Here is a 43433-nt window from a genome sequence, read left to right as displayed (position 1 = left end):
AATGCAGTAGTGGGAGAAGCAAGAATCCCCCTGCTTTAGCTGTGGGGAGTGTCAATGAAGAGATCAAGGCGTTTGATGGATGGAAGAACTGAGAGGGAATCCGTTGGATTTACAGAAAAATGGTTTCATGGTATCATAGTTTCAGAAAGAAAAGGATACTGTGAAGCCATTTTTTTAAGAGGGAGAGAAACCGAATGGGAAGTTATCTGAATCCGGGCGGTGGAATGTTTAAAGCCTGTCTGCGGTCAAAAATTTATGTGGATAAAAGCGGGTTGATCGCAAAAACAAATGAAGTACTGGGAACAGAGCAGCGTTTTGTCTGCGTGAGCAGACCGCGACGTTTTGGAAAATCCATGGCTGCAAATATGCTGGCTGCATACTATGGCAGAGGTGAAGATAGTACAGAACTGTTTTCTGATCTCAAGATCCATACAGATAAAAGCTTCCGTGAAAATCTGAACCAGTATGATGTGATCCGGATCAATATGCAGGAATTTTTAAGCGCTGCACCGGATATGTATCAGATGCTGAAGCTTCTTCAGAAACGTATTCTCAAAGAGCTGAAGATGCAGTATCCGGATTATATTGACAGTGATTATCTGGTCTTTGCCATGCAGGATGTTTTTGCATATACCAGACATCCTTTCGTGATCCTGATCGATGAATGGGATTGTATATTCCGTGAATTTAAACAGAATATGGAAGCACAGAAAAAATATCTGGATTTTCTGCGTGTATGGCTGAAGGATCAGGAATATGTGGCATTAGCCTATATGACCGGAATCCTCCCGGTGAAAAAATATGGTTCACATTCTGCATTAAATATGTTTACGGAATATTCCATGATCAATCCAAGAGAAATGGCTGAGTTTTTCGGATTTACGGAAGATGAGGTAAAAGACCTCTGCAGTCAGTATAAACGGAATTTTCAGGAGGCACAGGCATGGTATGATGGCTATGAGCTGGTAGCCATAGAGGATGGAAGAAAGAAGACGTATTCCATGTACAGCCCGAAATCTGTGGTGGATGCCATGTTAAGTGGAATTTTTGACAATTACTGGAATCAGACAGAAACCTATGAAGCCCTGAAAGTTTATATCCGTATGAATTATGATGGCCTGAAAGATGCAGTGATAAGAATGTTGGCAGGCGATAAGGTTCAGATCAATACAGGAACTTTTTCCAACGATATGACAACGTTTCAGGGAAAGGATGATGTATTGACACTTCTGGTACATCTGGGCTACTTAAGCTATCATTGGCCGGACAAAACTGTGACGATTCCAAATAAAGAAGTGTCGCAGGAGTATATAAATGCCATCAGCACCATGGACTGGAAAGAAGTCATACAGTCGGTAGAGTCTTCCAGAAAACTCCTGGAAGCATTGTGGAATCTGGATGGGGAAGCAGTTGCAAAAGGAATTGATCAGGCACACAGAGAAATTTCGGTTCTTCAGTACAACGATGAAAATTCTTTGAGCTGCACCATTAATCTGGCATTTTATTTTGCCAGAGAGTACTATACAGTTATCCGGGAACTGCCAACCGGAAAAGGCTTTGCAGATATCTGCTTTATCCCAAGAAAGTTATACGCAGACAAACCGGCAGCAGTCATTGAACTGAAATGGGACAAAGATGCCCATGGAGCCATATCACAGATTAAAGAAAAGCAATATGTAGATGCACTGAAAGACTATCATGGAAATCTCCTGCTTGCAGGAATCAATTATGATAAAAAAATAAAGCAACATACCTGTGTGATCGAGAGGTATCATAAACAATAAAATAGATGCAAGTGCAGAAAAAGAGTCCCCTGAATACGGAATCCTATCCGTGTTCCGGGGATTTTTTACAGTGCAAAATTATATTATAAACATAAAGATTTATATAATGAACATGTATGGATAAAATATACGATGCTATTGTATAGACAGTAACTGAGATTACAGAAACAGAGCAAAATACAGAGAAAGAAGAATGCCTATGGAGAGCATAGAGGTTAAATAAAATGATTATAGCACTGGTAATATTGTCAGTTGGAATAAAAAGCTGTAAAATAGACTGTACGGTCATAAAAATTCTGTATTTTGTATTGAAAGGGAAAAAGCAGCACATGGGAAAATTAATCATTCTCAGAGGAAACTCAGGAAGTGGAAAAATAACCGTAGCGAAGGCATTACAGAAAAAGCTAGGACGTAATACAATGCTGATATCACAGGATGAGGTCAGAAGAAATATGCTGTGGGTTGATGATGGCATAGATACAAAGGCTTTGCCGCTTATGGCAGAACTTTTACGATACGGAAGGGAACACAGTGAATTTTCTATCCTGGAAGGGATCATGTATGATGAATGGTATCGTTCGTTGTTTGAACTGGCAAATGAATTATATGGTTCAAATGTATACGCATATTATTTTGATCTGTCGTTTGAAGAAACCGTGAGACGACATAATACAAGAAACAGAGAATTTGGTGAAAAAGATATGCGCAGATGGTGGAGAGAAAAAGATTTTTCTTCATCTCTCAGGGAACAGGCTATTACCTGCGAAATGGATACAGACAGTATTGTTGAAAAAATATACTCGGATTTGAACGCAGATCGCAAAGCGATTGCGTTCATGAGCATATAAAGTAAATGTAATACAAATATATTCAGACTGGCAGCATGATTGCGATCACGCTGCCTTTTTTGCTGCTTTCCAGTACTTTTACCTGTCCGTTATGCTGTCGGACAATTTCACTGACAAGTGCAAGCCCCAGGCCGGCACCTCCCATAGCGCGGCTTCTTGATTTGTCCACACGGAAAAACGGGGTGAAGATTTTTTCCTGATATTCGGGAGGAATGCCGATTCCGGTATCGGAGACTTCAAGAAAGGCGTAATTGTCAGACGTGGATGTATCTGTTATTTCTTCGGAAAGATGGATATTTACGGTTACTTTTCCACCGGAGTGATTGTATTTGATCGCATTTTCCACAAGATTGTACACAGCACGATACAGTAGCAGATAGCTTCCGGTAATGATGCAGTCTCCCTCCTGCTGGATCAGTTCAACTTCTTTCTGTTCCGCTACGGAAGCTAGGTCGCAGAAAACCTCATCCGTCAGTGCTGCCAGAGAGATCCTTTCGGAACGTTCAACAGTCTGTACACCGGTCATATCCAGGAGGATTTCAGCCAGATGGGAAAGTCGCCCGGTCTGTTCCTGTAGCATGGCAAAAATCTCCTGATAATCTTGTAAAGCAGGTGCTTCCCTGCGGGCAAAGACCTCCAGATTTGTCTGGATAACGGCAAGAGGAGTCCTAAGCTCATGGGCTGCATTGGCAGAAAACTGCTTCTGTGCAGTAAAGGCCTCATCCAGGCGTGCGAGCATTTTGTTAAATGAAATTGTCAGGCGGGAAATTTCGTCATTGGTAGCAGGAACTTCAAGAGCCTCTGAAAGGTTCTGGACCTCTATTTGGTTTACCTCCTGGCTGAGTCTGCGAAGCGGAAGTAATGCCTGACGGCTGATAAAATAAGTGCAGATACTGCTGAGAAGGATGATGATCCCTGTTACCATGAGTCCTTTGGTGAGAAAAAGTTTTTTGGTCAGCTGCAGCTGATCGGAAAGCTCCGGAAATAAGACGGAGGGATCCATATTAAAGGTGATGGGAGCAGAGTCTGTGTTATCGATCCGTATCATGTAATCTCCCAGATTCTCCATTCCGGCAACTGCAGACTGACTGATAAAAAAATACATCAGAATGCAGGTGACTGTCATAAGCAGTGCGGTGATCAGTGTCAGACGCCATTGAAGAGATAGCTTTCCGGTTATTTTTTTCATTGTATATCCTCCGTTAAAATGTAACCCTGGCCGATCTTATTCTGTATTGGATCAAAGCCGAGAGCCGTGCGCAGCTTTTTTCGAAGAGAAGAAATGTGGACACGAATGGAATTGCTGAAACTGTTGACGCTTCCGTCCCAGATATGCTCGATCATTTCTTCCGGGCTTATGATACGGTTCTGATGAAGAAGGAAATATTCCAGAAGAGAACTTTCCTTTCGGGTCAGAGAAAGAGGAAGTTCATCGATACTGGCCTTTCTTGTACGGGTATCAAAGCTGATACGTCCGCATTGCAGACACACATCCTGCTGGATAAATTTCCTTCGTGTCAGACTTCGGATTCGTGCCTCTAGCTCTTCAAAATGAAAAGGCTTTGTGAGATAGTCATTGGCACCGAGATCAAGCCCTTCAACCTTGTCCTGGATCTGTCCTCTGGCAGAGAGGATCAAAACGGGAGTGGAAGTATCGGATTCCCGAAACTGGCGCAGGATTTCCAGACCATCAACGCCTGGAAGGTTCAGATCAAGAAGGATGAGATCATAATTTTCCACCAGACATAATTCCAGTCCTTCCTCCCCGTCAAAACATGTGTCCGCTTCATAGCCATCCATGCGAAGTCCCTCCGCAATAGACTGGCAGAGCTGCTTTTCATCTTCGATTATCAATATATGCATAGTAAATTCTCCTAAAAAACAGTTGATTTTGCTTTGTTATCTATCATATCATGTATAGCATAAAATTCCTGTAAATTTTTTTATTTCTTAACAGAGATTTTATACAGGGGATGATATAGTAAGGCTACAGAGAGCAAGATTTACATATAAAATATATGCTGGTTCCGGATATGGGCCGGTGATATCAGAAGGGAGAACATAAACAATGAAATTAAGAACACAGAAAATAACAGCACTTATGGCAGCAGCGGTATTAGGAATATCTGCATTTGGAAGCGTACCGGTAACAGCGGCGGAAAGCACGGAAACAGCAGATCCCGGAGCGGCAATGATGGTGGATGGAGAGGCAGTTTCATCAGATCTAGTAGCAGGTACATTTAAGCCTTCCGACGTAACCTGCAAGGCACAGGATTCTTATGAATATCCGTTTCTGGGACTGAAGCTTTCACTTTCGAAGGAGCTGTTAAAGCAGATCAAGGACCAGAGCATTGCAATGCTTACCACGGAAGATTTTGAGAATCAGACCAATGCAGTGACATATGCCTACGTAAGCTGGAGCAAAATGACAGAGGAACAGAAAAATGCCGAAATACAGAAGATGGGAACAGGATATGACGACTGGGTGGCAGGTCTGGACAGAATCGGTACAATTGGCGTTTATGACGAAGCTTCACAGAAAAAGCTGGATGAGATCACCGGCTGTACAGAGCATAAAGAGCTTGGAAGCAGCAGTGACGGGAAATACAAATATTATCTGAGCACCAACAAAGATGCAGATGAAAAGCTGACAAAGGAGCTGGAAAAGATCAAAACCGATATTACGGAAATGACACCGTATCAGAATATTTCCGTGTTTGACCAGCCACAGGATACCAGCAGCAACCCGGAGGATGTAAAATCTGTAGGAAAATTTGAAACAACAGGAATAGATGGAAAAACATATACAGAAAAAGTGTTCAGTGACTATGACCTGACGTTGGTAAATGTTTTTACAACCTGGTGCTCACCATGTGTAAAAGAGATTCCGGAACTTCAGGAGCTCTATAAAGAAATGAAAGAGAAAGGCGTCGGAGTAGCAGGTGTAGTGCTTGATACTACAGATGAAAAGGGAAATCAGGACGAGGAGGCAGTAAAAAAAGCAGGCATTCTTCAGGAAAAAACAAAAGCAGAATATCCGTTCCTGATGCCGGATACTACTATGATGAACGGTCGTCTGCAGGGGATTTCCGCATTTCCTGAAACATTTTTTGTTGACAAAGATGGAAACATTGTAGGCGATACCTATACAGGAAGCCATACACTGGACGAATGGAAGGAAATCGTGGAAAAAGAGCTTAAAAACGTTTCAAAGTAAAAGATGATTATTATGGAGAGTGGAAAAATGATTCGGAAAATAACAGAATCCAGGTGGATCGGACCTGCTCTGGCAGTTTTTGGAATTTTACTGATGATACTGGGAATCTGCAGAGGTGAGGTATCTGTAGTTTTTACAAAAGCGATCAACATCTGTATGGAGTGTATTGGCATTGGATAATAAGAAGATGAAAATAAATGAATGGCCGCGGCATGGGATCCAGGCATTGTGGGCGGCCCTTACAAACAGTCACATATCAGGGTTTATAACTGGCAAGATATACACCGGAAAACTGAAAAATGTCTGTGTTCCGGGGCTGAACTGTTATTCCTGCCCCGGAGCAAGAGGGGCCTGTCCCATTGGTTCCCTTCAGGCTGTGATCGGAAGCTGGAACTTCAAGATGGCATATTATGTAGCTGGATTTCTGATCTTTGTAGGAGCGCTGCTTGGAAGACTGGTGTGCGGATTTCTCTGCCCATTTGGACTGATCCAGGATCTGTTGAACAAGATTCCTTTTCCAAAGAAGATCCGGACATTTCGGGGAGACAAGCTTTTGAGAAAACTGAAATATGTGATCTTTCTTGTATTTGTGATCCTACTTCCCATGTTTGTAGTAGATATCATGGGCCAGGGAGCACCATATTTCTGCAAGCTGATCTGCCCGGCAGGAACGCTGGAGGGAGGTATCCCGCTGGTGCTGCTGAACAAATCCATGCGAAGTGCAGTAGGCTGGCTGTACATGTGGAAAAATACGATCCTGGTGATCACCATTATCTTATCAATTATGATATACCGGCCATTCTGTAAGTATATCTGCCCGCTGGGAGCTTTTTATTCGGTATTTAATAAAGTTTCCGTTTTTCGTTACAGAGTAGAGAAAGAAAAATGTGTTCACTGCGGAAAATGCAGAAATATCTGCCAGATGGAGGTTGATCCGACAGAGGATCCTAACAGTGCAGAGTGCATCCGATGTGGAAGGTGTAAAAAGATATGTCCGACACAGGCAATCCGGTGTGGTTTTGCAGGCAAAGATCAGACATGAATTACGTTAATTGACGAAAAATAGAATTTTCCTTATAACATTCAGTATCTGATGAATAGTACGGAAAACTGGAATGATTCAGAAAATTAGACTCAGCTCACTTTAAAAGTGAAAAAATAATTTGATAATTTCTTGACAAGTACTAATAAATATGTTAGTATTCAATCATCAAATTAATAAAGTCTTCGGTGACTGACGGAGTTGTGGGATAACCACGAGGGAGCCGGAGATTCGATGAGTCGACCGTCTGGGCAGTATTTGAAAAACTTCAGATACTGCTCTTTTTTATGGGATAAAAAGATCCGGACGGTTGCAGCGGAGAAAGGAGAACATTATGGGATTTAAAAGTGACATCGAGATTGCACAGGAGTGCACAATGGAGCCAATTACCAAGATTGCAGAGAAAGCAGGTATTGATGACAAATATCTGGAGCAGTATGGTAAATACAAAGCAAAGATCGACTATAATCTCCTGAAAGAAACAGACAAAAAAGACGGCAAACTGATTCTTGTGACAGCTATCAACCCGACACCGGCCGGGGAAGGAAAAACAACTACAACGGTAGGTCTTGCAGATGGAATGCAGAGACTTGAAAAAAATGTTATGGTAGCTCTTCGTGAGCCATCCCTTGGACCGGTATTCGGTGTCAAAGGTGGTGCGGCAGGCGGCGGCTATGCACAGGTAGTTCCGATGGAAGATATCAACCTTCATTTTACCGGTGATTTCCATGCAATCGGTGCGGCAAACAACCTTCTTGCAGCAATGATCGACAACCATATTTTCCAGGGTAATGAACTGAACATCGACCCGAGAAAGATCACCTGGAGACGATGCGTTGACATGAACGACCGTCAGCTTCGTAATGTAGTAGACGGACTTGGCGGAAGAACAAACGGTATGCCGCGTGAGGACGGTTACGACATCACCGTAGCATCGGAGATCATGGCAGTTCTCTGTCTGGCAAGTGATATCAAAGATCTGAAAGAGAGACTTTCCAGAATCATCATCGGATACACCTATGGCAAAGTTTCCGAGCAGAAACCGGTAACAGCAGGAGATCTTCATGCAGAGGGTGCTATGACAGCACTTCTGAAAGATGCCCTGAAACCAAACCTTGTTCAGACACTGGAGCATGTTCCAGCCATTGTTCATGGCGGACCATTCGCAAACATCGCTCACGGATGTAACTCCGTAACCGCTACAAAGATGGCTATGAAACTTGCAGATTATGCCATCACAGAGGCTGGTTTCGGTGCTGACCTTGGTGCTGAGAAGTTCCTGGATATCAAGTGCCGTATGGCAGGACTTACACCAAGTGCTGTTGTTATCGTAGCAACTGTACGTGCCCTGAAATACAACGGTGGCGTTGCAAAAGCAGATCTTAACAATGAGAACCTTGAGGCTCTTGAAAAAGGTATCCCGAACCTTCTGAAACATGTAAGCAATATCAAAAATGTATACAAACTCCCATGTGTGGTAGCTATCAACGCATTCCCGACCGACACCAAGGCAGAGCTTGATTTTGTAGAAGCAAAATGTAAAGAGCTTGGCGTAAACGTAGCACTTTCCGAGGTATGGGCAAAAGGCGGCGAAGGCGGAATCAAGCTTGCTGAGGAAGTGATCCGTCTTGTTGAAGAGCCGAATGATTTCACATATGCTTATGAACTGGAAGGCTCCATCGAGGACAAGCTGAACCAGATCGTACAGAAGGTTTACGGTGGAAAGAAAGTGGTTCTTACAGCAAATGCCCAGAAGCAGGCGAAACAGCTGGAGGCACTTGGATTTGGCAACTGCCCGATCTGTGTAGCTAAGACCCAGTACAGCTTAACAGACGACCAGACAAAGCTTGGTGCTCCGACAGATTTCGAGGTAACAGTAAGAAATCTTAAGATTTCCGCAGGTGCAGGATTTATTGTTGCACTGACAGGTGAGATCATGACCATGCCAGGTCTTCCAAAAGTGCCGGCTGCAACCAAGATTGACGTAGATGAGAGCGGTAAGATCACAGGACTTTTCTAAGCAGAACCGGAAACATATAATTATAAAGTATTTTTGAGGGGAATTCAGATAGAGACCTCCTCCGGCAATAAAAACCGGAGGAGGTTTTTTATGTAAAAATAAGAAAAAGACCTATAATCGAACAAATTTTCTGGTATAATAAGAAAAGAAAACACTCCGGAGGTGTATCCATGGATAAAAAAGAAGATCATATCTATATAGCCATCGATCTGAAATCATTCTACGCTTCCGTGGAATGTCAGGAGCGGAACTTAAATCCACTTACCACCAATCTTGTTGTGGCAGACAGGGAACGAACCGAAAAAACCATCTGCCTGGCAGTTTCCCCTTCTTTGAAGGCCTATGGAATACCAGGAAGAGCGAGACTTTTTGAAGTGGTCCAGCGTGTAAAAGAAGTCAATCAGGCACGTGTCACAAAAGCACCAAGAAGATGTTTTACCGGAGAATCCTGGTCTTCGGATGAACTGAAAGCGCATCCGGAACTGGCCGTTTCCTATGTGACAGCACCACCGAGAATGGCGTTGTACATGGACTACAGCACCCGGATCTATAACGTTTACCTCCGTTATCTGGCACCGGAGGACATGCATGTCTATTCTATAGATGAGGTGTTTATGGACGTCACCCATTATCTTGGAATGTATCAGATGACAGCCAGAGAGCTTGCTGCAAAAATGATCTCCGATGTAATGAAAGAGACCGGGATCACGGCAACTGCCGGAATCGGAACCAATCTTTATCTGTGTAAGATTGCCATGGACATCGGGGCCAAACATGTAACACCAGACGAAAATGGTGTGCGTATCGCAGAACTGACGGAGCAGTCCTACCGGGAACTTTTATGGGATCACAGGCCGCTGACAGATTTCTGGCGGGTAGGCACAGGAATCAGGAAGAAGCTGGAAGAAGTAGGACTTTACACGATGGGAGACATTGCCAGATGCTCTTTGGGCGGTGTGCGTGATTACTATAATGAAGATCTTCTTTATAAAATATTCGGCATCAACGCGGAACTTCTGATTGATCATGCATGGGGATACGAACCGGTGACCATGGATCTGATCAAAGCCTACAAACCGGAAACAAACAGCATCGGTTCCGGTCAGGTACTGCACTGTCCCAGTGATTTTGAACAGGCGAAACTGATCGTACGTGAAATGACAGACATGCTGGTTCTTCAGCTTGTGGAAAAAAGGCTGGTAACCAGTCAGATAGTCCTTACCATAGGCTACGATATTGACAATCTGAAATCTTCCTCCGGCAGGAAAAAATATCAGGGCGAAATAAAAACAGACCGTTATGGAAGAAAAATTCCCAAACATGGTCACGGAACTGTAAATTTGGACAATCCAACCTCATCCACATCAACGATCATGAAGGCAGTCCTTGACCTGTATGAGCGTATCACGGATAAAACACTTCTGATCCGGCGTGTCTATATCACAGCCAATCAGCTCACAGATGAAAAACTGGCAGCGGCAGAGCCCGTATATCAGCAGATGAATCTGTTCACGGATTACCTTAAATCAGAAGTGTCAGAGGCAGAACAGAAAGCAGAAAAAGAAAAACAGGAAAAAGAGCGAAAGCTCCAAGAAGCTATGCTTTCCGTAAAAAAGAAATTCGGAAAAAATGCCATACTGAAAGGCAGCAGCTTACAGGAAGGTTCCACAACCATAGAGCGGAACAACCAGATCGGAGGTCACAGAGCATAAATGGAAAAGAAACCAAAAGGCAAATACCAGGACATCATAAACCTGCCTCACCATGTTTCAAAAACACACCCACAGATGCCCCTCTATGACCGAGCTGCACAGTTTTCCCCCTTTGCAGCCCTTACCGGCTATGAAGACGCAATCCGGGAAACAGCCAGACTCACCGATAACTGGGTACAGCTTTCCGAAGACAAAAAGCAGGAACTGGATGAAAAACTCCGGCAGCTGATAGCCGACAGGGAGAGAACAGAGTCCGTCACCATCATCTATTTCCAGCCGGATGACCGGAAAGAGGGAGGCTCCTATGTAACCGTCACCGGGCAGATAAAAAAGATTGACGACTGCAGCCAGAAAATCTTTCTGACAGATGGAACGAAGATTGACCTGGGAAGAATTGTGGATATAAAATAAAAAATGCTTCGGAGGAACAACAATGGGAAAAATACTGGATGAGGATCTGATCTACGAAATACTATCCGTGGTGGAAGAAATACCGGCAGGAAAAGTGGCTTCCTACGGGCAGATTGCACGTCTCATCGGCTGGGATAAAAATTCGAGGCTTGTAGGAAAAGTTTTAAGCATGGCAGAATTTTATGGGAAATATCCCTGCCACAGAGTTGTGAATCATGCAGGCCGTACTGCACCAGGATGGAGAGAACAGAGGGAACTTCTGGAAGACGAAGGTGTGGAATTTAAAGCAAATGGATGCGTGGATATGAAAAGGCACCAGTGGGAGGAATAGAACTTTATGAATTGTAAAGATATGATGCAGATTCCGGAGCTTACAGAGGTTCTGAAGCTGAAAGCCGGAAAAAACGGTTTGGAGCAATCTGTTCGATGGATTTATTTTGCAGACTGTCTGCAATGTGTAAAAAGTGAATATAAGATCGAAAACTATATCCACGGAGACGAATTTGTAGTTCTGACCAATCCCAGTGTTACGGATGACAGTCGGAAGCTGATGGAGATGATCCGGCAGATGTATGGGCATGGAATTACGGCTCTTGGAATCAATGAAGGCCAGATATCAGAGGAACTGATGCAATACTGTGAAGAGAAAGCGTTGCCTCTTTTTGAGCTTCCGGAGAAATATCCTCTGATCGATCTGTCTCAGATCATCTGCCGCAGGCTTGTTCTGGAAGAAAATGACCGAAATGCCGCAGAGCAGCTGTTTTCCTCTATTCTGGATGCAGAACATTTAAGCCGGGAGCGTGTGATGGCACAGGCCAGATATCTGAATATTGATCTGGAGGGGAGTTTTTTTGTAGCGGAATTTGCGTTTGCGTCCGGAAATATAGAAAGCGGATGGGAGAACGAGGATTCCCTGACAACCGGACGGAATGTGAAGCGTGTGATCTGTACTGAGTTTTCCAGTTACATAAAACAGGATATCCTTATCCTTCCACAGGCAGGCTCCATCCTTGCACTGCTTCCGGACAGAGAAGCGGAGGATAGCAATATAAAAGAAATTTTCGCCAGGATCGTGGACCGAACACAGCGGGAATATGGAATAGAGCTTCGGATCGGAGCCGGAAACAGTAGGGCGTATCTGGATGAGGTAAAAGACAGCCGGAACGAAGCTTCCTCAGCACTTCGGGCAGCAGAAGTTTCCGGATTGAAGGGGCAGATATTTTTTTACAGGGATCAGGGAATCTATACATTACTTTCCCATGTGGACGATTCCAGAATCCTGGATACTTATATGGAAGAAAAAATCGGAAAGCTGCTGCAGGCAGATGAACTGAACGATGGAAACTTAAGTGAAACTCTGGAAAATTATCTGAACTGCAGCTGCAATGCCAAAAAGACGGCAGAAGAGATGTTTCTTCACAGGAATACCTTAAATTACAGGTTGAAAAAGATCCGGGAGATCCTGGGATGCGATCTTGAAAACCTGGATACCTGCCTGGAGCTGAAGATGGCGTTTCTGATCAGGCGATATCGGTATCGCAGATAATAGAAATTGTGCACTGTGCACAAAAAACATACAACACCAGGCCTATTGATTTCGTACCGGAAAATGCTATAATCTACCTAAATCAAAAAACAAAATAACACAGCAGATAAACGACAAAGGCGTCGGATGATAACACATCCGGCGCCTGTTTTTTTGCTTCCGGAGAGAACTCCGAGAGGAGTCCGGCAGGCAGAAAAACCGTGACCAGATAAAGGAGGAGAATATTATGACAACAGCAGAATTAGCAACCGCATTACCGGAGATTGTAACAGAGCAGGTTCCAGGACCGAAATCAAAAGAACTTCTTGACAGAAGAGACGCAGCGATCCCGAAAGCACTTTGCGGAAAAACATATCCGATCTGTATCAAACAGGGATCAGGAGCCATGTTTGAAGATATGGACGGAAATAAATTCCTTGACTGGGTTGGCGGTGTCGGCGTCCTGAATATCGGATATTCCCATCCGGAAGTTATTGAGGCAGTAAAGAAACAGACTGAAAAATATTTCCACACAATTTTCAATGTATATGTGCATGACGGCTATGTAACACTGGCTGAGAGATTAAATGAGATCATGCCATGCAAAGGAGATGTGAAAAAAACATACTTTGCAAACTCCGGTGCAGAGTGTGATGAAAATGCCATCAAGATTGCAAAAGCCTTCACAAAAAGAAGCGGCGTGATCTGTTTCACAGGTGCTTTCCATGGAAGAACAAACCTGACCATGGCACTGACAGCCAAGAAAGTATATGCAGTGGGTATGGGACCGTTCCCGGCAGGAATCTTCCGTGCACCATATCCATATGTATACCGTGCACCAAAAGGATACACAGAGGCTGAAGCAATTCAGTATTATATTGATGAGCTTCAGAGAATCTTTGACGAAGGAGCACCTGCAAGTGAGATCGCCTGCATGATCGTTGAGCCGTTCCAGGGCGAGGGTGGATTCATCCCGGCACCGATCGAGTGGGTAAAAGCAGTCCGCAAGATCTGCGATGACAACGGAATTCTGATGATTGCAGATGAGGTTCAGTGTGGCAACTGCAGAACAGGAAGATATTATGCATCTGAGTACTGGGCAGAAGCAGGCGCAGCACCGGATATCATCACAACCGCAAAATCTCTTGGTGCAGGTCTTCCGATTTCCGCTATCACAGCAAGAGCAGAAGTTATGGATGCAGCACCGGCAGGAACCATCGGTGGAACCTTCTGTGGAAACCCGGTTTCCTGTGCAGCAGCACTGGCTGTTATGGATATCATGAAACGTGACGATTACGCAGGAAAAGCAAGACACATTGGCGAGGTTGTCATGAAACGCTACAAAGAGCTGCAGGAGAAATATCCGGTGATCGGTGATGTACGTGGACTTGGCGCTATGATCGGTATTGAGCTTGTAAAAGATAAAGAAACAAAAGAACCGGCAACAGAGCTTACAGCCAAGCTGATCCAGAATGCGATCCAGAAGGGACTCCTTCTTGAGAACTGTGGAACAGCAGGCAATGTAGTTCGTTTCCTTGCACCGCTCACTATGACCGATGAGCAGATGGAGAAAGGCCTGGAGATCTTTGAGGCATCTCTGAAAGAGGCAATGGAAGCTTAAAGAAAAAGAATACAAAAATTACAGATCCGCTGTTCTGCCTGCAAGGATGCAGGAAAAAGGACAGCGGATTTTTGCTTGTTAGAGTGGGAAAAGAGGAGGTTTTATATGGAACAGAAATCGAAGTTTGATAAAGTAATGGGAGCCTGGGACATCCTGGTCATTGCTTTTGGAGCCATGATCGGATGGGGCTGGGTCATCAACTCCGGAGACTGGATCACAACCGCCGGTTTTGCCGGATCTATGATTGCCATGCTGATCGGTGGTCTGATGGTATTTTTTGTAGGACTTACCTATGCGGAACTGACTTCTGCAATGCCGCAGTGCGGTGGTGAGCATGTATTCAGTTACCGTGCCATGGGTCCTACCGGATCTTTTGTATGTACCTGGATGATCATTCTCGGATATGTGGCAACCTCTGCGTTTGAGGCCACTGCACTTCCGACTGTTATTACCTATCTGTTTCCGGATTTCAATCAGGTGTACCTGTATTCCATTGCAGGAAAAGATATTTATCTGACAACGATCATCCTTGGCGTTGGTGTTGCAATCCTGATCACGATCATCAATATCAAGGGTGCAAAAACAGCGGCCATTCTTCAGACCGTTCTGACAGCGATCATTGCCATCGCCGGAATCCTTCTGGTAGTTGGTTCCGCAGTAAACGGTGATGCATCCAATATTACAGGACAGATGTGGGAAAGTGGCGCCGGAAATACACTGGGAAGTGTATTCAAAGTTGCCTGCATGACACCATTCCTTTTTATTGGTTTTGATGTTATCCCTCAGGCAGCTGAGGAAATCAGTGTTCCTTATAAAAAGATCGGAAAGATCATGCTGTTGTCTATTTTCCTTGCAGTAGCCTGGTATCTGCTGATCATCTTTGCAGTCTGCTACATCATGCCGCAGAGTGCCATTGCACAGGAAATGAATTCCCAGAACGGACTGGTCTCTGCAAAAGCCATTGAGATCGCGTTCCGGTCACCGCTGATGGGTAAGGTTCTGATCATCGGAGGTTTATGTGGAATCATCACATCCTGGAACTCTTTCCTGATGGGTGGAAGCCGTGCCCTGTATTCCATGGGTGAATCCCTGATGATCCCGAAGATGTTCGGAAAGCTTGGAAAAAACAAAACGCCGGAAGCAGCCATTATCCTCTGCGGAATTGCCTGTGTGGCAGCGCCGTTTTTTGGAAGAGGCGTTCTGGTATGGCTGGTTGATGCTGCATCTTTTGGCTGTGTTATTGCCTATATGTTCGTATCTATTTCCTTCTGTATTCTCCGAAAAAAGAAACCGGAGATGGAAAGGCCTTATAAGGTAAAAGCTGGCGGCTTTGTTGGAGCCATGGCAGTGATCATGGCCGGATTTATGACACTTCTGTATATTATTCCCGCATCTTTTTCCGCGGCACTTGTATGGCAGGAGTGGGTCGTAGTAGGAATCTGGCTTGCACTTGGAGTATTCTTTTACTTCTATTCCAAGAGAAAATACGGCGAGGAATTTGGCCGTGATATCTTTATTGTAGACGAAACAAAAGCAGTACCGGAAGAAACGGTTGCACTTCCGGATGCAAAATATCCGGACAGACACTTTGTTATTACCGTTGGCTGTGAATACGGAAGCGGCGGACCGGAGATCGCACGTATGGTTGCGGAATATTTCGGAATTGAGTACTATGACCGTGACCTGGTGGACAAAGTCGTACAGGAAATCGGTGTTGACAAAGGACTGGTAGAGGAAGCCGATACTAGGATCGGCGTCCGCTATGCTTTTGATACTTCTTATGGTGTCCGCTATGCAAACCTTTCCAATCGTGTTATTGACGCCCAGTTCCAGGCAATCCACGAATTTGCAAAAAATTCCTGCGTCATCGTAGGCCGAAGCAGTGATTATATCTTAAAAGACAGTTCCGATGTAATGAACGTGTTTATCTATGCACCAAAAGAAGATGAGATTGCTTCCGTTATGAAGAGATCAGGATTAAACCAGCACAAAGCAGAGGAAGAATGGGAAAATGTGGAAAAATCTCAGCATGCAAGACACGAGTACATCACCGGCAAAAAACGTGGCGACCGTCATACCCGTGACATTCTCTTAAACAGCAGCCTCCTGGGCTGGGAAGCAACGGCACAGTTTATTGAAGAACTGGTGGAACGGAAATTTAATCTGACAGAAAATCTGGAAAAAGAAGCTTAAAATGTGAAAAATTATATCGAAAAAATACTCCATATATGAAAATATGGGGTATTTTTTTTGATAAAGATTCTATATTTGTTTTATGAAACAATAAAAATAAGAGTATGCAGCGAGTATATAATCCGGAAGGATTTGGAACACTGAAGGGACTCAAAATACAGAGGAGAATTTATGCTTGAAAAAAATATGAAACAGGTCAATCAGCTTATGACCAGGATCTACCGGTTATGTACAGTAGCGATTCTGGCACTGGTTGTGTGTTCCTGGACAGGGATTTTTGAATTTGGACAGGAATATACGATGATTATACTGATCGCTGAATTGATCATTGCTGTCACACCGGGAATTCTGATACGTTTTTTGCCGGATCGGCTGCTGAGAGACTATATGCTTTTTATGGCGGCGGTGCTTATCGGAATACTGGGAACGAATAATCATATAGGTGTATACATTACCTATGTGCTTGTTCCGATACTTGGGTGCCTGTATTTTGAACCGGAATTGGTGATAAAAACCGGAATTTTTTCGTATCTTGTGATGGTGGCTGCCGTATATATCAATTCTGCGGGAACTTATGACGTCCTGTATCTTGGAAGATCCCGCAATCAGATGTTTGTAGCTTATACTCTGGGTTTTACCATAGAATATGTGATCGTTATGGCTGTGCTGTATGATCTTGTAAAAAGGGCAAAGAAGATGATGGAGGAGCGGTACAGCGCAGAGGAAGAGAACCGGATGAAAACGGATATGTGGAAGATGATTACCGGATCGAGTATCTGAGAGAACATATCAAAGCTATGAAAGCAGCGGTGGAAGAAGATGGTGTAGACCTGCTGGGATACACTTCCTAGGGCTGCATTGACCTGGTAAGCGCATCTACTGGTGAAATGAAAAAACGCTATGGATTTATTTATGTAGATAAAGATGATGAGGGAAACGGTACCTTAAAACGGACACCGAAGAAATCCTTCTACTGGTATAAGAAAGTAATTGAATCAAAAGGGGAAATTCTGTAAAGATTCCATAAAAAGTACCGGACAGAGATATTTTGATCTGCCCGGTACTTTTTATAGTTAGGTAATTGCGAAACATTACGCGTGAAAGTTTAAGAGAAGGGTACGACGGGTATCATACAGCAGCTTTGCTGGAGCTAAAGTCAAAAGGCTTGACAAAATCAGAAATTCTTATATAATTATCAACGGTAATTAACGAGGATAATTATATGAGGAGTTTTTTTATGACAAATGAAAAGATCAAGCGGATGTTTGATGCGTTTTATCAGGCAAAGCGGATCCGGGATATGCTTCCGCCACTGCCCCAGGGGGTGATGCCATCCTACATACAGTATCTGGATGTGATCCATTCTCTGCAGAGAGAAAAAAAGGATATCCGGCTCTCTGATATCAGTGATGCCATGAACCTTCCGCGTCCGGGTGTTACCAGAACAGTGAAAGAAATGGAGGCAAAGGGATATCTTCAGAAGCTCATGTCTCCGGATGACGGGCGCGTTACTTACATTTCCATAACAGAAAAAGGAGAGAGGCTTTCCAGGAAGTATGATCAGGATTATTTCAGCAGTCTGGCGCCCTATCTTTCAGAGATTTCCGAAGAAGAAGCAGACAATATGATCCGGACCATCGGGAAATTTTATCAGATCATGTGTGACAGGAGGGAACATTATGACAAATGATAAGGCAGATTTTACCCAGGGAAATATCCTGAAGAAGCTGGTTGCATTTATGATGCCGGTACTCGGTGCGCTGATCCTGCAGGCTGCCTATGGTGCGGTCGATCTTCTTGTAGTTGGAAGATTCGGTTCCACATCCGGACTGTCAGCGGTTTCCACCGGAAGTCAGGTACTGAATCTGGTTACCTTTGTAGTGATCCAGTTTGCTATGGGTATCACAGTTCTGATCGCACGTTATCTTGGAGAAAAAAGACCGGAGCAGATCGGCTCCGTTATCGGTGGGGCTGCGATCGTCTTTACCATGATCTCTATCGTGCTGTTTATTGTTATGGTAGGCTTTGCACATCCGATCTCCATGCTGATGCAGGCACCGGAAGAAGCGGTAGCGCTGACTGCATCTTATGTACGGATCTGTGGCAGCGGAATTTTCTTTATTGTCGCGTATAACCTACTGTCTGCTATTTTCCGTGGCCTTGGTGACAGTAAATCTCCGCTGCTGTTTGTGCTGGTGGCATGTATTGTAAATGTGATCGGAGACCTGGTACTGGTAGCCGGCTTACATATGGATGCAGCAGGAGCAGCTATTGCTACGGTTTCTGCTCAGGCCTTAAGTGTTGTATTTGCAGTAGTTCTGCTGATAAAGAAGAAGCTTCCGTTTACCATTACAAAAAAAGATTTCCGGCTGAATCCTCAGTGCAGACGTTTTCTTAAGATCGGACTGCCGCTGGCACTTCAGGAATTCCTGACACAGATTTCATTTCTGGCCTTGTGCGCATTTGTCAATCGCCTGGGTCTGGAAGCATCCTCCGGTTACGGAGTTGCATGTAAGATCGTAAACTTTGCCATGCTGGTTCCAAGCTCCCTGATGCAGTCCATGGCCTCCTTTGTTTCACAGAACGTAGGAGCAGGAAAGCCGAAACGTGCGAGAAAATCCATGCTTACGGGAATTGGAGTTGGCCTGTCTGTGGGATGCCTGGTATTTATCCTGATCCTGCTGAAGGGTGATGTATTGGCAGGATTCTTTTCAACAGATGCCGGCGTTATCCAAAAGGGTTTTGATTATCTGAAGGGCTTTGCACCGGAGACACTGGTAACGGCTGTTCTGTTCAGTATGATAGGCTATTTCAACGGAAACAACCAGACCATATGGGTTATGGTCCAGGGCCTGATCCAGACGCTTCTGGTACGACTTCCAATGGCGTACTTTATGAGTATCCAGCCGGATGCCAGCCTGACCAAGATCGGTCTTGCAGCACCGGTATCTACCACAGTGGGAATTATTCTGAACATCGGATTCTTTTTGTACTTCACCCGTGTGAAAAAAGAAATTGTTTCGGAAGAATGACCGGATAAAGGGATGTAAATGAGAGGGGTGATATGATATAATCAGAATCACCCCGGCAGAGGTGATGGTACTGACCCCTGAAATAGCTGCCGGAATCTTGACAGCTGTAAAGGAGGAGTACAGGATGATTTGCGGGATGACGTATTTTCAGATATGTCTGTATTTTTTGTTTTATTCTTTTGGAGGATGGGTCGTTGAAGTTATCTTCCATGCAGTAACCTTAGGAAAGGTTATAAACCGGGGATTTCTCAACGGTCCGGTATGCCCGGTGTACGGATTTGGGGTACTTTCCGTGTTTGCGTTGCTTAATACGCTTCAGAGCGGTGGACATCAGATGAGTGAGGGAATGATCTTTTTGTTTGGGATCGTTCTTGCAACTGTGGTAGAGCTGGTTGCCGGCTGGCTTCTGGATGTATGCTTCCATGCAAGATGGTGGGATTATTCTAATAAGCCGCTGAATTTTCACGGCTATATCTGTCTTGAGTTTTCCCTGATATGGGGACTTGCCATTGTGATGGTTGTAAAGGTTTTTCAGAAGTATGTGGAGCGTCAGGCTTCTCATACACCTTCCACACTGGAATGGGTTGTTATGGCAATTCTGTATGCGGTGTATCTGGCTGATCTTATTGTAACAGTGGCGGTGATCCGCGGACTGAATAAGAAGCTTACCCGACTGGATAAGGTACGTGCGGATTTGCGGATCGTGAGTGATAAGCTCAGTGATACTCTGGCAACAACTACCATTGATACAGCACAGAAGGTGGGAGAGGGAAAGGTTCAGGTTGCTCTTGCTAAGGCAGAGCTCAGAGATGCGACTGTGGCTCAGAGAGAAAAATCTGCCGAAATGCTTCGGATGAAGAAAGCGGAGCTTCAGGCACAGTTTGATGAGCTGTCAAGCTCTATCACAAACCATACGGTATTCGGCCAGGGAAGAATCATTAAGGCTTTCCCGGAGATGAAGCACAGAGATTATTTTGAACTGATCCAGGAACTGAAGAAAAAACTCAGATAAGAAAAATGAAACGCGATAAAGAGGCAGCAGGAAATGTTGGAAATTTCCTGCTGCCTCTTTTGGCGTATCAGAGCTTCAGCTTATCGGATCCGTTTCTTTATCATTGGTCCGATGATCATGGCGATGATCATTTTTATGAGATCTGCCGGGATAAACGGAATTACACAGATTCCAAGAGCTGCTTTGAAAGTGGAATCTGCAACGATGCAGAACCATACAGTTCCGAAAAGATAGCATACAATTGTTCCTGCGATCATACCAACGAGCTGGATCAGAGGCTTATGGCAGTTGTCAATTACCAGTCCGGCAATAACAGCCATAACGATAAAGCCGATGATGTATCCGCCTGTAGGACCGGCCAGCTTTGCAGGGCCGCCGGTAAATCCGGAAAATACCGGAAGACCTACAAGTCCAAGCAGAAGATAGATCAGATAGCTGATGGTTCCTTTTTTCCATCCGAGAAGATACAGGGACAGATAAATGGCAAGATTGGTAAATGAGATCGGAACCGGACCGATCGGAATGGACAGCGGCGCAAGAATACAAGTGACAGCTGCCATAAGAGCGGTCATGGTGATCTCGTAGGTTTTTGTACGTGGTGCAGAGACAGTATTTGTCTGGTTCATATTGAAAGAGCCTCCTTTGAAAAAGGTAATATATTTACTGGTTCGGGTAAGTAATGAAATGCTGTAAGTGTGTATGATAGGTCATATGTCCATAAGGATGCTTACGCAGATTCAATCTCATAGGTGAATCCTGCATCCGTAATGGTTTTGAGAGTGTCTTCGATTCCCTGGCCACCTTCTGTAAGATAACCGGAAGCAAAAATAGAGTCTACAACACTGAGCAGTTTTTTTTCTTCGCCTTTAAAATAAACTTCTCTTCCGGCAGCACATCGGATATCTGCTTTAGGCACAAGAAGTCTTGCCAGGCAGAGGACCTTCATACAGTATTCTGTTGTCAGCTGGGAAATATCTGCATTTCCGAGAGGAGTTCCCTTGATCGGAAGAAGAAAGTTGATCGGCAGTGCTTCCGGCTGGATCTCACGTAATTCCAGAAGCATGTCAACAACGTCTTCCTTACTTTCACCCATGCCAATGATACCGCCGCTGCAGATCTCGAAACCAAGTCCCTGAAGCATATGGATATTCCGGACACGCTGGTCAAAGGTATGTGTACTGCAGATATTATGATAAAAGGAACGGCTGCTGTTCAGGTTATGGTTGATCCGGTCAAGACCAGCCTCTTTGAGCATTTTTGCCTGGTGCTCTGTGAGAAAGCCTATGGAGCAGCAGAGATGAGTTCCGTGTTCTTTCATTTTGCGGATCCTGCGGGCCAGCTCCTCGATCTCTTTATCTGTAAATTTCATACCACTCAGTCCGATACAATGTCTGGATAAATGATAATCATTTACGAAATCATTGTCCTGATATAATTTGTCTTCATCTACCCATTTGTATTTATCAATATCGGCAGTGGAACGACATGACTGGGCACAGTAGGCACAATCCTGGGAACAGTTACCACTGCGGGCATTGGTAAGGATGTGGATGCTTACCCGGTTTCCCTTATATTTGTAACGTAAACTGCTGGCACGGTCAATCAGTGCCTCAAGTTCTTCGTCCGGAGTATCTAAAATTGCAATGGCTTCATCTCTGGAAAGCGATGGAGCTTCTTTTTCGCATGATGCAGTGTTCATGTCAATACCTTCCTTTTGAGTTTTTTTGTACGGGTATCACTTTATCACAGAGAAATATCGAATGTCAACTATAAATATAAAATGAGTTTACAATTAAAAAACTGTAGTATTAAGGTAATGCTTAGGATCATCAAAGCAGGTAATTTCCTTGATTCGGTTAAAATAATTCTCAATTCAATTCAATATCATATCTTTATAAAATCTTAATACGGAAGCAGAGACTTTTATACTATCTTTGAAAGTAGTTATATATAATAAAATGCATTACGAGGATAGCACTGTTAAAAGTATTGATAAGGAGTTCTGATCATTTATGCCGGAAAAATCATATAAGAAAAAACATATGACATCTTTTCAGCTGATTATCATGGGGTTTGCAGGAGTGATCCTTTTGGGAACCGTTCTGCTGATGCTTCCATTTTCTTCTGCGGAGAAAGTGATCACACCATTTCATGAGGCACTTTTTACAGCCACTTCGGCGGTATGTGTTACAGGTCTTGTGGTAAAGGACACTGGAAGCTACTGGTCCCTGGCAGGCCAGACGATCATTCTTGCACTCATACAAACAGGTGGGCTTGGAGTAGTGACTGTGGCTGCGTCTGTTTCCATTCTTTCCGGAAAGAAAATATCCCTCATGCAAAGAAGCACCATGCAGGATGCAATTTCAGCTCCAAAAGTCGGAGGAATCGTCAGACTAACAAGGTTTATTTTGAGGGGAACATTTTTGATCGAAGCTGCAGGGACGGTGTTGCTGCTGCCGGTTTTTATGGGAGATTATGGAAAAAAGGGAATCTGGATGTCAGTTTTTCATTCAATCTCTGCTTTTTGTAATGCCGGCTTTGATATTCTGGGGACAGATTCCAGTATGTTTCCATCGCTGACTGGGTATTCAGGAAATATACTTATAAATCTGGTAATTATGCTGTTGATCATTACAGGAGGAATCGGTTTTCTCACATGGGATGATATTTATACAAATAAACTGAACTTTAAACGCTACCGCATGCAAAGCAAGATCATTCTCATGACTACCGCATGTCTGATCTTATTTCCGGCAGTCTTTTTCTATATCTGTGATCTGACAAAATTACCCATGGGAAAACGCCTGTTAGCAGCAACGTTTCAATCGGTAACGACAAGAACTGCCGGATTTAATACTATAAACATTTCAGAGATGAGTGAGGCATCAAAAGCAGTTATGATATTGTTAATGCTGATTGGTGGTTCACCGGGATCTACAGCAGGTGGAATGAAAACAACAACTTTTTCAGTACTTATTTTAAATGCAATTGCGACATTTCGAAGTCAGGAAAATGCAGGAGCTTTTGGGCGAAGACTTGAATATCATGTGATAAAAAATGCAGCGACAATAGCCATGTTATATTTTGCCTTGTTCTTTGGCGGCGGAATAGCGATCAGTGTGTACGAAGGCCTTCCGCTTTTAGATTGTCTGTACGAAGCTGCTTCAGCTGTTGGTACGGTAGGTCTGACTCTGGGAATCACACCGGAACTTCATGTTTTTTCACAAGTCGTGCTGATAATACTGATGTATCTGGGACGTGTAGGTGGTCTGACCCTGATCTATGCGGTATTTTCCGGAAGAAATAAGGGAAATGCAAAGCTCCCTCTGGAAAAAATCACAGTTGGATAAGAAGGAGAAAAATAATATTATGAAAAATGTATTGCTTATTGGACTTGGAAGGTTTGGAAGACATATTGCCATGCAGCTCAATCAGCTGGGACATGAAGTTATGGCAGTTGACTGGAAGGAAGAAAGAGTGGACAAAGTACTGTCATTTGTGACGAATGCTCAGATTGGTGACAGCACCAATGCTGAATTTTTACAGTCCCTTGGAATTGGAAACTATGACATTTGTTTTGTGACCATTGGAGAGAGCTTTCAAAATTCTCTTGAAACAACATCCCTTCTAAAAGAACTGGGTGCAAAATTGGTGATATCCAGAGCTGAACGTGATGTTCAGGAAAAATTTCTTTTACGCAATGGTGCCGATAAGGTAGTTTATCCGGAAAAGCAGGTGGCAAAATGGGCCTCCTTCCGTTATACAGATGATCATATACTGGATTATATGGAGGTGGACGCTTCCCATGCAATTTTTGAAGTGGAAGTGCCGGAAGAATGGGTTGGAAAAACAGTGGGTGGACTTGACATCAGAAAACGCTACAATATTAATATTCTGGCAGTAAAAAATGAAGAGGAATTCAGTATTGCAATTTCACCGGAAACATATTTTGCAGAAAATGATAAATTACTGGTATTAGGAGAATACAGAGCTCTTCAGAAGTGCTTCCGCATATAGCTCATTGCCATGAAGAAAAAATTTTGACCACAGAACAGCTGCGTGATATAATTCCAGAAAACAGCAGTAGAAGGAGAATGACAGAATGAGCTTGAAAATGAAGGATACAGTAAAAAACAGAACCTATCCGAAACGGCCATTTGCATGGTATGTGGAAAAACCGTCTGCAAAAGATTACTTGCTGACGGTTTTTATATTTGCAGTATGCACTTTGATCGGCCTGCTGTTTCAGAAACTGGATCTTACAGATACAAATATTGTAACGATATACATTTTGGGCGTATTGATCACTTCGATCGTGACAGATGGTTATCTTTGCAGTGTAGCCGGCTCCTTTTTAAGTGTATTCTTATTTTGCTTTTTCCTGATGGAGCCAAGGATGTCTTTTGAGACATACGCGGTGGGATATCCGGTGACATTTTTCATAATGCTTATTTCGTCTGTACTTACAGGAACCCTTGCGGCAAAGCTGAAAATGCATGCAAAGCTGTCTTCACAGATTGCCTTTCGCACACAGGTTCTGTTTGATACGGATCGTCTGCTGCAAAAGGCAAAAAGTGAGACAGAAATCCTCGGAGTTACCTGTACACAGCTGATACGCCTGTTAAACCGCAGCATCACGGCATATGTTGTGGAAAATGGAACTTTATCAGAAGGAAAGCTTTTTTCCGGGGAAAAAGAGAGCACAGAGGATTTTCTGACACAGGAAGAACAACAGGCGGCCAGATGGACTTATGAAAACAGACAGCGTGCCGGCGCATCCACACAGTATTTCTCACAGGCAAAATGCTTATATCTGGCAATTCGAAGCGGGAATAATGTTTATGGCGTAATCGGGATCCCTCTGCAGAAAGAAACACTGGACTCTTATGAATACAGCATCCTGCTGTCTGTAATAAATGAATGTGCACTTGCAATGGAGAATGTACAAAATGCCATAGAAAAAGAAAAAAATGCGGTTTTAGCAAAAAATGAGCAGCTGCGTGGCGATCTTCTTCGGGCGATCTCCCATGACCTGCGTACTCCGCTTTGTTCTATTTCCGGAAATGCAGATATGCTTCTCAGTAACAGTGACCGTCTGGATGAAGCTACAAGGTATCAGATCTACACGGACATTCATGAGGATTCAGAGTGGCTGATCGGAGTTGTGGAAAATCTGCTTTCCATTACCAGGCTCAATGATGGAAGATTGAAGTTTAAATTTACGGATCAGCTTTTGGATGAGGTAATAGCAGAGTCACTCCGACATATCGGCCGGAAGCATGATGCGTATAAGATCGTGGCGGACTGTGAAGAACTTGTTCTTACACGTATGGACGTGCATCTTATTATACAGGTTCTGGTAAATTTGATCGATAATGCGATAAAATATACGCCGTCAGGCTCTGTCATCAGCATTCGGGGGTTCAAAAAAGCCGGGAAAGCACAGGTAAGCGTGGAAGATAACGGCCCCGGGATCCCGGATGAAATGAAGCCACATATTTTTGAGATGTTTTATACAGGGAAAACAACCGTTGCAGACAGCCAACGGAGTCTGGGGCTTGGCCTGGCACTTTGCCGCTCTATCATAGAAGCTCACGATGGAACACTGGTTCTTTCAGATCATGCTCCGCATGGATGTAATTTTACTTTTACTTTACCATTAAGCGAGGTGACATTAAATGAATAAGACATTAATTCTGGTGGTTGAGGATGACAGACCCATACGGAACCTGATCGTTACCACATTAAAAACACATGACTATAAATATCTGGCTGCAGAAAATGGAGCTTCAGCCATTTTGGAGGCTTCATCACACAATCCGGATATCGTTCTTCTGGATCTGGGCCTTCCTGATATGGAAGGAGTAGAGGTAATAAAGAAAATCCGTACCTGGTCGAATATGCCTATCATCGTGATCAGTGCCAGAAGTGAAGATATGGACAAAATAGAGGCACTGGATGCGGGTGCAGATGATTATATCACAAAACCATTTTCAGTAGAAGAATTACTTGCGCGTATCCGTGTCAGCCAAAGACGGCTTGCCATAACGCAGTCAGGAAAACAGCCGGAAACATCTGTTTTTGAAAATGGTGGATTAAAGATAGATTACACGGCTGGCTGCACATTCCTGAAGGACAGAGAACTGCATCTGACGCCCATTGAGTATAAGTTGCTCTGCCTTTTATCCCGTAATGTTGGAAAAGTATTGACACATACATATATTACTCAGCAGATCTGGGGACGCTGCGCGGAAAACGATGTTGCTTCTCTCAGGGTTTTTATGGCAACACTGCGGAAAAAACTGGAGCCTGAAAAAAACGGTGTACAATATATCCAGACGCACATAGGAATTGGATATCGCATGCTCAGAATCGAGAAACCTGAGCAGGAAACCAAAAAAGATAGCATTAATCCTCAAACGATAATATAATCATCTCATATGATGACAGTTTCTATAGTAAAAAGCATAGAAAAGGACGGAAACAGACGATGAAGATCATGGGGATTGATATCGGCACAACAACAGTCAGTGTCGTAATGACAGACACAGAAACGGGAAAGCTGCTTGCAAAGGAAACAGTGGAGCATAATTCTTTTCTGCGGAGCAGTAAGCCGGAACAGAAGCTGCAGGATCCGGAACGGATCTATGAGATCGTCCGGGAGTTTCTTATAAAGCAGCAGAAGGAGAATGGTTTGCCAGATGGAATAGGGTTTACAGGGCAGATGCATGGAATGCTGTATGTGGATGCTTCCGGCAAGGCAGTGAGTCCTCTCTATACCTGGCAGGATGGAAGCGGAGAGATTCCGCTGGAAAACGGAAAAACCTGTGCAGAGCTTTTGCAGGGAGTAGGTGCGGCGGCGTCCGGATATGGTTTAGTGACACATTTTTATCTTCAGAAGAAAGATCAGATCCCGAAGGATGCTGTAAGGATGACGACGATCAGTGATTATATTGCCATGCGGCTGTGTGAAAATACTGTCCCTGTTATCGGACTTGACATGGCGGCAAGCTGGGGCTGCTTTGACCTGCGAAAACAGGAGTTTCTGTATGAAGCCCTGGAGCAGGCCGGCGTAGATACTTCTTATCTGCCGGAAGTAAGAAAGGGACATTTTTTAGTCGGAGAAACAAGAGCCGGTGTGCCGGTAATGGGATCGATCGGTGACAATCAGGCGAGTCTGTTTGGTTCCGTCCGGAATCTTAAAGATACCGTGCTCCTGAATGTAGGAACCGGCAGCCAGGTTTCCTTAGTGACAGAGAAGTTTATAGAATGCAGCGGCAGTGTGGAGCTTCGCCCCTGTACCGAAAACAGCTATATCCTCGTGGGAGCTTCCCTGTGTGGTGGTCGTGCGTATGCGATGCTGGAACAGTTTTACAGAGAAGCTGCAGAAACTGAAGAAAGACTGTATTCCCGGATGCAGGAGCAGGCAGAAAAATTTATTGAAAAATACGGAAAAGAAGCTGCATGGAAAGTAGATACAGCTTTTTCAGGGACAAGAAGTAATCCGTCTCACAGGGGCATGATCGCAGGGATCGGTGTAGAGAATTTTCATCCTGGTGCACTGACGGTCGGTGTGATCTGTGGGATCCTTAACGAACTGCATGAGCAGTATGAGCAGATGTGTCAGCTCACCGGAAAAAAGGCCACACGCCTGACTGGCTCCGGAAACGGAATTCGCCGAAACCCGCTGATGAGAAGACTGGCAGAAGAAATGTTCAAAATGCCGATGGAGATTCCTGAATATGAAGAAGAGGCTGCATATGGAGCTGCACTTACTGCGGGAAAGTTGGTTGCGGCAATGTAAGAAAAATTTTGTTTGACTTTTTGAAAAAGAGGCAATATAATTACAAGAAACGAGTAGCAAGTAAGCGTAAATCCAGTTTACCGGCTACTCGTTTTCATTTTGTAAAAATGAATATCGCCATGAAAAAGTGTGTAGCGTGTCAGCGTAAGTCCAGCTTATATGACAAGGTGCGCACTTTTTTTGTGCTAAAAAGAAAGGAGTTAAAACAAAATGGCGGAAAGCAACAAGATGAAGGAGATGCCGGTAAATAAGCTGATGGTCCAAATGGGAATCCCGATGATCCTATCTATGGCATTGCAGGCAGTCTATAACATTGTAGACAGTGCATTTGTGGGAAATATGAAAGCAGGCAGTGAGACAGCACTAAATGCTTTGACACTGGTATTTCCGGTGCAGATGCTTATGGTGGCAGTGGGGATCGGAACCGGTGTAGGAACCAATGCACTTCTTGCAAGGACACTTGGACAGGGAGACAGTAAAAAAGCTGCAAAGGTAGCAGGAAACAGTCTGTTTCTGGGAGTGATCATTTATGTGGTTTGCTTATTGTTTGGTATCTTTGGGGTGAAAGCATATATTTCATCGCAGACAGTAGATACAGAAGTACTTGAGATGGGAATCAGCTATCTGAGGATATGCTGCGTGATTTCTTTTGGTATTATTTTCTTTTCTCTATTTGAAAAGTTACTTCAGGCAACAGGCCGTTCTCTTTATTCCACGATTGGTCAGGTGGTTGGAGCGGTTGTAAATATCATCCTTGATCCGATCATGATCTACGGTATTGGACCTTGTCCGGAAATGGGAGTGAAAGGCGCAGCCTACGCAACTGTAATTGGACAGGTAGCGTCAGCAGTATTACTGTTCATTTTTCATATCAAATTAAATAAGGAATTCGAGCATGGGGCGAAATATATGAAGCCAGATGGCGAAATTATCAAGGAGATCTATGCAATCGGACTTCCGGCAATCATTGCTCAGGCGCTGATGTCCATTATGGTTTATGTAATGAACCTGATCCTGAAGTTCGATCCGTCAGCACAGACGGCCTATGGTCTGTTCTATAAGGTACAGCAGTTTGTTTTGTTTCTTGCTTTTGGTCTGCGAGATGCAATCACCCCAATCATTGCATTTGCTTATGGAATGAGAAGTAAGAAGAGAATTCAGGATGGAATCAAATATGGTCTGATCTATACAATTGTGTTAATGATTCTGGGAATTGCAATCACAGAGATTTTCCCTGGGGCATTTGCAACGCTGTTTAATGCGGGACAGTCGAGAGAATATTTTATCGGAGCAATGAGAGTGATTTCTATAAGTTTCCTGTTCGCAGGAATCAATGTTGCTTATCAGGGCATTTATCAGGCACTGGATGGTGGTGTGGAATCGCTGGTTATTTCGCTTTTGAGACAGCTTATTATTATCCTGCCGCTGGCTGGAATCTTTTCTATGCTTGTCAGAAATGTACAGATGGGAGTTTCACTGATCTGGTGGGCATTTCCGATTACGGAAATAGTTTCCTGTTTTGTAGGATATGTATTTTTAAAGAGAATCAGAAAAAATAAAGTAGATGTTTTGAATTAAGGAGGAACTGGAAATGGTGAAAAGAATCATTACGATCAGTAGAGAATTTGGAAGCGGCGGACGCTTTATCGGAGAAGAATTAGCGAAAAAATTGGGACTCGCTTATTATGATAAAAACATTATCAATGAGATCGCAGAAAAGTCTGGTTTATCTCCGGAATATATTCAGGAAAGTGCGGAACTGTCTCCGAAAAAAGGCTTGTTTGCATATGCATTTGCCGGACGTGATATCACAGGAAAATCAGTAGAAGACATGGTGTATGAGGCACAGAGAAAGGTTATTTTAGAACTGGCTGATAAGGAATCTTGTGTGATTATCGGAAGAAATGCAGATTATATTCTGAAAGATAGGGATGATGTACTGAATGTATTTATCCATGGGGATATGCCGGAAAAAACACAGCGTATTATGGGTTTATATAATGTAGGAGAGAAGGAAGCTGTCAAAATGATGGCAGATACAGATAAAAGGCGTATGACGAATTATAATTTTTATACCGATCAGAAATGGGGAAAGGCCAGTAATTATACGTTGTGTCTGAATAGTTCACAGCTTGGATATGACAGATGTGAGAAGCTTGTTATAGAATGTAGTAAATAATGAAATCCTCATGGTGAAAGTGGATTAAAGAAAATGTGATGAGAGCATTCATGAGTAAGTAGCGAAAGCGGATTGCGAATGTCCTATTTAATAACGTACACGGATGTAAATGGATATCTGATCCCGAATCTCACCTATAAATCCGGTGAGCAGATGGAGCAACTTGGCAAGTATGGTTTTCTTCGCAGAGATTATCTGAAGAACCATCGAAATTTAATCTATCAGGTGATGCTTCTGCAGGACACCATTGGAGAACACCTTCTGGAAGTAGATAAGGCAGCCAGAGAACGGGAAGAAATGATTCTGAAACAGTTGGAAGAAAAAGAACCACTGCCGGATAAAGAAGCAGATCAAATGGCATGGGTAAGAGCTGCCAATCAGCACAGAACAATTGCGGAAGAGATTATTCTCAAGGAATTGATTTATGTTTAACAAAGTTGAAGTTTGTAACTGAGGATTGAACAGGTAATTGGACAGATTAAAAATTTATTGAAAAAAGAATAAAATGTTTAGAGAAGGCGTGAGTGATAGAGATATTACTTACGCTTTTTCTTTTGAACTGAAAAGGAGGATGGGAGTATGGCACAGATTTTTCGTGTAGAGAGAACTAAGAATTTTACGGTAATGAGTAATCACCATTTCAAGAATAAGAATCTGACATTGAAAGCGAAAGGTCTATTATCGTTGATGTTAAGTTTGCCAGATGACTGGAATTACAATATGCAAGTGCAGTGAATATAATGCGTATGAACATGAAATTTTAAATATTATGAAAACAAAATTTGGTTGATTAACCAGGTAAAAGTGATATACTGAATGCATAAGAAAAGAAACCGTGTGGAATTACAGTTTTGTTTTCACACGGTTTTTTAGAAAATAAGAGTTAGATATTACTAACATGAACACTGGCAGTTTTTTTGAAAATGAAAAAGAGGACGGATTTCTATGAGAATATTGATTTATGGTGCAGGTGTGATTGGATCCTTGTATGCGGTCTTATTTGCAGAAACTGGTTATGATACGAGTATTTATGCCAGAGGTAAAAGACTTGAGTTTTTAAAGAAAAATGGACTGCTTTATAAGAAAAACCAGAAGATAAGGCGGGCAGAAGCCACGATTCTTGGAGAATTGTCAGATAATGATGCTTACGATTTTATTTTGCTAACTGTCAGGGAAAATCAGCTATATGAAGCATTTGCTGAATTAAAAAATAATAAAAGTAATATAATTGTTACAATGGTAAATTCATTGGACAGTTATAAAAAATGGGAAGATATTGTTGGAAAAGGGAGAATATTGCCTGCTTTTCCAGGAGCGGGCGGAAGTATAAATAATGATGGTATCCTTGATGCAGCACTCACTCCAAGAATGATTCAACCGACAACATTTGCAGAAATATCAGGAAATAAATCCGAAAAGACAAAGCATTTTTCGAAGATATTGAGGCATGCTCATATACCATATCAGAAAGTAGTGGATATGCATATGTGGCAATTATGTCATCTTGCCATGGTGGTGCCGATTGCAGATGCATATTACGAAGCAGATTGCCCGGAAAGAGCGGGAAAAGACTGGAAGATTATGAAGAAAACAGCAAAAAAATTGAAAAGAAATTTTAGCTTTTTGCGAAAACAGGCAGGTAGGCTGTCACCTTGTAAAATGAATATTTTTCGTTTTTTACCACTGCCAATTATGACGATTATGCTTGCTGTTACATTCGAAAGTAGCTTCGGAGATAAATTTATGTATCAACATGCCAGGAAGGCACCAGATGAAATGAGGGAGCTGCATAAGCAATTTTATGCTTATATGAAAAAACTAAAGGAGGCCAGATATGAAATTTTATGAAAGTGGAGACAGTAGTAAACCAGTGATATTTTTATTTCCTGGTACCTGTTGCCTGTATAGTAGCTTTGATCATATACTGGATAGATTACATTCTTATTTTTACACGGTAACAGTTTCTTATGATGGATTTGATCCAAATGAGAAAACAGAATTTTATTCAATGGAAGATGAATGCGAAAAGATTGAGCAGGAAATCAAGAAAAAGTATGATGGAAGAATTAAAGCAGCGTATGGGTGTTCCCTTGGAGGAAGTTTTGTATCCCTTTTGATTCAGCGAAAAAGAATTCATATAGATCATGGCATCATTGGGAGCAGTGATATGGATGAAGCTGGTCAGTTTATGGCAAAAATTCAGTCATCTGTAGTTGTGCCGATTATGTATAAAATGGTGCATACTGGTAAATTGTCTAAATTTATGCAAAAGAAAATAAATGAAGCAGATAAATCAAAGAAAGAAATGATTGATGGATTTTTAAATATGTTCGGCATTGAGCAGGGAGGAAATCCATGGATTACGAAACAGAGTGTTTATAATCAGTTTTATTCTGATCTGGTTACGAAAGTCCAGCATGGAATTGATGTGCCGGGAACTACGATACACGTGTTTTACGCAACAAAGATGGGCAGAAAATATGAAAAGAGATATTGTACTTATTTTAAAAATCCGGATATTCGGAGACATAACATGCAGCATGAAGAACTGTTTTGCTGTCATAGTGCAGAGTGGGTGGAAGAAGTAAGAAAGGCAGTGGAAGGCGACAGATAATGAAAGAAAAAGTGAATGTGACAGGTGTGCCGGAAACGATGGTACAGACCCTGTATGCAAGAGCAAAAGAAACAAAATGCAAAGATCAAAGATGAGATTGCAGTAGAACTTGTGGAAAAGCTGGACTATGACTTTTCTATGGCAGATAAAGATAACGCTATGAACTATGGTGTGATTGCAAGAACAATTGTATTAGACCGGATGGTTGAGCAATATTTGAAGAAGCATGAAAATACAGTTGTCGTAAATATTGCATGCGGACTGGATACCAGATGCTACCGGATGAAGGGAAAATATCTGCGCTGGTATAATGTAGACCTTCCGGAAACAATGAAAATAAGGAGCCAGTTCCTTACCGAAACTGATCTGGTGTATCAGATTGCAAAGTCTGCAATGGATGATTCCTACATAGATGATATCGATTATCACGGTAAGAATATTCTGGTAATAATCGAAGGACTTACAATGTATTTGTATGAGAAAGATATCAGGAAGATGTTTTCTATTATTGATAAATCATTTCAGAAAGTTACAGTAATGGTCGAAACCATGTCACCCTTTGTTGTAAAGCATATGAAAGAGAAATCCATAGAGGGAAGCAATGCAAAATTCACATGGGGAGTTAAGAACAGAAAGGAGCTGCAAAGAATCATACCGGCATTTTCTGTTCGGCAGGAAGTCAGTCTTGTTGAAGGAATGAAAGAGCTTATGCCTGTTTATTGTGTAATAGGTAAGATTCCGGCTGTTCGGAATATCTCAAATAAAATAATAGTTTTGGAGAAACGTGGCCGATATTAAGGAGATGATACAAATGAAGAAAAGACATTTTGATGTGGAAACAGATGGATTTTATGGAGCATATTGGAAATGTAAAACAGGCTCAGACTGTGCAATGATAGCAATGATCGGAGATGATCCAGAGGATTATCTGGCGCGTACATCCGTGAAATGGCTACATAAACTCGGCGTAAATGTGATGACGATGTCACCTGGAAAAAAGGATTATGGACATCATAATTATCCATTGGAACGTATAGAGAAAGCAATCAATTGGTTAAAAATGAATAGTAATCAGAAGATAGGAATTGTCGGGGCATCTACTACAGGAACACTTGCATTGACTGCCGCTTCTTATTTTGAGGATATTACATTAACGATAGGTCTGACACCGAGTGATTTTATCTGGCAGGGGTTTATGCAGGGCAAAAAAGATGGCTGTAAGGAATGGCCGATTGAAGGAGAATCTCTTTTTTCTTACAAAGGAGAACCCCTTCCGTATATGCCATTTTGCTACAAACATCCGGATTACTGGCATGTGATTAAGAAAGAAACAAAACGGACCGGTGATATGATTAATTCGAGAAAACTGTTTGATGATTCGGAAGCAGTTCATGCAATTACAGAAGAAGAAATGATCAAGATTGAAAAAATTTATGGAACATTATTGTTAATTGGCGCTGAAGATGATGTGTTGTGGGATACTGCAAAATATATCCGACGTATGAAGCAGCGTATGAAAGAACATCCACACACATGCAGGCTGGAGTATGTTATTTATGAGCATGGAACCCATTTCGTTTTTCCGGAGAGTATGTTAAGGACGATGTTGCCAGTTGGTTCTGGGATTTTTATGAAACTGGCATTTCAGGCAGCAAGAAACATCCGACACCATACACGTTATAATCTCATCTTTGACAGTTGATTAGTTAAAAAAGTGCCACAAGCCCTGTAAGGGGTGTGGCACTTTTGTCTCGAGATTTTGCATTGTCTTGTTGCTTTTTTAGAAATTAAGAAAGTTCTGCCACATTCTTGTAGCCCAGATGGAATTAATCATCAATGCCGTATTTGTTTTCCAGCGCTTCTTCGGCTAATTCCAGTTCATCTTCCAGTTTTTCAATCGCGCGTTCTCTCGCTTTGTATATCTCGAAGCTAATCTCTTTCATCTGGTAAGCATACTCAAATTCATCATCAAGTTTATCCAGTTCGCCATCAACTGCGTCTACCTGTTTTTTCAAAGCGTAGAATTGTTCGTGATTCTCAGATGCATTTGTAGATGTTTTTGCATTGTTTACACTTTTTGTTATATTACGGATATCGTTTTCATAAGAAGAGAAATCATAATCCTTTTCGTTCGCATTCTCTACTGCGTTTTCTGTGTTACTGATATTATCATCATTGTCATCTGTATTTGATGTTACAACTTCCTGTGTCTTAATTTCTATATCTTCTGCTGCTCCATTATTGAATGAAGTGCATCCTGTAAAAGCAAATATTAATGTGAGAGATAATAAAACTACTAATATTTTTTTCATAACGTGTTCTCCTTCCGTCTCTTGGATGTTTTGTTTTTGCTGTTATATGTATCATATAGGGGGAAGATTAAAAAAAGATTAAAACAAATAGTAATTTCAAAAAATGAAAAAAAGAACTCTAGCACACGAAAATGATTGGTATTATAATAATTACATTATGAGATTACTGATTGTAGAAGACGAGAATGATTTAAGAAACATTGTCAAAAAAAGGCTTGTCAAGGAACATTACAGTGTAGATGCCTGTGGGGATGGTCTGGAAGCGATGGATTATATCGATATGACTTCCTACGATGGTATTATTCTTGATATCATGTTGCCGGGAAAGGACGGATATGAAATCTTAAGAGAATTAAGGCAACGAGAAGATGATACACCGGTTCTGTTACTGACAGCAAAAGACAGCATTGAAGATCGTGTCAAAGGACTGGATCTTGGTGCCGATGATTACCTGATCAAACCATTTGCATTTGAAGAACTGCTTGCAAGAATCCGTGTCATGATGCGTAGAAAGCCACAATTTACATCCAATCAACTAAAAATAGCAGATCTTATTCTGGATCGTGACACAAGAAAGGTAACAAGAGCCGGAAATGAAATTGATCTTTCTGCAAAAGAATTTATGGTTCTGGAATGTCTTATGCGCAACAAAAATATCGTAATGACAAGACAGCAGATTGAACAGAATGCGTGGGACTTTGATTTTGAAGGTGGTTCCAATGTGATCGACGTATACATTCGCTATTTGCGAAAAAAAATCGATGCACAATATGAACAAAAACTCATCCACACTGTTCGCGGTGTCGGATATGTAATGAAGGAAAACGAATGAAACAGCTGACGATCAAGAAAAAAATTACGCTATGGTACACCGGAATCATTGCCGTAGTTCTTGGGACTATTTTAGTTCTCGTCCTTCTTTTTGTGGATAAGGTTGGAATTTCTGCGACAGAAGAAGAAATCAGTGCCGCAGTGACTGGTTTCTCTTCAAATATTAATTTTCAGGATGATTCCTTTTATCTTGACGGCGATACCGAATTTTACGATGACGGTATTATGTTTTGTATTTATGACAAAAACGGACGCTTACTTTATGGAACGATTCCAACCCAATTTCCAGAAGAAACTATCCTCAAGTCGAATACACCGCGAATGATAACCGGATCAAATCGAAAATGGATGATATATGACAGCGTTTACACTTACGGTGATGATGAGGAAATGTGGGTACGAGGAATTACCTCCGTACATTCTATAGAACTTTTCATGCAGACATCCGAGAAAATGCTGTTGATTGTATTCCCATTACTCATTATTCTGATCGGAGCCATCGGATATTTTATGATCAAGCGTGCATTGAGACAGGTGGATCTTATCTGCGATGAAGTTGAAAACATCAGCAATGGAAAAGATCTTTCCAAACGATTGTCTCTGCCAAAAGCAAAAGATGAATTATACGAATTGTCGGAGAAATTTAACGGAATGTTCGAGCGCTTGGAATTTTCGTTTGAGAAGGAACGTCAATTCACATCAGACGTATCTCATGAACTGCGGACTCCCGTTGCTGTTATCATTTCCCAGTGTGAGTACTTATTGGAAAATGAAAACTTATCTGCGGAAGATAAGGAAGAGATTGCAGTCATCTTAAGGCAGGCAAAACGAATGTCAAAGCTGACAAGCGAAATGTTAATGATCGCCAGAAACGAACAGGATGAGCAGCATCTGATGGAAAAACTGGATTTTGGATTATTAAGCGAACTTGTAATAGAAGAACTGCAGACAAAAGCACAGGAAAAAAATATCGAGATCACCCTGCAAAAGCAGGATGACTTATTTATGAACGGCGACCAGACATTGATTTTGCGTATGATGATAAATTTAATAACCAATGCCATCAATTACGGAAAAATAAATGGACATATCCATGTTATCCTGAAGGTCGAAAATGACCAGATTGTCGGTGAAGTAAAAGATGATGGTATTGGAATAAGTGAGGAACACCTGGACAGAATTTGGGAGCGTTTCTATCGCATAGACAAAAGCCGTTCCAGAGAAAATGGCGGTACCGGACTCGGCCTTTCTATGGTGCGCTGGATTGTAAATCTCCACAATGGAACCATTCACGTCGAAAGTATCGAAGGTATCGGAACGAGTTTTATTTTCCGATTTCCGAAAATATAAGGAGTTATCACTGTATATCCATCATGTAGAATGGTTGCTTTTTGATTTTCTATTCCCGTTCGTGTTATGAATAGGTTCTTTATATTTGGATTCGTGCATTACATAAAAATACGCATATACATTTTGTAATAGTAATAGGGAATAACCGCCAAAAGTCTGCTTGCAAAGCTGTATTGTTGAATGTGCAGATTTATACTAAGGCTGAATTTCGATATCTAATGGGGTGTCACTGGGGACAGTAAAAAAGCCATAAACACCGTCCCCATTATAGACTGTAACGAATATGCATATCTTCCCAATCCATGAACAATACGTAAAATACTTTTCCGTATTGCGGACTCTCTACAATTCTTCCATGATCAAGCACAGAAAAATAAGTTCCGTTAGCTTTTCGAAGATGGAAGTGAATATAGTCATTTTCATTACCACTGTCAATCTGTTCCCAGATACTTGCTTCTATCTGTTGCTGTTCATGTTTGTGGGCACCTGACCGAAGACCTTTCCTGTAGGCCATGCGGACTGGACACCAGATGTTATCGTATGAAGGGAAAATATCTGCGCTGGTACAATGTAGATTTGCAGGAGACTATGAAGATAAGGTAGCAGTTTCTCCCGGAAACAGGTCCAATCTATCAGATTGCAAAGTCTGCAGTCTGCAATGGATGATTCCTACGTGGACGATCCACACACATGCAGGGTGGAGTCTGTTATTTACGAGCATGCGACCCATTTCGTTTTTCCGGAGAGTATGCTCGAAACAATTATTGAGACAGATAGATTATCGGAAGTTGTATTTTGAAAGAAGGTCTTTGTGAAAGACTTATAAAATGAGAATGTATCTGCTAAGTGGAAACTGAATACAAGGGAAAATAAAAAATCTAAACAGCAGACTTGACAAATTCCTGTAATGAGTTAAAATATAACAGTGCTATATAGCACTGCTATATTTTTGAAAAGAACTTTAGAGGATACGAAAAGAATGTCAACAAAAGCAGAAGATACACAAAAAAATATATTAAATACAGCCAGAAAACATTTCCTGAAAGATGGTCTGACCGGAGCATCTTTAAGAAACATTGTAAAAGATGCAGGACTTACTACTGGTGCATTTTACAAGTATTATCCGACGAAAGAGGCGCTTTTTGATGCGCTGACGGATCCCTATATGGAACACATTTATCAGATATATGATCAGATCGTTGAGGAATTTGAAAAGCTTTCTGCCAGTGATCAGACAAGGAATATGTCGGATACATCCAGTGATGGGATGGAGCAGATGGTTGATTATATTTATGATCATTATGATAATTTCAGATTATTGTTGAAATGCGGAGACAGTGGAAAATTTGAACTATTCATACACAATATGGTAGAGCGGGAAATGAAGTCCAGCCTGAAATATATGGAAAAGATGAAAGAGAACGGTGTGAAAATACCGATTGTAGAGGAAAGCCTTATGCATATGATCTATACGGGATTTTTTTCATCAGTATTTCAGATCATTGAGCATGATATAGATAGAGAGACTGCAAAGAAAAATGTGCATCAGCTGAAAGAATTCAATACAGGTGGCTGGGAACGATTGTGGAATATTGAGTTTCCGGTATAACTGATGTAAGAATCCGGAATAGAATGTATGTGTTGCATGTTCTGGATTTCTGAACGAGAATCCGACAGGATAATAATATCAGGTGGCTGGTGCCAATAGGCCGCCTGTTTTATTATACATAAGTTAGATAGAACTAACAAAAATAACAATAAAACGAAAGTAAGGAGTGAATGGATATGAAAGAAAAAAAGAAGTCGGCAGTCAGCTGGATCCTGACGTGGGCCGGACAAAAAAGAATTGCCTATGTGTGGAGTGTGTTACTTGCAATAGGAAATGTGATTTTTAAGATTTTGCCGTATTTTATTATTGCAGATGTAGTAAAGCTGTTTTTAAATGGTGAAAAGGAGTTTAAAACATATCTTGCAAAAGCGGTTCTGATTGCATTGTCGTTTATCATTGCAGAATTGCTTCATTCACTCTCGACAGCATTGTCGCATAAAGCGACGTTTGCAGTACTCGCAAATATAAGAAAATCCTGCTGTGACAAACTGGTACGGGTACCTCTTGGTTATGTAAAGGATACATCCTCCGGCACATTTAAGAATATCATGGTGGAAAGAATCGACAGTATCGAGACAACACTGGCGCATATTGTCCCGGAATTCACGTCCAATCTGCTGGCGCCGGTTGTGATTTTAATTTATTTCTTTCTGACAGACTGGAGACTGGCACTTTGGTCTTTGGTTCCAGTTATCGTTGGACTTTTCTCTTATTTTGGAATGATGCTGGATTATAAGCCAAGTTTTGAAAGAACAGTTCAGACAACAAAAGATCTGAATGATGCGGCAGTGGAATATATTGACGGGATTGAAGTAATCAAGGCATTTGGAAAGACAGAAAGTTCTTATGCCAAATTTACAAAGGCGGCTTTTGAATATGCGGATTCCTTTATTTCCTGGATGAAACGGTGCTCGATTTTTCATGGACTGATGATGGTGGTCACACCTTATACGCTTCTTACGGTATTGCCGTTGGGGGCACATTATGTAGCGAATGGAACACTTGCGGTTCCTGATTTTGTCATCTGTATTATTTTATCACTTGGAATCGTTGGACCGTTGATTACAGTGGGATCTTACACAGATGATCTTGGAAAAATTGGAGTAATCGTCGGTGAAGTGGCGGGAATTCTGGAACAGCCGGAGCTTGAACGTCCGGAGAAAAGTGAAAGAGCTCCCAAAGATAATTCCGTTACGCTTGAAAAAGTCAGATTTGGTTATCACGACAAAGAGATTCTGCATGGAGTAACTATGGAGCTGAAAGCAGGAACGGTAAATGCAATCGTAGGACCTTCCGGAAGCGGCAAGTCGACCATCGCAAAGCTGATTGCGTCCTTGTGGGATGTGGATTCCGGAAGTATTAAAATCGGTGGAGTTGATGTCAAAGAAATGTCGCTTGCAGATTTTAATCGGAAAATTGCATATGTTGCACAGGATAATTATCTGTTCAATGAAACGGTACGTGAAAATATCAGACAGGGAAATCCGGAGGCTACAGATGAACAGATCATCGAGGTGACAAAGAAAAGCGGATGCTATGAATTTATCATGCAGCTTGAGAACGGATTTGATACGGTTGTAGGGGGTGCAGGAGGACATCTGTCAGGAGGCGAGAGACAGCGTATCTCGATTGCAAGAGCGATGCTGAAGGATGCTCCGATCGTGATCCTTGATGAGGCAACTGCTTACACGGATCCGGAAAACGAGGCGATTCTGCAGAATTCTATCGCAAAACTGGTAGCAGGGAAGACACTGATCGTAATTGCACACAGGCTATCTACCATTAAGGACAGTGATCAGATTTTTGTCGTAAATGATGGAAATGTAACAGCACATGGCACACATGAGGAACTATTGGTGTCATGCCCGCTTTATAAGGAAATGTGGGATGCCCATATTTCTGTAAAAGATACGGTGAAGGAGGGAGAATGATATGTTTGGAATTCTGGCAAAATTCTTTCGTTTTTCAGGCAGGGAAAATGGTAATAAATTTAAACTGTCGATAGTGATCGGACTCGTAGAGGCGCTTGCTTCAGCAATGAAGATACCGGCTATTATGTACATATTGATCGGTTTGCTGAGTGGAAAACCAATAGGAAAATATATTGGTGGTTCAATTGCGATCATGGTGATTGCAATTGTAGTTGATGTCATCTGTAAGAGATACTCTACAGTGCTTCAGACAGAAGGCGGATATAATGCGAGTGCTTTTATGAGAATCAAGATTGCAGAGCATCTGCGTTATCTGCCGATGGGATATTTTAATGCCAACAGCATCGGGGAAATTTCTTCTATTACGACGAATACAATGGAAATACTTGGCGATGTAGCTGCGAGAGTGGTTATGCTGACCATGCAGGGAATTCTGGAAACATCCATGATCATTCTTATGCTGTTTCTTTTTGACTGGAGAATCGGACTGACAGCTGCAGCAGGAGTGATTATTTTCTTTGGTGTAAATGCTGTGATGCAGAATACAGGGAAAAACGATTCAGAGCAAAAAGTGGTATGTGATACAGAGCTTGTAAATCAGATCCTGGAGTATCTGCAGGGAATATCAGAAGTAAAATCATACAACCTGCTTGGAAAACAGGCAAAAAGATTAAATGATGCAAATGAAGCATGCAAAAAGATTAATACAAAGATGGAGATGTTGTTTGTCCCTTATCATTTTCTGCAAAGCGTCATAACAAAAATCACAGGTGCGGTAATCGTAGCATGCAGTGCATATTTTTATATTAATGGAACTATGAGTGCGGTCTATGCAATTGGTATGACAATCTCAGCATTTATGCTTTATGCCAGTCTGGAATGTGCAGGGAATTATTCATCTCTTTTACATGTGGTAAGCGTATGTGTAGATAAAGCAAATGCAATATTGGAGCTGGATACCATGGATATCGACGGTAAAGAAATACAGCCGGAAAATTACGATATCAGACTTTCTAACGTTTCATTTTCCTATGACAAACGGAAGATTATTGATGATGTATCACTTTCTATCCCACAGAAAACGACGACAGCAATTGTTGGACCGTCTGGTGGAGGAAAATCAACACTTTGCAATCTGATTGCCAGATTCTGGGATGTGGATTTAGGGGAAGTGACACTTGGAGGCGTGAATGTAAAAGACTATAGTATGAACAGTCTGATGCGTAATTTTTCATTTGTATTTCAGTCTGTGTATTTGTTTGCAGATACCATTGAGAATAATATTAAATTCGGACGTCAGGATGCAAGCCATGAGGAAGTGATGGAAGCGGCGAAGAAAGCATGTTGTCATGATTTCATCAGCAAACTTCCGAATGGATATGACACAGTGATCGGAGAAGGAGGAGCCACACTTTCCGGTGGTGAGAAGCAGCGTATTTCGATAGCCAGAGCGATTATGAAGGATGCGCCAATCGTCATATTGGATGAAGCAACGGCAAATGTTGATCCGGAGAATGAAAAGGAGCTGATGGATGCAGTAGATGCACTTACAAAGGAAAAAACGATTATTATGATTGCCCACAGATTAAAAACAGTCAGACATGCAGACCAGATTGTGGTTGTTGAAAAAGGAAGAATTGCACAGCAGGGAACACATGAGCAATTAATGAAACAGGAAGGTATTTATAAGAGATTTGTGGATGCAAGGCAGCAGGCGGTAAGTTGGAAACTGGTGCACTGAGAAATAATCCACAGTTGGTGAATATCCAAATTGAATTGTCTGAAAGAGATTTAATTTAAGTTTCGCTAAGTTTCACTTATATAGGCAGAATGAGGGATATTCAATAAAGTAATATGAAAAAAGCACTGAAAACCGTTGGATTGATATGCTCCCCATATGGTAGACAATGGAAATATCCCAAAATCTATCATATGAGGAGCATATTTTTATGGCTAGGAAACAGTATAGTAAGGAGTTGAAACTTGAGCTCGTAAAGAAACACCTTCCAACAAAAGAACATAAAGGGCTAAAGGTGGAAATTAGTTTTTCATTTTACGGCTCACAAAATCTTCACAAAAAACTAGCACTCACCTCTTGATAATGGAAGTCGATTTTTGTCCTGTCTTGTGTATCCTAGAAGTGCCTGTTTTACAGGCTTTCCGGGGCATCAGTCATTTTGTCTGGTATTGTAAAGCAGTGTCAGATTTGTCGTAAATGTCGTAAATTTGTGGTCAAAAAACGATGAGAAATGGAGAGTGCTAATAAAATGAAATTAACGTATACGAATCTAAATGGATACCTGATTCCGAATCTCACCTATAAATCCGGTGAGCAGATGGAGCAACTTGGCAAGTATGGTTTTCTTCGCAGAGATTATCTGAAGAA

42 protein-coding genes, 2 pseudogenes and 1 riboswitch are annotated in these 43433 nt (G+C 42.1%); of the genes and pseudogenes, 38 read left to right on the top strand and 6 right to left on the bottom strand.

Features of this window, described 5'->3' with window-relative positions:
- Window positions 1-72 precede the first annotated feature (72 nt).
- From G5B12_RS13960 to G5B12_RS13950, 3 genes are all read left to right on the top strand, one after another.
- Entirely contained in the window at window positions 73-210 is a 138-nt protein-coding gene (locus G5B12_RS13960) for a hypothetical protein (RefSeq protein WP_207719570.1), read from the top strand.
- The gene (locus G5B12_RS13955) at window positions 195-1784 is read left to right on the top strand and encodes an AAA family ATPase (RefSeq protein ID WP_174088544.1); all 1590 of its coding nucleotides are present in this window, start codon (window positions 195-197) and stop codon (window positions 1782-1784) included. Before G5B12_RS13960 ends, G5B12_RS13955 begins: the two co-directional genes overlap by 16 nt.
- A gap of 329 nt (window positions 1785-2113) precedes the next feature.
- Window positions 2114-2632 carry an AAA family ATPase gene (locus G5B12_RS13950; protein WP_174088542.1) on the top strand — a complete coding sequence of 173 codons (519 nt, stop codon included), beginning with the start codon at window positions 2114-2116 and terminating at the stop codon, window positions 2630-2632.
- A 22-nt stretch (window positions 2633-2654) separates the two neighbouring features.
- Here G5B12_RS13950 and G5B12_RS13945 read toward each other — a convergent pair whose 3' ends face one another.
- Together G5B12_RS13945 and G5B12_RS13940 are read right to left on the bottom strand one after the other, a co-directional pair.
- On the bottom strand, window positions 2655-3821 hold the full coding sequence (locus G5B12_RS13945; RefSeq protein WP_174088540.1) for a sensor histidine kinase: 1167 nt from the start codon (window positions 3819-3821) through the stop codon (window positions 2655-2657).
- Window positions 3818-4495, bottom strand: a complete 678-nt coding sequence (locus G5B12_RS13940; protein WP_174088538.1) for a response regulator transcription factor — start codon at window positions 4493-4495, stop codon at window positions 3818-3820. Before G5B12_RS13940 ends, G5B12_RS13945 begins: the two co-directional genes overlap by 4 nt.
- Window positions 4496-4700: 205 nt before the next feature.
- On the opposite strand from G5B12_RS13940, the gene G5B12_RS13935 reads away from it, so the two are divergent.
- The 15 genes and pseudogenes from G5B12_RS13935 (at window position 4701) to G5B12_RS13860 (ending at window position 20417) form a co-directional block, all read left to right on the top strand.
- Complete coding sequence (locus tag G5B12_RS13935) at window positions 4701-5849, top strand: TlpA family protein disulfide reductase (RefSeq protein ID WP_174088537.1); 1149 nt, start codon at window positions 4701-4703, stop codon at window positions 5847-5849.
- A 27-nt stretch (window positions 5850-5876) separates the two neighbouring features.
- Window positions 5877-6029: a CD1871A family CXXC motif-containing protein gene (locus tag G5B12_RS13930; RefSeq protein WP_173739040.1), complete on the top strand. Its 153-nt coding sequence runs from the start codon at window positions 5877-5879 to the stop codon at window positions 6027-6029.
- Window positions 6030-6036: 7 nt separating this feature from the next.
- Window positions 6037-6891 (top strand): 4Fe-4S binding protein, encoded by an 855-nt coding sequence (locus tag G5B12_RS13925; RefSeq protein ID WP_174088535.1) that lies wholly within the window; start codon window positions 6037-6039, stop codon window positions 6889-6891.
- A gap of 178 nt (window positions 6892-7069) precedes the next feature.
- Window positions 7070-7151: riboswitch (ZMP/ZTP riboswitch) on the top strand.
- A 74-nt stretch (window positions 7152-7225) separates the two neighbouring features.
- Window positions 7226-8911: a formate--tetrahydrofolate ligase gene (locus tag G5B12_RS13920; protein ID WP_174088533.1), complete on the top strand. Its 1686-nt coding sequence runs from the start codon at window positions 7226-7228 to the stop codon at window positions 8909-8911.
- A 170-nt stretch (window positions 8912-9081) separates the two neighbouring features.
- Complete coding sequence (locus G5B12_RS13915) at window positions 9082-10623, top strand: Y-family DNA polymerase (protein ID WP_118063940.1); 1542 nt, start codon at window positions 9082-9084, stop codon at window positions 10621-10623.
- Window positions 10624-11034, top strand: coding sequence for a hypothetical protein (locus G5B12_RS13910; RefSeq protein ID WP_021977027.1), 411 nt, complete (start codon window positions 10624-10626; stop codon window positions 11032-11034).
- A 22-nt stretch (window positions 11035-11056) separates the two neighbouring features.
- Window positions 11057-11365: an MGMT family protein gene (locus tag G5B12_RS13905; protein WP_118071254.1), complete on the top strand. Its 309-nt coding sequence runs from the start codon at window positions 11057-11059 to the stop codon at window positions 11363-11365.
- 6 nt (window positions 11366-11371) lie between these two features.
- Window positions 11372-12580 (top strand): PucR family transcriptional regulator, encoded by a 1209-nt coding sequence (locus G5B12_RS13900; RefSeq protein WP_118071253.1) that lies wholly within the window; start codon window positions 11372-11374, stop codon window positions 12578-12580.
- Between the two features lie 226 nt (window positions 12581-12806).
- A complete protein-coding gene (locus tag G5B12_RS13895) occupies window positions 12807-14180 on the top strand; it encodes an aspartate aminotransferase family protein (RefSeq protein WP_118063946.1) in 1374 nt (457 codons plus the stop codon).
- A gap of 105 nt (window positions 14181-14285) precedes the next feature.
- Complete coding sequence (locus G5B12_RS13890) at window positions 14286-16373, top strand: amino acid permease (RefSeq protein ID WP_180214446.1); 2088 nt, start codon at window positions 14286-14288, stop codon at window positions 16371-16373.
- Between the two features lie 171 nt (window positions 16374-16544).
- Window positions 16545-17153, top strand: coding sequence for a hypothetical protein (locus G5B12_RS13880; protein ID WP_174088531.1), 609 nt, complete (start codon window positions 16545-16547; stop codon window positions 17151-17153).
- A pseudogene (locus G5B12_RS13875) lies at window positions 17105-17389 on the top strand (family 1 glycosylhydrolase); the annotation flags it as partial. The gene G5B12_RS13880 and the pseudogene G5B12_RS13875, both read left to right, overlap by 49 nt.
- A 221-nt stretch (window positions 17390-17610) precedes the next feature.
- On the top strand, window positions 17611-18063 hold the full coding sequence (locus G5B12_RS13870; protein WP_092068482.1) for a MarR family winged helix-turn-helix transcriptional regulator: 453 nt from the start codon (window positions 17611-17613) through the stop codon (window positions 18061-18063).
- A complete protein-coding gene (locus G5B12_RS13865) occupies window positions 18053-19405 on the top strand; it encodes an MATE family efflux transporter (protein ID WP_092068479.1) in 1353 nt (450 codons plus the stop codon). The genes G5B12_RS13870 and G5B12_RS13865 overlap by 11 nt, the downstream gene beginning before the upstream one ends.
- 124 nt (window positions 19406-19529) lie before the next feature.
- Complete coding sequence (locus G5B12_RS13860) at window positions 19530-20417, top strand: putative ABC transporter permease (protein ID WP_174088529.1); 888 nt, start codon at window positions 19530-19532, stop codon at window positions 20415-20417.
- 80 nt (window positions 20418-20497) lie between these two features.
- On the opposite strand, the gene G5B12_RS13855 is transcribed toward G5B12_RS13860, so the two are convergent.
- Complete coding sequence (locus G5B12_RS13855) at window positions 20498-21043, bottom strand: biotin transporter BioY (RefSeq protein ID WP_015527251.1); 546 nt, start codon at window positions 21041-21043, stop codon at window positions 20498-20500.
- Between the two features lie 101 nt (window positions 21044-21144).
- A complete protein-coding gene (gene bioB, locus G5B12_RS13850) occupies window positions 21145-22116 on the bottom strand; it encodes a biotin synthase BioB (RefSeq protein WP_110102912.1) in 972 nt (323 codons plus the stop codon).
- 313 nt (window positions 22117-22429) lie between these two features.
- On the opposite strand from bioB, the gene G5B12_RS13845 reads away from it, so the two are divergent.
- From G5B12_RS13845 to G5B12_RS13785, 13 genes and pseudogenes are all read left to right on the top strand, one after another.
- Window positions 22430-23767 (top strand): TrkH family potassium uptake protein, encoded by a 1338-nt coding sequence (locus G5B12_RS13845; RefSeq protein ID WP_114002166.1) that lies wholly within the window; start codon window positions 22430-22432, stop codon window positions 23765-23767.
- A gap of 19 nt (window positions 23768-23786) precedes the next feature.
- A complete protein-coding gene (locus tag G5B12_RS13840; RefSeq protein ID WP_015527248.1) occupies window positions 23787-24434 on the top strand; it encodes a potassium channel family protein in 648 nt (215 codons plus the stop codon).
- 85 nt (window positions 24435-24519) lie between these two features.
- A complete protein-coding gene (locus tag G5B12_RS13835) occupies window positions 24520-26103 on the top strand; it encodes an ATP-binding protein (RefSeq protein WP_059086038.1) in 1584 nt (527 codons plus the stop codon).
- A complete protein-coding gene (locus G5B12_RS13830; RefSeq protein ID WP_114002165.1) occupies window positions 26096-26848 on the top strand; it encodes a response regulator in 753 nt (250 codons plus the stop codon). The genes G5B12_RS13835 and G5B12_RS13830 overlap by 8 nt, the downstream gene beginning before the upstream one ends.
- A 59-nt stretch (window positions 26849-26907) precedes the next feature.
- On the top strand, window positions 26908-28221 hold the full coding sequence (locus G5B12_RS13825; protein WP_174088527.1) for a sedoheptulokinase: 1314 nt from the start codon (window positions 26908-26910) through the stop codon (window positions 28219-28221).
- A 210-nt stretch (window positions 28222-28431) separates the two neighbouring features.
- Window positions 28432-29799, top strand: a complete 1368-nt coding sequence (locus G5B12_RS13820; RefSeq protein ID WP_174088525.1) for an MATE family efflux transporter — start codon at window positions 28432-28434, stop codon at window positions 29797-29799.
- A 13-nt stretch (window positions 29800-29812) separates the two neighbouring features.
- Window positions 29813-30400, top strand: a complete 588-nt coding sequence (locus tag G5B12_RS13815; RefSeq protein WP_174088523.1) for a cytidylate kinase-like family protein — start codon at window positions 29813-29815, stop codon at window positions 30398-30400.
- 78 nt (window positions 30401-30478) lie between these two features.
- A complete protein-coding gene (locus tag G5B12_RS13810; protein ID WP_174088521.1) occupies window positions 30479-30832 on the top strand; it encodes a TnpV protein in 354 nt (117 codons plus the stop codon).
- Window positions 30833-30979: 147 nt separating this feature from the next.
- A pseudogene (locus tag G5B12_RS13805) lies at window positions 30980-31117 on the top strand (helix-turn-helix domain-containing protein); the annotation flags it as partial.
- A gap of 228 nt (window positions 31118-31345) precedes the next feature.
- The gene (locus G5B12_RS13800; protein WP_174088519.1) at window positions 31346-32248 is read left to right on the top strand and encodes a ketopantoate reductase family protein; all 903 of its coding nucleotides are present in this window, start codon (window positions 31346-31348) and stop codon (window positions 32246-32248) included.
- Window positions 32235-33014 (top strand): hypothetical protein, encoded by a 780-nt coding sequence (locus tag G5B12_RS13795; RefSeq protein WP_174088517.1) that lies wholly within the window; start codon window positions 32235-32237, stop codon window positions 33012-33014. The genes G5B12_RS13800 and G5B12_RS13795 overlap by 14 nt, the downstream gene beginning before the upstream one ends.
- A gap of 54 nt (window positions 33015-33068) precedes the next feature.
- Window positions 33069-33812: a class I SAM-dependent methyltransferase gene (locus G5B12_RS13790; protein ID WP_174088515.1), complete on the top strand. Its 744-nt coding sequence runs from the start codon at window positions 33069-33071 to the stop codon at window positions 33810-33812.
- Between the two features lie 13 nt (window positions 33813-33825).
- A complete protein-coding gene (locus G5B12_RS13785; protein ID WP_244096100.1) occupies window positions 33826-34716 on the top strand; it encodes an acyl-CoA thioester hydrolase/BAAT C-terminal domain-containing protein in 891 nt (296 codons plus the stop codon).
- 124 nt (window positions 34717-34840) lie between these two features.
- Here the strand turns inward: G5B12_RS13785 and G5B12_RS13780 are convergent, their stop codons facing one another.
- A complete protein-coding gene (locus G5B12_RS13780) occupies window positions 34841-35326 on the bottom strand; it encodes an entericidin EcnA/B family protein (protein ID WP_174088513.1) in 486 nt (161 codons plus the stop codon).
- A gap of 157 nt (window positions 35327-35483) precedes the next feature.
- Between G5B12_RS13780 and G5B12_RS13775 the strand changes: the two genes are divergently transcribed.
- Window positions 35484-36158 (top strand): response regulator transcription factor, encoded by a 675-nt coding sequence (locus G5B12_RS13775; protein ID WP_118071239.1) that lies wholly within the window; start codon window positions 35484-35486, stop codon window positions 36156-36158.
- On the top strand, window positions 36155-37507 hold the full coding sequence (locus G5B12_RS13770; protein ID WP_174088511.1) for a sensor histidine kinase: 1353 nt from the start codon (window positions 36155-36157) through the stop codon (window positions 37505-37507). Before G5B12_RS13775 ends, G5B12_RS13770 begins: the two co-directional genes overlap by 4 nt.
- A 265-nt stretch (window positions 37508-37772) precedes the next feature.
- Here the strand turns inward: G5B12_RS13770 and G5B12_RS13765 are convergent, their stop codons facing one another.
- A complete protein-coding gene (locus G5B12_RS13765; protein ID WP_118071237.1) occupies window positions 37773-38021 on the bottom strand; it encodes a PAS domain S-box protein in 249 nt (82 codons plus the stop codon).
- A gap of 465 nt (window positions 38022-38486) precedes the next feature.
- Between G5B12_RS13765 and G5B12_RS13760 the strand changes: the two genes are divergently transcribed.
- From G5B12_RS13760 to G5B12_RS18375, 5 genes are all read left to right on the top strand, one after another.
- Window positions 38487-39116, top strand: coding sequence for a TetR/AcrR family transcriptional regulator (locus G5B12_RS13760; protein WP_118071236.1), 630 nt, complete (start codon window positions 38487-38489; stop codon window positions 39114-39116).
- 176 nt (window positions 39117-39292) lie between these two features.
- Entirely contained in the window at window positions 39293-41047 is a 1755-nt protein-coding gene (locus G5B12_RS13755) for an ABC transporter ATP-binding protein (protein WP_174088509.1), read from the top strand.
- A 1-nt stretch (window position 41048) separates the two neighbouring features.
- Window positions 41049-42788 (top strand): ABC transporter ATP-binding protein, encoded by a 1740-nt coding sequence (locus G5B12_RS13750; RefSeq protein ID WP_174088507.1) that lies wholly within the window; start codon window positions 41049-41051, stop codon window positions 42786-42788.
- A 208-nt stretch (window positions 42789-42996) separates the two neighbouring features.
- Window positions 42997-43146, top strand: a complete 150-nt coding sequence (locus tag G5B12_RS13745) for a hypothetical protein (RefSeq protein WP_021976399.1) — start codon at window positions 42997-42999, stop codon at window positions 43144-43146.
- A gap of 168 nt (window positions 43147-43314) precedes the next feature.
- A partial coding sequence (locus G5B12_RS18375) for a TnpV protein (RefSeq protein WP_174088505.1) occupies window positions 43315-43433 on the top strand: 119 nt, incomplete at its 3' end.

The sequence above is a fragment of the Blautia sp. MSK.20.85 genome (assembly GCF_013317245.1).
Classification (GTDB): Bacteria; Bacillota; Clostridia; order Lachnospirales; family Lachnospiraceae; genus Blautia_A.
This window is presented reverse-complemented; position numbering and strand designations above follow the sequence as displayed.

Coding starts and splice junctions, on each gene's coding strand:
- G5B12_RS13950 (WP_174088542.1), top strand. CDS start 2,114: ATGGGAAAATTAATCATTCTCAGAGGAAACTCAGGAAGTGGAAAAATA.
- G5B12_RS13860 (WP_174088529.1), top strand. CDS start 19,530: ATGATTTGCGGGATGACGTATTTTCAGATATGTCTGTATTTTTTGTTT.
- G5B12_RS13930 (WP_173739040.1), top strand. CDS start 5,877: ATGATTCGGAAAATAACAGAATCCAGGTGGATCGGACCTGCTCTGGCA.
- G5B12_RS13825 (WP_174088527.1), top strand. CDS start 26,908: ATGAAGATCATGGGGATTGATATCGGCACAACAACAGTCAGTGTCGTA.
- G5B12_RS13795 (WP_174088517.1), top strand. CDS start 32,235: ATGAAATTTTATGAAAGTGGAGACAGTAGTAAACCAGTGATATTTTTA.
- G5B12_RS13880 (WP_174088531.1), top strand. CDS start 16,545: ATGCTTGAAAAAAATATGAAACAGGTCAATCAGCTTATGACCAGGATC.
- G5B12_RS13840 (WP_015527248.1), top strand. CDS start 23,787: ATGAAAAATGTATTGCTTATTGGACTTGGAAGGTTTGGAAGACATATT.
- G5B12_RS13765 (WP_118071237.1), bottom strand. CDS start 38,021: ATGGCCTACAGGAAAGGTCTTCGGTCAGGTGCCCACAAACATGAACAG.
- G5B12_RS13845 (WP_114002166.1), top strand. CDS start 22,430: ATGCCGGAAAAATCATATAAGAAAAAACATATGACATCTTTTCAGCTG.
- G5B12_RS13810 (WP_174088521.1), top strand. CDS start 30,479: ATGTCCTATTTAATAACGTACACGGATGTAAATGGATATCTGATCCCG.
- G5B12_RS13890 (WP_180214446.1), top strand. CDS start 14,286: ATGGAACAGAAATCGAAGTTTGATAAAGTAATGGGAGCCTGGGACATC.
- G5B12_RS13905 (WP_118071254.1), top strand. CDS start 11,057: ATGGGAAAAATACTGGATGAGGATCTGATCTACGAAATACTATCCGTG.
- G5B12_RS13790 (WP_174088515.1), top strand. CDS start 33,069: ATGCAAGAGCAAAAGAAACAAAATGCAAAGATCAAAGATGAGATTGCA.
- G5B12_RS13785 (WP_244096100.1), top strand. CDS start 33,826: ATGAAGAAAAGACATTTTGATGTGGAAACAGATGGATTTTATGGAGCA.
- G5B12_RS13935 (WP_174088537.1), top strand. CDS start 4,701: ATGAAATTAAGAACACAGAAAATAACAGCACTTATGGCAGCAGCGGTA.
- G5B12_RS13770 (WP_174088511.1), top strand. CDS start 36,155: ATGAAACAGCTGACGATCAAGAAAAAAATTACGCTATGGTACACCGGA.
- G5B12_RS13945 (WP_174088540.1), bottom strand. CDS start 3,821: ATGAAAAAAATAACCGGAAAGCTATCTCTTCAATGGCGTCTGACACTG.
- G5B12_RS13910 (WP_021977027.1), top strand. CDS start 10,624: ATGGAAAAGAAACCAAAAGGCAAATACCAGGACATCATAAACCTGCCT.
- G5B12_RS13760 (WP_118071236.1), top strand. CDS start 38,487: ATGTCAACAAAAGCAGAAGATACACAAAAAAATATATTAAATACAGCC.
- G5B12_RS13900 (WP_118071253.1), top strand. CDS start 11,372: ATGAATTGTAAAGATATGATGCAGATTCCGGAGCTTACAGAGGTTCTG.
- G5B12_RS13775 (WP_118071239.1), top strand. CDS start 35,484: ATGAGATTACTGATTGTAGAAGACGAGAATGATTTAAGAAACATTGTC.
- G5B12_RS13745 (WP_021976399.1), top strand. CDS start 42,997: ATGGCTAGGAAACAGTATAGTAAGGAGTTGAAACTTGAGCTCGTAAAG.
- G5B12_RS13800 (WP_174088519.1), top strand. CDS start 31,346: ATGAGAATATTGATTTATGGTGCAGGTGTGATTGGATCCTTGTATGCG.
- G5B12_RS13925 (WP_174088535.1), top strand. CDS start 6,037: ATGAAAATAAATGAATGGCCGCGGCATGGGATCCAGGCATTGTGGGCG.
- G5B12_RS13830 (WP_114002165.1), top strand. CDS start 26,096: ATGAATAAGACATTAATTCTGGTGGTTGAGGATGACAGACCCATACGG.
- G5B12_RS13855 (WP_015527251.1), bottom strand. CDS start 21,043: ATGAACCAGACAAATACTGTCTCTGCACCACGTACAAAAACCTACGAG.
- G5B12_RS13835 (WP_059086038.1), top strand. CDS start 24,520: ATGAGCTTGAAAATGAAGGATACAGTAAAAAACAGAACCTATCCGAAA.
- G5B12_RS13915 (WP_118063940.1), top strand. CDS start 9,082: ATGGATAAAAAAGAAGATCATATCTATATAGCCATCGATCTGAAATCA.
- G5B12_RS13750 (WP_174088507.1), top strand. CDS start 41,049: ATGTTTGGAATTCTGGCAAAATTCTTTCGTTTTTCAGGCAGGGAAAAT.
- G5B12_RS13865 (WP_092068479.1), top strand. CDS start 18,053: ATGACAAATGATAAGGCAGATTTTACCCAGGGAAATATCCTGAAGAAG.
- G5B12_RS13755 (WP_174088509.1), top strand. CDS start 39,293: ATGAAAGAAAAAAAGAAGTCGGCAGTCAGCTGGATCCTGACGTGGGCC.
- G5B12_RS13940 (WP_174088538.1), bottom strand. CDS start 4,495: ATGCATATATTGATAATCGAAGATGAAAAGCAGCTCTGCCAGTCTATT.
- G5B12_RS13870 (WP_092068482.1), top strand. CDS start 17,611: ATGACAAATGAAAAGATCAAGCGGATGTTTGATGCGTTTTATCAGGCA.
- bioB (WP_110102912.1), bottom strand. CDS start 22,116: ATGAACACTGCATCATGCGAAAAAGAAGCTCCATCGCTTTCCAGAGAT.
- G5B12_RS13920 (WP_174088533.1), top strand. CDS start 7,226: ATGGGATTTAAAAGTGACATCGAGATTGCACAGGAGTGCACAATGGAG.
- G5B12_RS13815 (WP_174088523.1), top strand. CDS start 29,813: ATGGTGAAAAGAATCATTACGATCAGTAGAGAATTTGGAAGCGGCGGA.
- G5B12_RS13895 (WP_118063946.1), top strand. CDS start 12,807: ATGACAACAGCAGAATTAGCAACCGCATTACCGGAGATTGTAACAGAG.
- G5B12_RS13780 (WP_174088513.1), bottom strand. CDS start 35,326: ATGAAAAAAATATTAGTAGTTTTATTATCTCTCACATTAATATTTGCT.
- G5B12_RS13820 (WP_174088525.1), top strand. CDS start 28,432: ATGGCGGAAAGCAACAAGATGAAGGAGATGCCGGTAAATAAGCTGATG.
- G5B12_RS13955 (WP_174088544.1), top strand. CDS start 195: ATGGGAAGTTATCTGAATCCGGGCGGTGGAATGTTTAAAGCCTGTCTG.